The organism is Pelagibacterium lacus, from assembly GCF_003345525.1.
Classification (GTDB): domain Bacteria; phylum Pseudomonadota; class Alphaproteobacteria; order Rhizobiales; family Devosiaceae; genus Pelagibacterium; species Pelagibacterium lacus.
Window position 1 is genome coordinate 1 of sequence record NZ_QQNH01000012.1, and the last position, 54733, is coordinate 54733.

Consider the following 54733-nt stretch of genomic DNA (forward strand, 5'->3'; position numbering starts at 1 on the left):
CCTCCAGATCATTGAATCTGGAAACCCATGAATCACACTCCCCGACAGAATTGAATCCTGAATGTCGATTGAACCTAGCGGCCGCCTCTTTTCGATCAGGCTCCCGAGAGGATGGAGCGCAGCCAGCCGGGAAGGTGGGTGCGCTGGGTGTTAACCTGTTGCAGCGGCAGGGCCGAGCCCTTGCCCAGCGTGCCGGAGCGGGGGAGAAGCCCCTCGGACCCGGGTTCGCCGCCCGCCGTGTCGCCCGATGAGGGCGCATCGCCGGCCAGCGCGGCGAGGAAGCTGTCGGCCCAGTTGTCGACGCTATAGGCGCGGGCCGTATCCATCAGGCTGTGCCAGCGCTCCTTGCGCTCCTCGAGCGGCATGATGACCGCCCTGCGCATGGCCTCGGCGGTCTCGTCGGCATCGAAGGGATTGACGATCAGCGCCTCGTGGAAGATCTCGGCCGCGCCGGCGAAGCGGGAGAGGACCAGGACGCCGGGGTTTTCCGGATTCTGGGCGGCGATATATTCATGGGCGACGAGGTTCATGCCGTCGCGCAGGGGCGTCACCAGCCCGACCCGGGCGAGGCGGTACAGCCCGGCCAGCGAGGACTGGGAATAGGTGCGCTTGACATAGGTTATGGGCAGCCAGTCGGGCTCGGCGAAGCGGCCGGTGACCCGGCCCACGGCGCTGTCGAGCTCGTCGGAGATCACCTGATATTCCCGGATGGTGTCGCGCGAGGGCGGGGCGATCTGGATCATGTGCACGGCGCGGCGCAGGCTGGCATTGTTCTCCAGCAGTTTCTCATAGGCGGCGATACGCTGGGGCAGGCCCTTGGAATAATCGAGCCGGTCGACGCCGAGGATGACGCCGCGCCCGTTCATGGCGCGCTCGACCTTCCGATACATCTTCTGCGCATTGGGGCTGGTGGCCAGCCGGGCGAAGGCCTCGGGGTCCGAGCCGATGGGGAAGGCCTCGAACACCGTGTCGCCGGTCTCGAGATGGAAGGGCGTGCCGCCGGCGGCGCGATACATCTCCTCATGCACGCCGAATTCGTTGAAGGCGGCGAGGTCGCGCTGGGCCTGGAAGCCCACCAGATCATAGGCCACGAGGTCCTTGAGCAGGTCCTCGTGATTGGGGATGGCGCTGAGCGCGTCGGGGGTGGGGAAGGGGATGTGCAGGTAAAAGCCGATCCGGTTGCCGACCTTGCGGCGGCGCAGCTCGGTGGCCAGCGGGATCAGATGGTAGTCATGCACCCATATGATGTCGTCGGGGCGCAGATGGGGCACCAGGGCATCGGCGAATTGCGCGTTGACCCGGCGATAGCCCTCATACCAGTGCGACTGGATATCGGTGAGATCGAGCCGCAGGTGGAAGGCAGGCCAGAGGATGGAGTTGGAAAAGCCGGCGTAATAGCCCTGGTGGTCGGCGCGGGTGAGATCGACCGAGCCGATGCGCAGGCCGTCGACGGTCTCGAATTTCGCCTGTTTCTGCGGCGTTTCGGCAAAAGCCCCGGACCAGCCGAACCAGAAGCCGTCGCGGGCGGCCAGGGTCTTCTTGAGCGCGACGGCCAGCCCGCCCGCGGCGGGGGTCTTGCCGGGAATGCGATTGGAAACGATGACGAGACGACTCATGTGACAATCCCTCCCTCGAGCGAATGGGCGCGGTGCCCCTTGGTGCGGCGGTCCCCGATCAGGGCGTCGAAATAGGCGTAGACGGCGGCGATATCGGGCAGGGTGAAGCGCGCGGCGGTGGGGCCGGCGCCGATCCTGATGCCGAAGCCGCCATGGCGCTCGGCGGCGCGGAACCCGTCCTCGTCGGTCACATCGTCGCCGATGAACACCGGGGTGCGGCCGCGAAAGGGCGGCAATTGCATGAGGGCGTCGAGGGCGCCGCCCTTGTCGGTGCCGGCGGGGCGGATCTCGACCACCTTCTTGCCGTCGATGGCTTCGAAACCGTCGCCGTCGCTGTCCAATACCGAAGCGACGGCTTCGCGCACCAGGCGTTCCTTTTCCGGCGCGGCGCGGAAATGGAGGGCGACGCCTGTCGGCTTGGGTTCGATCAGGAGGCCGGGCTCCGGGCCGAGGCGGGTTTCCAGCGCGGTGGCGATGGCGCGGGCCCGGGCGCTGGTGGCGGCGTCGAGGGGCCGGACCTGGCCGTCATGGCGCTGCTCGGCCCCATGGCTGCCGCTGACGGAAAAGGGCTGGCCGGGCAGGAAGCCGTCGATATCGGCGATGGCACGGCCGGAGATCACCGCCAGCGCCCCATCCAGCGCCGAAAACAGCGCATCAAGCCGGGTGGCGAGCGCCTCGGGGACGATCACGGCATCGGGGGTGGGGGCAATATCGACCAGCGTACCGTCGAAATCGGTAAAGATCGCCACCGGACCCGAACTGGCGTCGAGGATGGCGGAAAGATTGTCTGGCATGACCCATAAAAATGGCTGTTGCGTCGCACTCCCATCGGGAACGCCGCAAGGCGCGGGGGGTTCCCCCGGCTTGACCTGGGTTGGCCCGGCACGGTTGTTTCGCGCGCCAGGCCAGGGATCAGCGCAATGCCGCCTGCCAGGCGTGTTCCACGCAGGGATGCGTCTCGGTACCCCCCGAGCAGGCGGAGGCCGATGCTTGCGGACCGGTAAAACCGGTCCGGCTATTGGCCTGGGTGACAGTGATGATGACGATGAACAGGCTGGCCGCCAGAGCGGTCAGGCTAACCAGGCGTGGCGTGGTCATAGGTGGCCTCCCAGCACTTACCGGTTCCCCCGTGACGCCCGCCGAGCGTCACTGCGTTACCGGATCGTTAACGCCGCACACGGGGCGCAGAATGGCGCAGGAGAGGACGCTTGGCAAGTTCGCCGTGAAGGTTGGGGAAAATGGGGGCGGGAGGAAGGGGGGAAACACGACCTTGGGGGACGTTTGCATAAAACCCTTCCTCCCTATCGGGCGCAGCCGGGGACGCAGTGGCTCCGCCCGAATCGATTTGGATGGCGGTTTCCCGCATCCGGGGTTGCGGCTATGGCGACAAGCGGCGGGCCGGGGAAGGTTAGCCATTGTAACTGCGGGTAAATCGAACGGATAATTTACATGTTACATCGCCGACCCTATGGTGCCGCCCGGGAGGAACGCCATTGCCGGACGGGGGTGAGTCAGGCAGGGAGGAAGAGGAGGCGGTTCGTGCGGCGCTGGCCGAACTGACCGCGTGGGAACCCTTACGCCGTTCGCCGCAGCTTTCGGCCTTCCTCACCTATGTGGTGGTGGCCGCCCTGCGCGGTGAGGGCGAATCGATCAAGGCCTATTCCATCGCCGTCGACGTGTTCGGGCGCGGGGAGGATTTCGACCCGCAGACCGACCCGATCGTGCGTGTGCAGGCGCAGCGGCTGCGGCGCTTGCTGGAGAGGTTCAACGCGTCCGGGTTGGGGCAGTCATCGATGCAGATCGCGATTCCGCGCGGCCGCTATGTGCCGCAATTTCTCCCAAGGCAGGGTGGGGCGGACGCGGCGCCGCCCATCCCGGCGCCGGCCGGGCCGGAGGGAACGGAGCCGGCCGGCGGGAGCGGCCGGGCCGGCAAGGCGCTATGGGCGGCTGGAACCCTCGCCCTTCTCCTGCTGCTCGTGGCGCTCTGGTACTGGCCCGAACTGGGCCAGCGCACCGGCCATGCCCATGACCAGCCCCGCATGCCGCTGGTGATCGTCGAGGAATTCGAAAACCACACCGCCGACGGCCAGGCGATGCCGCTGGCGGTGGAACTGGTGACGGACCTCAACCTGTTCCCCGACCTTATGGCCCGCTATGGCGGGGCGCAGGCCGCCGTGACGCAGGCCGACATGGATAAGAGCGACGCCATTTTCATCCTGTCGGGGGTGGTGCGGCACGGGCCGGAAGGGCTGCTCTACAGCGCCATCCTGCGGCAGATGCCGCAGGCGGCGGTGCTGGCCAGCTACGAGATCGCGGCCCCGCTGGGCGCCGACAACGCCCAGTTGCAGGCCACATCGGCGCAACTCGCGATGCGGCTGGGCAATTCCAGGGGGCCGCTGCACGAAACCGTACGGGCCTGGCTGGACGGCGCTGGAGCGGAGGACGGGGTTTTCGAGCCCTATCCGTGCATGGCCGCCTACAATCTGCTGCGCTGGCGGCAGGCCCTGATCGACCCGGTGCGGGTCGAGGCCTGCGCGCGGCAGGGCATGGGGGAGGAGGATTCGGAAAGCACGGCCATCGTGGCGCTGCTCACCGCAGACCGGGGCTGGCGGCTGGGGGCCGATCTCGATGAGGGGGCGGCCCTGCTCGAGGAAGGGCAGCGCCTCGCCGACCTCGCCATCGATTTCGAGCCGATCAGCGCCTTCAACTGGGCGGCGCGCGGGTATGTGGCCTTTCTGGCCGGCGAAGTGGGGAGCGCGCGCGATTTCTACAACACGGCCATGCAGCTCAACCCGGCCATGATCGATGTGATGGCCGATTACGCCTATATCAACGCCCTTTTGGGCGACTGGCCGCTGGCGCAGAGCCTCGCCACGAGGATTTTGGAGGCCGAGGCCGATCCGCCCGATTTCTACCATACGGTGCCGACGCTGGAGGCGCTGCGCCGGGGCGATTACGCACGGGCGATCGCCCAGGGCCAGTTCATGGTGCGCAGCCTGCCCGAACTGGGCGCGGCGGTGATGGTGGCGGCGGGCGGCGCCTTGCGCGACGCCAATGTGGTCAACGCCTATATGCCGCGGCTGCTGGCCAGCGAGCGCTATCGGCGGCTGGGCATTCTGCCCGCCCTGCGCCAGCGCATTGCCGACAGCGAATTGATGCGGCGGATTTCCAGCGGCATCCTTTCGGCCGGCATGCCGCTCGACCGGCTGACCGATCCCTTCTGAGGCGAAGCGCCGGCTTTGGGGGAACGGTTATCCGACGATCACGCCCTGCCGGCATCCGGTCTCTCGCCGGCCGGTCGGAAGCGTCGCCAGAGCATGGCTCCAAACGCCACGATGATCCAGCCGAGACCGATGCCAACCAGGTCGGGCGCCAGATCGGCGAGCCGGGGATTGTTGCCGATGGTGGGCATCTGCACCACTTCCCATCCTATACCCACCACGAAGGTCAACAGCGCCGCCAGCCAGAGCCGGCCGATCCCGACCGCTAGCACAGCGAGGAGGAAGATCATGAGCATCGAGGTGATATGCGGCATCTTGGTCAGCGCGTTGGCGATGGCCGGCCCACTGATGTCCCAGTCGAAGATCGGGGCGCGATAGCCTTGTGTAGTGCGCGCCGAAGCCCAAAGGCTCGCAATGCTGATGACGGCGAAAGGCACCCAGCGTGCCACGGCCCAGCTATGTCGCATGCGTGTTTCTCTCGATTTTTCGTGTCACGGTTTCCTACGCCGAATGACGGGTTTCGGAAAGCGGCGCGTTTGCTCCCGATGACGTCGAGCGGGCCGCTTCGAAAATATCTCGAAAATCCTGCGCAAAGCGCTAGTCTGGTCCCGTGCAACGGAGGGTTCGCATGCAGGACGTTATCGACGCGCTGGAAAGACGGCGCGAGCAGGCCCGGCAGGGCGGTGGGGCAAGGCGGATCGATACGCAGCATTCGAAGGGCAAGCTGACGGCGCGGGAGCGGCTGGCGGTGTTGCTCGATCCGGGCAGTTTTGAAGAATACGACATGTTCGTCACCCATCGGGCACGCGATTTCGGCATGGGGGAGCAGGTCATTCCCGGGGATGGGGTGGTGACCGGGTGGGGGACCATCAACGGCCGGCTGGCCTATGTGTTCTCGCAGGATTTCACCGTGTTCGGGGGGTCGCTTTCGGAAACCCATGCGCAAAAGATCTGCAAGATCATGGACCTGGCCGTGCAGAACGGGGCGCCGGTGATCGGGCTCAACGATTCCGGCGGGGCGCGCATCCAGGAGGGGGTGGCCTCGCTGGGCGGCTATGCGGAAGTGTTCTGGCGCAATGTGCAGGCCTCGGGCGCGGTGCCGCAGATCTCGGTGATCATGGGGCCCTGCGCCGGCGGGGCGGTCTATTCCCCGGCCATGACCGACTTCATCTATATGGTGAAGGACACCAGCTACATGTTCGTCACCGGGCCGGATGTGGTCAAGACCGTCACCAACGAGACGGTGACCCATGAGGAACTGGGCGGGGCCTCGACCCATACGCGACTCTCCTCGGTGGCCGATGCGGCGTTCGAGAACGATATCGAGACGCTGCTGGAAGTGCGGCGGCTGTTCGATTTCCTGCCGCTCTCGGCGCGGGAGAAGGCGCCGCGCGTCCAGTCAAACGACCAGATCGACCGGCGCGAGGACAGTCTCGACACGCTGATCCCGGCCAATGCGAATACTCCTTACGACATGGCGGAGGTGATCGAGAAAATCGCCGATGAGGGGGAATTCCTCGAGCTCCAGAAGGAGCATGCGGGCAATATCCTCGTGGGCTTCATCCGGCTCAATGGCGAGACGGTGGGGGTGGTGGCCAACCAGCCCATGGTGCTGGCCGGGTGCCTGGACATCAATGCCAGCAAGAAGGCGGCGCGGTTCATCCGCTTCTGCGACTGTTTCGACATCCCGATCCTGACCTTTGTCGACGTGCCGGGATTTCTGCCCGGGGTGGCGCAGGAATATGGCGGGATCATCAAGCATGGGGCCAAGCTCTTGTTCGCCTATGCGGAGGCGAGCGTGCCCAAGGTGACGGTGATCACGCGAAAGGCTTATGGCGGGGCCTATGACGTGATGGCCTCAAAGCATATCCGTGCGGATGTGAACTATGCCTGGCCGAGCGCGGAAATCGCCGTGATGGGCGCGAAAGGTGCGACGGAAATCCTCTATCGCTCGGAGCTGGGGGACCCCGAAAGGATCGCGGCGCGGACGCGGGAATATGAGGACCGCTTCGCCAACCCGTTCGTGGCGGCGGAGCGGGGGTTCATCGACGATGTGATCATGCCGCATAACACGCGGCGGCGGGTGGCACGGGCGTTCGAGAGCCTCAAGAACAAGCAGGTGCACATGCCGCGGAAAAAGCATGGGAATATTCCGTTGTGAGGGGGGTGGGGGTGGGGCTCCACCCCTCCCCATCCCTCCCCGTCAAGGGGAGGGTGCTTCTTTGGCTTGGCGAGGGTTTCCGACAAATGGCGAATGCCGTGCCAATGCCGCAACGCGACACCTCCCCCCTTGCGGGGGAGGATGGGAGGGGGGATCGGCGAAAGCCGATCGATGAGGTGAACAAGACGCTTGCCCAACGATTGCGAGCCGTGCCCACGGATGCGGAAATCCGCATGTGGCGGCTGTTGTTTCCGTACCGAACGGGCGGATATCATTTCCGCAAGCAGGTGCAGATCGGCGCCTATGTGGCGGATTTTGCGTGTCACCATGCCAAGGTGATCATCGAGGTCGATGGCGGGCAGCATTTCACCGCAATGGGTAGGACGGCCGATGCAAAGCGGGATGGCTATCTCAAGGAGCGCGGTTACGATGTGCTGCGGTTTTCCAATATCGACGTTCTGACCAATTCGGATGGTGTCCTGATGGAGATCGACCGACATTTGCGTACCATCGAACCCCGTTTGCGGAAGGCTCAAGCCTGATGTTTTCGAAAATTCTCATAGCCAATCGCGGGGAAATCGCCTGCAGGGTGATCAAGACGGCGCGGAGGATGGGGATCGGGACGGTCGCGGTCTATTCCGATGCGGACCGCGATGGCCTGCATGTGCGGATGGCCGATGAGGCCGTCCATATCGGGGCGGCGCCGGCCAGCCAGAGCTATCTCGATATCGAAAAGATCGTCGCGGCCTGCAGGGCGAGTGGGGCGCAGGCGGTGCATCCGGGCTATGGTTTCCTCTCGGAGAACCCGGCCTTTGCTGAAAGGCTGCGGCAGGAGGGGATCTATTTCATCGGGCCGCCGGTAAAGGCCATCGAGGCGATGGGGGACAAGATCACCTCGAAAAGCATCGCCGCCGAAGCCGGGGTTTCAACCGTTCCTGGGCATATGGGGCTCGTCGCGAACGCGGCCGAGGCACGGCGCATCGCCGGGGCGATCGGCTATCCGGTGATGATCAAGGCCTCGGGAGGCGGCGGCGGCAAGGGGATGCGGATCGCGCGCTCGGACGGCGAGGTCGCAGAAGCCTTCGAGCGCTCGCAATCGGAGGCGGCGTCGTCCTTCGGCGACGATCGCATCTTCATCGAGAAATATATCGAGGAGCCGCGCCATATCGAAATCCAGGTGCTTGCCGATGCCATGGGCAATTGCATCCATCTGGGCGAGCGCGAATGCTCGATCCAGCGGCGCAACCAGAAGGTGATCGAGGAAGCGCCGTCGCCATTCCTCGACCCCGGGACGCGGGCCGAGATGGGGGCGCAGGCGGTGGCGCTGGCCAAGGCGGTCAATTATGTGAGTGCCGGCACGGTCGAATTCATCGTCGACAAGGACCGCAATTTCTATTTCCTCGAAATGAACACGCGGCTGCAGGTCGAGCACCCGGTGACCGAACTGGTGACGGGGCTGGACCTGGTCGAGGAGATGCTGCGGATTGCCAATGGCGAGAAGCTGCGCTGGCGGCAGGAGGATGTCGCGCTCAATGGCTGGGCGATCGAGGCGCGCATCTATGCCGAGGACCCCTATCGCAATTTCCTGCCCTCGACCGGGCGGCTGAAACGCTATCGCCCGCCGGCCGAGGAGGCCTCGGCGCATCTGGTGGTGCGCAACGACACCGGGGTCTATGAGGGGGCGGAGATCAGTCCCTATTACGACCCGATGATCGCCAAGCTGGTCACCTGGGCGCCGGACCGGGCCGAGGCGATCGACGGGTTGTCGGCGGCGCTGGACCAGTTCGTGCTCGAAGGGGTGGGTAACAATATCCCCTTCGTTGCCAGCGTGCTGGAACAGGAGCGCTTCCGCGCCGGGCGGCTCAGCACCAATTACATCGCCGACGAGTTCCCCGAGGGGTTTGCCGGCGCGGCGCCGGACGACGAGACACTGCTGGCCTTGGCGGCGCTGGCCTGCCGGGCGGCGTTCCAGCTCGAAACACGGGGCTTTGTCGAGCCGGGCGCCGTTACCAATGCGCATGTGATCGCCGAGCGCAGCGTCATCATCGATGGGCGGCGGTGGGATTTCTCCATTCCCAAATCCGGCGATTCCTTCGTGCTGATGACCGACAAGGGCCAGCCGTTGCTGATCGAGGATGGCTGGCAGCCTGGGGCGAGCCTGACGGCTACCGAAATCGACGGCCGCACCCTCTATGTGCGCATGGACCGGATCACCTCGGGATTTCGCATGCGCTATCGCGGGGCGGACCTCGTGGCCAAGGTGGTGCTGCCGCATGTGGCGGATTTGATGGTGCACATGCCGGAGAAGGCACCGCCCGATCTCAGCCGCTTCCTCATTTGCCCCATGCCGGGGCAGGTGGTGCGGATCGATGTCGCCGAGGGCGAGGTAGTCGAGGAGGGCCAGACGCTGGCGGTGGTCGAGGCGATGAAGATGGAGAACGTGCTGCGGGCCGAACGGCGGGCGCGGGTGAGCCAGCTCAACGCGGTGGCCGGCGACGTCTTGGCGGTGGACGCGGTGATCATGGAATTCGAGGCGGTGTGATGGAGAGGCCGCCGCGGGAGATCTGGTCCCATATCGCACAGACGGAATTGCGTGAGGTTCCGCTCGATCATCTGCGCCGCGATTATGGGGGAATCGCGGTCGAGCCGGTCTATTTCGGGGCCGATGGCGCGATCCCGGGGGTAGAGCCGTTCACGCGCGGGGTGCGGGCGACCATGTATGCCAACCGGCCGTGGACGATCCGGCAATATGCCGGCTTCTCGACGGCGGAGGATAGCAACAGATTCTACCGCAAGGCGCTGGAAGGGGGGCAGAAGGGGCTTTCGGTCGCCTTCGACCTCGCCACCCATCGCGGGTACGACAGCGACCATCCGCGCGTCACGGGCGATGTGGGCAAGGCGGGCGTGGCCATAGACTCGGTGGAGGACATGAAGATTCTCTTCGAGGGCATTCCGCTCGACAAGATGAGCGTATCGATGACCATGAACGGGGCGGTGATCCCAGTGCTGGCTATGTTCATCGTCGCGGCGGAGGAGCAGGGGGGGGCGCCGGCCGAGCTTTCGGGGACCATCCAGAACGACATTCTCAAGGAGTTCATGGTCCGCAACACCTATATTTATCCGCCCCAGCCTTCGATGCGGATCGTAGGCGACATCATTGCCTATACGGCGCGGCACATGCCGAAATTCAACTCGATCTCCATCTCCGGCTATCATATGCACGAGGCGGGGGCGACGGCAGTGCAGGAGCTTGCCTATACGCTGGCCGACGGCATGGACTATGTGCGGGCGGCGCAGGCGCGGGGACTCGATATCGACGCCTTTGCCGGGCGGCTGTCGTTCTTTTTCGGCATCGGGATGAATTTCTTCGTCGAGATCGCCAAGCTCAGGGCGGCGCGGACCTTGTGGTCGCAGATCATGACCGATCTGGGCGCGCAGGACCCGCGCTCGAAGATGCTGCGCACCCATTGCCAGACCTCGGGTGTTTCGCTCACCGAGCAGGACCCCTACAACAATGTGGTGCGCACGGCATTCGAGGCCATGGCGGCGGTGCTGGGGGGCACCCAGAGCCTGCACACCAATTCCTTCGACGAGGCCATCGCGCTGCCGACCGAAACCTCGGCGCGGATCGCGCGCAACACGCAATTGATCCTGCAGCATGAAACAAGGGTGACCGATGCGGTCGACCCCTTGGGCGGCTCTTACTATGTCGAGGAACTGACCCGGCAACTGGTGGAGAAGGCGCAGGCCTTGATCGACGAGGTGGAAGCGCGGGGCGGCATGACCGAGGCGGTGCAATCGGGCGAACCCAAGCTGGCCATCGAACGGGCGGCGGCGCTGCGCCAGGCGGCGATCGACCGGGGCGAGGAGGTGATCGTCGGGGTCAACCGCTATCGCCGCGAGGCAGAGGAGCCCATCGAAACCCTCGATATCGACAATGCAAGGGTGCGGGCGGCGCAGATCCGGCGGCTGGAAACCGTCCGGGCCGGGCGGGACGAAGCCGAATGCCGTGCGGCGCTCGACGCCCTGCGCCGTCATGCGGCGAACGCGGAGGGCAATCTACTGGAAGCCGCAATCGGCGCGGCACGGGCACGGGCGACGCTTGGGGAAATCTCCCAGGCCATGGAGGACGTGTTCGGCCGCTATGGCGCGACGACGCGGGTGCTGTCGGGGGTCTATTCCGAGCGCTATGCGGGTGATCCGGAATATGAGGCGGTTCGGGAGCGGATCACGGGCTTTGCGGCGGCCAATGGGCGGGCGCCTTCGGTATTCATCGCCAAGATGGGGCAGGACGGGCACGACCGGGGCGCCAAGGTGATCGCCACCGCCTTCGCCGATCTGGGGTTCGCCGTCCATATGGGCAGCCTGTTCGAGACGCCGCAGGAAGTGGCGGCGCAGGTCGGGGCGCTGGCCGCCGATGCGGTGGGAGTCTCCTCGCTGGCGGCCGGGCACAAGACGTTAGTGCCCGAACTGATCGCGGCGCTGCGCGCGCAGGGGCTCGGCGAGGTCGCGGTGGTGGTGGGCGGGGTGATCCCACCCGCGGACTATGATTTCCTGCGGCAGGCCGGGGTGGTCGATATCTTCGGGCCGGGCACCAATGTGCTGGAGGCCGCGCTCGCGGTCCTCAATGCCATAGAGGGGAGGCTGAGCAACCGATGATCGGCCGGGTCAACCATATCGCCATCGCGGTGCCCGATCTCGAAAGGGCGGCCCGGCGCTATCGCGACGTGTTGGGGGCGCGGGTTTCGGCGGTGCAGGAGCTGCCCGAGCACGGGGTGCGGGTGGTGTTTGTCGAGGCGGGCAACACCAAGGTGGAACTGCTTGAGCCCCTGGGGGACGATTCGCCGATCACGGCCTTTCTGGCGCGCAACCCGGATGGCGGCATGCATCACATCTGCTATGAGGTGACCGATATCGTCATGGCGGTGCGGCGCCTTTCCGAGGAGGGCGCGCGGGTCCTGGGCGACGGGCGGCCGCGCATCGGGGCGCATGGCCTGCCCGTGGTGTTCCTTCATCCCAAGGATTTCGACGGGACGCTGATCGAACTCGAAGAGGTCAAGCCTGAATTCGAAGCCTCATAGGACCTAACCGATCCTTAATCGATGTGGCCTAGGCTCTCGCCCATGACGAGCATCGGCTTCAAGAAGATGAATTGGGTGACCAAGAAATCGGCCTGGCAGGACATCCAGCTTGCCAAGCAGAAGCGAAAGGCGTCGGCCGAACGCATCAACCGGATGAATTCCGCGGCGGCGGGCTTTCAGGTCGCCCAGACCATGCAGAGCCAGGGCATTGGCGAACTGGCGGCGCAGAGTGCCCAGAGCCGCTTGCAAACGAAGGTCAAGGAAATGCAGGCCGAGATGGAACAGCAATATGCGAGCTTTTCCAAGCTGGCCTGACCCAACTCCTTGTTTTGTCTTCAGTGCCCGGCACGCGAGAAGGCGTTGATGACGACGACGCCGGCGATGATCAGCCCCATGCCGATGATGGCGGGCAGGTCGAGGGCCTGCTTGTAGAGAATCCAGCCCGCCACCGAGATGAGGACGATGCCCAGCCCCGACCAGATGGCATAGGCGATGCCAATGGGCAGCGTCCTCAGGGTAAGGGACAGGAAATAGAAGGCGGCGGCATAGCCCACGGCAACGATGATCGAGGGCACCAGATTGGTGAAGCCATCGGCGGCCTTGAGGGCCGAGGTGGCGATCACTTCGGCGATGATGGCGCAGATGAGATAGACATAGGTCATGGGGCTTCGCCCCCGAAGATCTGCCGGGCCAGCGCCTTGAAGCGGTCGCCGCGTTCCTCGAAATTTTTGAACTGGTTGTAGCTCGGGGCGCCGGGCGAGAGGATGACCGTATCGAAGATGCCGCCGGCATTGGCGAGGGCCTGCATGGCCTCGTCCAGCGTCGAGCATTCGGCGACGGGGATGGCGGTGTTCTCGGCCACCAGCCGGGCCAGCCGCATGCCGGTGACCGGCAGGCAGCACAGCATGGTGACGCTGGTCAGGCCCATGAGATTGGCGAGGTCGGCATAGTCCTGCTGCCGCTCGTGCCCGCCGGCGATCAGGGCGATCTGGCGGCCCTTATAGGCGGCGAGGGCGACCTTGGTGGCTTCGGGGGTGGTGGAGATGGAATCGTCGACAAAGAGGATATTGCCGATCTGCAGTTCCTCGAGGCGGTGGGGCAGGGGGATGAAGGCCTCGATGCCCTTGAAGATGCCCTCGCGCGTCGCTCCGGCGGCCAGCGCGATGGCGGCGGCGAGGCGGGCATTGTCATGATTGTGGGCCCCCTTGAGGCGCGACTTCATCGCCGCCATGAGGATGTCGTCGCTGAATTCGATATCGAGCGGGGGGACGTGCCGGGTGCCGGCGGGAATGGCGGCCTTGACGCGCTCGACGGTGGCGGCCTGCGGGCCGATCGCCACCAGACCGGGGCCCTTGGCGATGAGGTTGAGCTTGTCGCGGTAATAGGTGTCGAGCCCTCCATGCCAGTCCACATGCTCGGGATAGAGATTGGAGATCGCCGCGATGTCGGGGGCGAAATCGATGTCGGCGGTCTGGTAGGAGGAGAGTTCGAGGACCACTGTCCGCGCCTTGTCGGCGGCGTCGAGCGGCGGGATGCCGACATTGCCGGCGAGGATGGCGTCGATCCCCGAATGGGTCAGCATCAGATGGACGAGGGTGGCGGTGGTGGACTTGCCCTTGGTGCCGGAAATGGCGACCACGGTGCGACCCTCGCGGAAATGGGCGCCCCAGAGATTGAGGTTGGAGGTGACCGGCACGCCCTTGGTCATCGCGGTGCGGAAAATGGGCTTATAGAGCGACACGCCGGGGCTCTTGACGATGAGGCCGAAGCGGTCGACGTCATGGGCGGCCTCGGGGGGAATCCAGGTGGCGCCCTCCAGCACCGCCTCGCCGTCATCGGTGGTGACGTAGAGGTCGAGTTCGGGATAGCGGCGTTTGAGGAACGCTGCGGTCGAGCGGGCCTCGCGGCCGGCGCCATAGAGGAGGACGGGACCTTCAATGTGCATGGGGAGCCACCGCGTTTTCGACTGAGGCAGGGATGAGGTGTTCGGCGCTGTCGGCCATCAGCTCGGCATGGGCCGCTTCGAGCCGCGCGGCGCCGTAAAAGGCCTCCAGCTCGGGCCGGAGGGTTTTGACGACGATGGCATCGCGCCAGTCGGGGTGGCCGGCGATGCGCCACAGGCAGGCGGCGGCCTCGAGAATCTCGCCCACGCATTCCCAGGGCTTGTGCCCGGAGAGCCCGGTCAGCTCGCGATAGGGCGCGACGGCCGCGGGATCGTCGAGCACGTTGCGGCCGAAAATCTTGATCAGCCGATCGCGGGTCATTTCCGGCGCGAAGATGAGAAAGACGAAATGGCATTTCGGGCACTGGCCGCACCAGAGTGACCCGTCATGGCCGGCGAGGCGGAAATTGCGGTTGCAGCTGGAAAAGACGTCGTCATAGCGGGTGCTGCGCGCGAAGAGGCGGGCGATGCGGGCCTCGGAATAGGGGCGCAGCAGGGAGAAATACGCCAGAGCGCCACCAGTGGCCGATGCGAGCGTGTCGCGGATGGCGCGTTCGAAATCGAGGGATTTGGAATATTGATGATTGGCCTCGCGCCCGTCGAATTCGATATTGCCCTCGCTGGCCGAGCGCTCGTTGGAGAGGACGATGCTGGAATAGCCGTAGAGCAGCGCGGCAAGGGCGGCGATCATCGAATTGATGGCGGTGGAGGGCACGTGGCCGTTGTAATAGCCCGGCCGGCCGTTGAGCGCGATCATTTCCGGATCGAGAACCCGCTCGACGGCGATCAGCGGGTGGCCGGAGCGCTCGGCGGAGGAGAGGATGGGGCCCTTGGGGTTGACGGCGAAAAGGGTCATCTCCGCTCCGGCCGCTTCGAGCAGCTGGACGCTGACGAGGGAATCCTTGCCGCCGCCGATCAGGACGAGGGTGCGGTCGCCGAGCTCGGGGCGATCGGCGTGCGGGGGAACGGCGTCGCCCGCGAGGCGCAGCCGGCCGAAGCGCTTGAGATCGTTGCGGGCGTAGAATTCGCCGAGGCCGTTTTCATAGACGTCGATGAGGAAGCGGTGCTGTTCGGCAGTCAGCGACAGGGCGGTGGCGTCGATATCGAACGGGGCGAGCAGCTTGAAATAGCTCACCCCCAGCACGGCGGCGGTGAGATCGAGCAGGTTGCGAAAGGCCGCGGTCTGGTCGACGGCGGGGCGCAGGGTTTCGCGGGGGAAACGGAGGATTTCGGTGAAACGGTGCCCGGACAGCCCATAGGTGAACCGCGCTTCGCCGGTTTCGGGGTCGAAGCGGGGCCTGTCGATGATGAAGCTGATTTCGGTCACTGAACTGCCTTGCGCCCCCATCGGGCGCGGATTTTGAATCACGGGATTGCCGCTAATATATGCGCATTTGCAGCCGCATGGCGATGTCGTCGCCAATGCGCTGATAGCCGTATTCGCGCATCATGCACGACCAGGCGGTGCCGACCTTTTCGATGCGGAACAGATTGTAGCGCCCCGGCGCGTCATGGCCCTCGGGGGAAGCGGAGGCAGCGGCGACGCCGATGACGGGGATTTCCCCCGCCAGCCCGTCTATGGCGTTGATCGAGGAGACGTGGGTATGACCGTGCAGGATCATCTCGGCGCCCACTTGCTGGAGGACGGCGCGGAACGCGCCGGCGTCCCACAATCCCTTGCGCCGGGAGCTGGCATAGTCGGCATAGGGCGGGTGATGGATCATCACGACGCGGAAATAATTGGCGTCGCCCAGAAGATGCAGCAGCTTGCGCAGCCGCGCCAATTGCTCGGCCCCGACCTTGCCGGCGGCGAAGAAGGGCGGGGTGGCGATGGCGCTCGACACGCCCACAAGGGCGATATCGCCCAGCCGGCGGACATAGGGGAAGGGGTTCTTGTCGAGCGTCTCGCCGCGCATATAGTCACCATAGGCGGCCAGTGCGGTGTCGAGCGCGCCGCGCACATAGGCGTCGTGATTGCCGGGGATGGCGCAGACCGATTGCGGCGACCCGAGGGCGGCCAGCCAATTGGCGGCGCGGGCCGCCTCGTCGTCGAGGGCCAGATTGACCAGATCGCCGGTGATGGCGGTCATGTCGGGCGCCTCGGCCTTGAGATGGGCGATGAGGGCGGAAAGCGTGTCACGCCGCATGCCGCGTCCGCGCTTGAGCTGCCAGTTGAGCCAGCCGGTGAGGCGCTTGGACATCAGGTCCCGCAGGGCGATTCGGGGCAGCGGGGAGAGGTGGATGTCGGAAATATGGGCGAGCGTGATCATGGATCGCACTATTGCCACGGGCGCTGCGGCAAGAAAATGACCGATTGCCGCAATCGCCGCAATTTGTCATGGGGCGGGTGGACGCATGAGGAGCGCGCATGACCGACTGGTTCGACCGGCTGAAATTCTCGCTGATGCTGCGGGCCGTGGGGCTCTACAAGCACATGACGCTGGGCGCGCGGGTGGCGGTGGTCATGGAGGGAAAGGTGCTCATGGTGCGCCACACCTATTCGCCCGGCTGGCAATTGCCCGGCGGCGGGGTCGATCCGGGGGAAACGCTGGAGCAGGCGGGGCGGCGGGAAGTCCTCGAAGAAACGGGATATGCGGTCGCCGGGCCGATGCGGCTGTTCGCCATGTACCATTCGGTGCTCTATACCGACCGCGACCACGTGGCGCTGTTCGTCGTGGAGGGCGCCGAGATGGCGCGGGCGTTTGCGCCCGGCCGCGAGATCGCCGAGATCGGCTGGCTGGCGCTCGATGCGCTCCCCGACGATCTCAGCCCGTCCGCGCGGCGGCGGCTGGCCGAGATCGCCGGAGAGGCGCCCATTCATCCCAATTGGTGACTATGCACCGACATAGGCGAGGACCGGGCCTTCGGGAACGATCCGGGTCGGGTTGATGGTGATGTGGCTCCAGTAATAATGGGTCTTGATGTGGTCGATGCGGACCGTGGGGGCCACGCCGGGCCATTCATAGAGGGTCTTGAGATAGGCCTGCAGGTGCGGATAGTCGGCGATGCGCCGGATATTGCACTTGAAATGGCCGACATAGACGGCGTCGAAGCGCATCAGCGTGGTGACGAGGCGCCAATCGGCTTCGGTGGCGGCGTCGCCGGCGAGGAAGGGCTGGCGGGAGAGGATGTCCTCGACCCGGTCGAGCGCCGAAAAGAGCGCGGTGACGGCCTCGGTATAGGCCTCCTGGGTGGTGGCGAAGCCGGCCTTGTAGACGCCGTTATTGATGTCGGAATAGACCCACTCGTTGATGGCGTCGATCTCGGCGCGCTTGGCCTCGGGGTAGAAGTCGAGGGTGTTGCCGGTCAGGCCATTGAAGGCCGAATTGAACATGCGGATGATCTCCGAGCTCTCGTTGGAGACGATGGAGCCGGTCTTCTTGTCCCACAGCACCGGGACGGTGACGCGCCCGGAATAGTCGGGCATGGCCTTGGCATAGACCTGCCAGAGATAATCGGCGCCGTGGATGGGGTCCTTGTCCGAGCCCATTTCGCCGGTGAAGGCCCAGCCGGTCTCGTCGGGCATCTTGGGCGAAACGGACGACACGGTGATATGGTCCTCGAGCCCCTTGAGGGCGCGGAAGATCAGGGTACGATGCGCCCAGGGACAGGCATAGGACACGTAAAGATGGTAGCGGCCGCTTTCGGCGGCAAATCCGCCCTGGCCGGAGGGACCGGGACTGCCGTCAGCGGTGACCCAGTTGCGGAAGGCGGCCTGCGAGCGCTTGAACTTTCCGCCCGTCGATTTGGTGTCGTACCACTCGGTGGACCATTTGCCGTCGATCAACTGCCCCATGGGGATTCTCCTAAATCATCGTTGCAATGCGTAACGACAATCTAGGCCGATTGTTCGCCGGGATTAACCGCCGGATCGTGAACACCGCGTTTCCTTTCGTCCGGCATGGGGGCGGCGATGATTGTGATGGACCCGGGCGGGCGGGAATGGTACAGGAGCGATCGGCCAGTTGGAGCAGTTCACGACCATGATCCGGATCGAGCGCGATATTCGACGACTTTAGACCGCGCCCCCAGTGGCGCGATGATGCCGTCGTATTGCCCCGTTCGATATGGAATATCCGATCAATGACCGCACTTTCGCCGCTCGCGGCCGAGACCATCCCTACGCCTGACGCCCTGTCCATCCGGCCGGAATTGCCCGAGGACGATGGCTGGATCGAAGCCCTGCACGAGATCTCGTTCGGGCCCGGACGCTTCGCGCGTGCCGCCTACCGGGTGCGCGAGCGGATCGGCGTCGACCCGTCGCTCTCCCATATCGCCGAGGTCAAAGGCGAGCGGGCCGCATCGGTGCGGATGACGCCCATCGCCATCGGCGGGGTGAAGGGCTATATGCTGGGTCCGCTGATGACCGACCCGGCTTACCGCAAGCAAGGCGCCGGGCGGGCGTTGGTGCGCCATGTGTGCGACCTCGCTTTGGCGCGGGACGGTATTGCCTTTGTGCTGCTGGTGGGCGATTTTGCCTATTATGGTCCGCTGGGCTTCGAAAAGACCGTGTTGCGGGCCATCCGGTTTCCCGGCCCGGTCGATCCGGAGCGTGTCCTGGTGCTGGCACCGGATGCGGGGCTGAAGGATGTGCTGGCCGGCAATGTGGGGCCCTGGGTTTAATAGGACACGGCATCTATGAGGTTTGACGGCGATATCGCGGCGATCGCTTCGCGGTTGCTGCTGCACCCCGAGCCCATGCCGGATGCCCATGATCTGGTTCCCGATTTCCAGCTTCAGGAACTCGACGGGCGGCCGCCGGTGCCGGCGGCGGTGCTGATTGCGCTGGTGCGCCGGCCGATGGGCTATACGGTGCTCTATACCGAGCGGGCGACGGGCCTGCGCAAGCATTCGGGGCAGGTGGCGTTTCCCGGCGGGCGGATCGACCCTGAGGATCACGACGCGAGCTATGCGGCGCTGCGCGAGGCCAATGAGGAGATCGCGCTCGATCCGCAGGATGCCGAAGTGCTAGGGTTCATGCCCTATTATTATACCGGCACCAATTATTTCATCACCCCTGTGGTGGCGGTGGTCGAGCCCAGCGGGCCGTTCATCCCCAATCCGGGCGAGGTCGACGCAGTCTTCGAGGTGCCGGTCGAGACGCTGATGGCGCCCAAGAGCTATGGCCACTATCGCCTGCATTTCCAGGGGCAGGTGCGCCAGAGCTGGCAGATCGACCATGGGGGGCACCGCATCTGGGGGATCACCGCCAATCTCACGCGCCGGTTCCGCGATCATGTGCTGACCGGGGAGGCAGGCCATGCGCCGTGACGCGGCGCTGGCGCGGCTGCGCGGGGCGGGCTGGCTGGGCCGGGCCCGCCCGTTTCTCGCCGTGCTGGATGGCGAGTTGGGGCGGACGCGGGCGGTAGGCGGCATCGTCCGCGACACGCTGCTCGGCCGCGAGCCGGGGGGCGCCGATCTCGACCTCGCCACCGAACTGCTGCCCAAGCAGGTGGTGGCGCGGGCCGAGGCCGCCGGGCTTACGGCGCATCCCACCGGCATCGACCATGGCACGGTGACGCTGGTGCTTGAGGGGCAGACGGCGGAGGTGACCACGCTGCGCCAGGACGTCGAGACCTTCGGGCGCAAGGCGCGGGTGGCGTTCGGCACCGATTGGCGGCGGGATGCGGCGCGGCGCGATTTCACCATGAACGCGCTCTATGCCAATGGCGACGGCACGCTGTTCGATCCGCTTGAGGGATTGGAGGATTGCCTGGCCGGCCGGGTGCGGTTCATCGGCGATCCCGATGCGCGCATCGCCGAGGACCGGCTGCGGGTCTATCGCTATTTCCGTTTCGCCGTGACCCATGGGGAACAGGCGTTCGACCCGCCGGCGCTGGCGGCATGCGAACGGGCGGCGGGGACGCTGGACCTCGTCTCGGCCGAGCGGGTCGGGGCCGAGATGCTGCGCCTCCTGGCCGCGCGCCATTGCGCGCTGACGCTGGAGACCATGGTGCGGATCGGGGTGCTCGATCGGGGGCTGTTCGATGCCGAAACCCTTCACGCCCTGTGCCGGCTCGAAGGCCTTGCGGCGCCCGCCGGCGTTGGGTCCCGGCTGGGGCTGATGGCGGCGCGGGGCGGCGGGCTCGACCGCATGCAGGGGTTGTGGCGGCTGTCCAATGCGGTGATCGCGGGGGCGCGGGACCGCGCCGAGGGGGCGGCGCTGGCGGCGAGGGAGCATTGGGCCGAACTGGGCTATCGCCATGGGCCGGAGGCGCTGGACGCGCTGCTGATCGCCGCGGCCCTGGCCGACCGGGAGGACGGCTGGGTGCGAGCGGGAATGGAGCGGGCGGAGCCGTTTGTCGGGCGAAAATTCCCCATAGGGGGCGCCGACCTGATCGGCATCGGGTTCGCGCCGGGGCCTGAGCTCGGCGCGGTGCTGGCCAGGCTGGAAGCGGCCTGGCTCGAGAGCGATTGCGTTCCGGACCAAGCGGCGCTGCTCGCCCTGGCGCGTGGGTGGAAGCGGTAACATGGATTGGGGGCAAGTGTTACCGCTTCCACCCATCGATGCCCGCCGCGCCGCCGAAATCTCCGGCAATTGAACTTTCGGCCTATGGCGGTTCAAGCAGGCCGGTCTTCTGCTGCAGTGCAATCAAGCGGTGCCGGAAAACGGCGGTGGAGGAATCATGAACAGTTTGCGTAAAGGCGCTCTTTGGGGAGCGGCTTCGGTTCTCGTGCTCGGCGCGCTGGGGGGCGGTGCCCTGGCCCAGGATGCGGCCTATCCGCATGAGGACGAGCCCATCGGTACGGTGGAGCAGATCTATGACGGGGCGCTGGAGCCCGATTTGGCCGTCAACACCTTCCGCAACATCCATCGCCTATTCCCCACCCGGGTGATCGCGGCGGGGGATACGCCCTCGGAACTACCGGTGGCGGCCGAGCAGATGGGCAATGTCCGCGCCCAGATCGGCGGGCGGACCTATGACCTCTATGATTTCCTCGCGGCCAACAGCGTCACCGGCATGCTGGTGCTCAAGGATGGCGAAGTGGTCTATGAGACCTATCAGCGGGGCAATACGCCCGCCACGCGCTGGATGTCCATGTCGGTGGCCAAGTCGATCACCTCGACCCTGGTGGGGGCGGCGATCCAGGACGGCTATATCGAAAGCCTCGATTCCCAGGTGGTCGATTTCGTGCCGGCGCTGGCCGGCTCGGCCTATGACGGGGTGACGGTCCGCGACGTGCTCATGATGTCCTCGGGCGTCCAGTGGAACGAGACCTATACCGATCCGCAATCGGACCGCCGCGACCTGTTGCGGGCGCAGATCGCGCAGGAGCCGGGCGGGGCCATGGCGGTGATGGCCGCCCTGCCGCGCGCCGCCGAGCCGGGCAGCGTCAACAATTACAGCACCGGCGAAACCCAGGTGCTGGGGGAAATCGTCTATGGTGCCGTGGGCCGGCCCCTCTCGGACTACCTCTCCGAGCAGATATGGGTGCCCTATGGCATGGAGGCGGACGCCGTGTGGTGGCTCGATTCCCCCGATGGGGTGGAGATCGGCGGCAGCGGGCTCAGCGCCACGCTGCGCGACTTCGCGCGCTTCGGCCAGTTCTTCCTCGAAGGCGGGGTGATCGATGGCGAGCAGGTGCTGCCCGAGGGCTGGACCGAGGAAGCCAGCACGGCCAAGACGCTGAGCAATGGCGACCCGCTCGACTATGGCTATATGTGGTGGACGGGATGGACCGAGCCGGCCATCGCCGATGGCGCCTATATGGCGATCGGCATCCAAGGGCAGGCCGTCTATATCAACCCGGCCAAAAATATCGTGATCGCCGTGACCGGGGCGCAGTCCAAGCCCACCGGCCAGGAGCACATTTCCTATCTCGACTATTTCGACGCGATCGCCGCCGAACTCTGAGGCCACACGCACTATCCCCCCCGGTCCCTGGCCGGGGGGCATGACGTCAGCCCGCCACGAGTTTGTTCCGCCCCTCCGCCTTGGCACGGTATAGCAATCTGTCCGCGGCCTCGATCAGCTTGGGAAAGGTATTGCTGGTCGAGCACGCAAGGCCGATGCTGGCGGTGACAGCGAGGCCGGGCGACAGGACGGCCCAGTCGCATTCCGCGATCTTCAGGCGGGCCTCTTCGGCCTCGACGCTTGCCTCGGCAAGCGATTGATCGACAAAGAGCAGGGCGAATTCCTCGCCCCCGAGCCGGAACGCCGTCAGCGCACCGCATTGTGCCAGAATTTCCGCAGTCTTTCTGAGAACGGCATCGCCAACCACATGGGAGTGGTTGTCGTTGACGGCCTTGAAGCGATCCAGATCAAGGATGGCCAGGCAGAACTGCGTGTCCTCCAGCTTCAGGAGCGCTGCCTCGAAGCTGCGCCGGTTGGGAAGCCCGGTGAGGACGTCGTGCTGCGCCTGAAAGCGGAGCGTCGTGGCCTCGTCCCGAAGTTTCTCATTTTCCAATGTGCTCTCGACATGTTGCGCGCGGCGGCGGGTCGTCTCGCCCATCTGGGCCTCGAAAGCCGCGTGGAAACGCTTGTAGTGCCTGAGCGCTGCCTCATGGTCGCCCAGGGCTTCGAAGACCTCGGCTAATCTGCGGCTCGTATTGGCCTTGTGATCCGCCTGCTTGTGGTTTTCGGCAAGGTCGGCGGCCGTCTGGCAAACGGCGAGTGCTTCGTGAAGGCGATCCGCCTTGGTCAGCAGTTCCCCGCGCGTGTAGAGATAGTGAATCCGCGATCGCAGGCCGATGTCGCCAGGCAGTTGCAGCCATCGGTCGAGATAGTGTTCCCCCAGGCCGATCTCGCCCAGGCAGACATGATATTCGGCGCCGTTGCACAATGCGGTACGCAGATTCCACAAATCCCCACACCCCGACGCCGTGGCGATCGCCAGATTGTTTGTCGCAATGGCCTTGATGCGCCATGCGTGCCCCGCTGCCGTATCGCCCGCCAGTTCCGCCGCTTCCGCAAGAGACACCTGGGAGTAGGCGAGGTTGGTCAGAACCAGGGATCGGAGCGAGGGCGCTTCGCCAGGCCGCAGGGTCTCGAGCGCCTCCTCCAGAAGCGGAAGCGCCAGATGGTCCTGGCGGCAATAGAGATAAGTGACGGCCTTGGCGTTGCGGGCAAACGCCAGGACGTCCCGATGGCCCTGGCGCTCGGCCAGGTCGAGCCCGTGCGCCGCCTCGATAAAGGCTTCGTCGACAAGGCCCATCTCGACGAGCAGCCAGCTGAGGATGGAACTGGCGATGGCCTGACCGCGTATGTCTCGGAGCTTGACCCAGGCCCGCTTGGCCGCGATCGCGGCGTCATGGCCCCGATCGGGCAGGCCCAGTTGCAGGCAGAACCAGGCGATCTGGCTCGACGCTTCCGCCGCCGCCCTGTCGTCTCCCGCGATATCGGCCAGACGAGACAGCAAACCAGCCGCGACCAGCCCCGACTGGCAATTGCCGGTGTTCCCCATTGCCCAGCACCGATCCACCAGTCTGGCCAGGGATCGATCAGCGACCGGAGGTTCTGTCGACAAATCGTGCTTCATGGTCCCCGCACTTTATATGTGCGGGGGTAAATAATTGCCGAGCGTGCCGCCGGCGATCTTAAGTGTTTTGTCTCAATGCCGGGTCTGGATGTCGAATATGCGTTCCTTGATACGCTCGACCATGTCGGGGCGGATCTGGGTTTCGCCGTGTTCGGCCTTGAGCCGGTCGATGGCCTTGCTGACCACTTCGGCCTCGGTTTCCGCCGTTGCATGCCAGGTCGCGCCGGGGATCAATGAGCCGCCGTCAAAACGTTTCATGGGTTCCTCCTTTGGTCGTGGACCAGAGTATAGGCCGAAACGCGGGCGGGGCGGGAGGGGTTCCTCTTCAGGGCCAGCGAACCTCCGGCGGCATGGAGGAGAGGATCGAATTGACGTTGCCGCCGGTCTTCAGCCCGAATGTGGTGCCGCGATCATAAAGCAGGTTAAATTCCACATAGCGGCCGCGGCGCACCAGTTGTTCCTGGCGCTGCTCCTCGGTCCAGGCTGTTTCGAAATTGCGCCGGACCAGTTCGGGATAGATGGCGAGGTTCTGCCGGCCGACATCCTGGGTGAAGGCGAAATCGGCCTCCCAATCGCCGGTATTGTGGCGGTCGTAGAAGATGCCGCCGATGCCGCGCGGCTCATTGCGATGGGCGAGGAAGAAATAATCGTCGCACCACTCCTTGTAGCGCTGATAGTTGACCTGCGGATGGGCTTCGCAGGCGGCCCGCATGGCGGCGTGGAAATCGACGCTGTCGCGGTCGGTCTGGGTGCGCCGGGCGTCCAGCACCGGGGTGAGATCCCCGCCGCCGCCGAACCACCAGTCCGAGGTGACCACCATGCGGGTATTCATATGATAGGCGGGGACGTTGGGGTTCCAGGGATGGGCGATGACCGAAATGCCCGAGGCCCAGAATTGCGGGCTGTTTTCGGTGCCCGGAATCTGCTTGGCGAACTCGGGCGAGAATTCGCCGTGAACCGTGGAGATATGGACGCCCATCTTCTCGAACACCCGGCCACGGATGATCGACATCTCGCCGCCGCCGCCGGCCGGGCGATCCCAGGCCTCGCGCTCGAACCGTCCGGGCGCGCGGTCGGCTCCCCGTCCGTCGAGATCGTCCTCGATGCGCTCGATGGCGGCGCACAGATCGTCGCGCAACTGGCGGAACCAGGCGGCGGCAGTGGCTTTCTTGTCTTCGATGTCGTGAGGGAGGGGCATGGTATCCGGCTTGATGAGGTTCAAACTGGCATGGTCCCTAACATGGCTCGGGCGATGAGGCCATGCGGCCAAAATCACCTCAGCGCGTCGAACGCGCCGGTCTGCTCCATGGCCCGATCGAGCACCATGGCGGCGGAGATGGCGACATTGAGCGAGCGCGCGCCCGCCGCCATGGGAATGCGCAGTCGCAGATCGGCCGCCTCGGCCACGGCGTCGGGCACCCCGGCGCTCTCGCGGCCGACCATGACGATATCGTCCGGCTCGAAGCCGGCCCGGTGGTGCGGTATGGACGCTCTGGTGGTCAAAAGGACCAGCCGCCGGCCTTCGCTGCGGCGCCAGGCCTCGAAAGCGGCGAAGCCTGGGTGCTCGACCATATCCACCCGATCGAGATAATCCATGCCGCTGCGCCGCAGGGCGGAGCGGGAAAAGGGGAAGCCCGTGGGGTGGATGACGTGCACCCTTATCCCCAGGCAGGCGCCCAGCCGCAACAGCGTGCCGGTGTTCTGGGCGATGTCGGGCTGATAGAGAGCGAGATGGAGGGGCACGGACACACTCGTGGCGGAGCATTGGCGAAACTGAGTTGGGTATAGTGTCGCAGATCGGGCGCGTCACGTCCCCCAAGGCTGGACAAGTCCATGAGACAGTGCAAAAAGAGGCCAAAAATCCGCACCGCCATTGGCGGCGGGCCCGAGTCGTGTACCCAAAGACGGCCGGCGCGGCTCAAGCGGACATCAAAACAACTTTGTGCAGGCCTGTTGGGGATCTAGAGCTTTGGCGACAGCGAGCGAAACAAAAGCGACACGACGCGATTTTCTATATATCGCGACCGGTGCGGTCGGTGCGGTCGGGGTGGCCGGCGCCGCCTGGCCGCTGATCAACCAGTTGAACCCGAGCGCCTCGGTCCTGGCGCTGGCATCGATCCGTTTCGATGTTTCCTCGGTGGAGGAAGGGTCCTCCGTCACCATTCTGTGGCGCGGCCTGCCGGTTTTCGTGCGCCATCGCACGCCGGCCGAGATCGAGGAAGCGCGCGCGGTTCCCATGGAAGACCTCAAGGATCCGCAGGCCGACCAGGACCGGGTGCTCGAAGGCCACGAAGAATGGCTGATCATGGTCGCCAACTGTACGCATCTTGGCTGCGTGCCGGTGGGCGAATCGGGTGATTTCGACGGCTGGTTCTGCCCTTGCCACGGTTCTCACTACGATACGTCCGGGCGCATCCGCCGCGGGCCGGCTCCGGCCAATCTGGTGGTGCCGCCATACGCGTTCGTGTCCGACACTGTCGTCGAGATCGGTTAAGGGGAGTCAAGGGCATGGCCAATCACGCTGGCAATTATACGCCGGGTACGGGTGTCGAGCGTTGGCTCGACGAGCGTTTGCCGATCGTCAGGTTCTCCAAAGAGCACCTGATGGATTTCCCCACCCCGAAGAACCTCAACTACTGGTGGACGTTCGGGGCCATCCTCGCCTTCATGCTGGTGGCGCAGATCGCGACGGGCGTCGTGCTCGCCATGCATTATACCCCGCATGTCGACCTCGCCTTCGCCTCGGTTGAGCATATCCGCCGCGACGTCAATTTCGGCCGCATCATCCAGGGCACCCACGCGGTGGGCGCCTCGATGTTCTTCGTGGCCATTTATGTGCACATGTTCCGCGGCCTCTATTACGGCTCCTACAAGGCGCCGCGCGAGGTCATCTGGATGCTCGGCGTCATCCTGTTCGTCCTCGTCATGGCGACGGCGTTCATGGGCTATGTGCTGCCCTGGGGGCAGATGAGCCTGTGGGGCGCAACGGTGATCACCGGCATCTTCTCGGCCATTCCGCTGGTGGGCGAGGCGCTGCAGACCCTGCTGCTCGGTGGCTTCTCGGTGGCCAATCCCACCCTCAACCGCTTCTTCTCGCTGCATTACCTGCTGCCCTTCATCATCGCCGCCGTGGTGGTGCTGCACATCTGGGCCCTGCACGTTCCGGGCAACAACAACCCGACCGGCGTCGAGGTGAAGGAGAGCCGCGATACGCTGCCCTTCCATCCCTATTACACGATGAAGGACCTGTTCGCAGTCGTCGTGTTCCTGATCCCCTTTGCCTGGTTCGTGTTCTTCGCGCCGGACATTCTGGGCCATGCCGACAACTACATTCCCGGCAATCCGCAGGTGACCCCGACCCATATCGTGCCGGAATGGTATTTGCTGCCCTTCTACACCATCCTGCGCGCCATCGACTTCAACGTGCTGTTCATAGACTCCAAGCTGGGCGGCGTCATCGCCATGGCCGGCTCGATGCTGGTGCTGTTCATCCTGCCCTGGCTCGATACCTCGCGGGTGCGCTCGGGCACGTTCCGGCCGCTGTTCAAGCCGTTCTTCTGGCTGTTCGTGGTCAATTTCATCGCGCTGGCCTATCTCGGTGCCCAGCCGGCGGAAGGGATCTACATCCTGCTCGCCAAGATCTGTGTGGCCTATTACTTCGCTTATTTCCTGATCATTCTTCCGCTGCTCGGTCGCTTCGAGAGGCCGGCGCCGCTGCCGGTGTCGATCTCGGAAAGCGTGCTCGGCAAGGCCAATGGCTGATTGGGAGCTGAGGATTACAATGATGCTTAAAAAAACCATCCTTGGCGCAATCGCCTTCGCCTCGCTGGCCCTTCTGGGCGGCGGCGCGGTGCAGGCCGCCGATGAATATGCCCATACCGACCAGCAGAACTGGAGTTTTGCCGGCGTGTTCGGCACCTACGACCAGAACCAGCTCCAGCGCGGCTTCCAGGTGTACCGGGAAGTGTGCTCGAGCTGCCATGGGCTCGATTTCATCTCCTTCCGCAACCTGCAGGAAGCCGGCGGGCCGCACTTCTCCGAAACCCAGGTTCGGGCTCTGGCGGCCGAATACACCATCGCCGACGAGACCGCCGATGGCGGCACCCGCGACGGCGTTCCGGCCGATGGCTGGCCCGCGCCGTTCCCCAGCGAGCAGATCGCCCGCGACTCCAATGGCGGTGCCTTCCCGCCCGACTTGTCGCTGATCACCAAGGCCCGTGGTGTCCACATGGACTTCCCCTGGTGGGTGTTCAACTACTTCACCGGCTATCAGGAGGGCGGGGCGGACTATGTCTACAACCTCCTCACCTCCTACGAGGACGCGCCGGACGGCGTGGAGGTCGCGCCGGGCCAGTACTACAACGCCTATTTCCCCGGCCACATGATCGCCATGGGGGCTCCCCTCAGCGACGGCATTGTGTCCTACGCGGACGAGGCGACGCCCGAGACGCTCGAACAGTATGCGCTGGACGTTTCGGCCTTCCTGCAATGGACCGGCGATCCGCACATGATGGACCGCAAGGCGACTGGCTTCCGGGTGATCATCTTCCTCGTGGTGTTCGCCATCCTCATGTATATGGTCAAGCGCCGCATCTGGCGCGACGCCCACTGATCCAGCAAGGGCCCCTCGGGGCCCTTTCTTTTTTGACCTTGTTCTTGCCCGATCAATTGGTCATTGTTGGCGCAGCACACTCATGGAGATGCGCAATGTCGGCATTTCGGGTCGTCAGGACGGTCGCCGTCCTGGCCATAGCAGCCAGTCAGAACCCGGCCGTGCGTGCGGCCGTCAGGTCGGCGCCAAACCTGTTGACGGCGGAGCGCAAGCAGGCCGCCTATGATGCCACCAAGCGCATGGCCCGCAAGGCGGGAGAACTGACGGCGCGCGTCGTCCCACCCAACAAGTATTTCTGACAACCTCGCGGCCGGATCGCCCCTTGGCGCCGGCGGCCCGTGCCGGGCCCTGCGCGTTTTTTCCCCAGGACTGAAATCGAGACCCCGATGACCATCGACCTCAAGGCGCTGGTGCGCTCCATTCCGGATTATCCGCGGCCCGGAATCATCTTCCGCGACATCACATCGCTCATCGAGGATTCGGCGGGATTCCGGGAAAGCTGCGCCCGGCTGGCCGGCGCCCATGACGACAAGGGCATCACCAAGGTGGCGGGGATCGAGGCGCGGGGCTTCATTTTCGGCGCCGGGGTGGCCATTGCGCTCGGCGTGGGGTTCGTGCCGGTGCGCAAGGCGGGCAAGCTGCCGGGGGAGACCATCGGGCAGAATTACGCGCTGGAATATGGGGTCGACACCATCGAGATCCATGCCAATGCGGTGGGGCCCGACGACAATGTGCTGCTGGTCGACGATCTGATCGCCACCGGCGGCACGGCGATCGCCGCAGTTTCGCTGCTGCGCCGGACCGGCGCCCGGGTCGCCCATGCTGGCTTCGTCATCGACCTGCCCGATATCGGCGGTGCCGATAAGCTCCGTGCCCAGGGCGTGAGTGTAGAGGCGCTGGTGGCCTTTGACGGCCATTAGTGACCTGAGCGGGCGGCCGCTCCGGAAAATCGAAGCGGCCGGCCATTTCATTTGCCCTTGAGCTTGTCGGGCAAGGGCAGGGGCAGGGCATCGCCCTTGGGCAGATGGTCGGCGATGGCATCCTTGCTGCGCCAGGGCAGCGGGGCCGCATAGCGCGGGCCCTTGGGCTGCGGCGCCTTGCCGAACCGGCCCGTGCCGGTGAGCTTGTACATCTTGCCTTTCATCAGCGTTCTCCTTTTCCATCCAGGCCAAAAGGAAAATAGTCCTTGGGCAAAGGATGGACGTTTGCGCCGAACGGCGTTGGCGCAGGTGTATCGGGGCTGCCATGGCGCGAGGGGCCAAGGCGGCGAATGGAATGGGGAAAGATCACGCCAGCGTCACGGCCTCCGTCCGGCGCAAGGCGTCGGGCAGGGAGCGAAGGGCAGCAAGTGCAGGGGCGGGAGAGGGCCGGCGCGGGCACAAAAATGCCCGGAAACGCGGCAGTTCAGGCGAATGCCTTACCGAAACGACGATTCTCGACGAAAGGGGAAAAGCCGGATGGACCTCATCCGATCGTCTCGATATCGCTCACGCGCCTGCATCCCCTCCAAGCCGCCAAAAAGGGGGCGGGTTGGAAGCGCTTCTGCACTGGCGTGTTGCGATATCAAATCATCGGAGTGCGACCTCTGGCTGGTGTGTGAACCCGGCCATTGCAACACAGGACAATCGTCCTGTCAACGGCTTGGCGGGAGAAAGGCCGAAACGGCGAGCAGCAGCCAACCGCCGATCAGCGTCATGCCGCCCAGCGGCGCGGCGAAGCGGAAGGGCGGCGCGCCGAGGAAATGGCGGCTGGCGAGATCGGCGCAAAACAGCAGCGCCCCGGCCAGCAGGGCGATGCGCGCGACGGAAAGCACCTTGCCACGGGGGCCGAACGCAATAAGGGCGAGGATGGCCGGGGCGTGGGTGAGCGCGATGAGGGCGTAGGGCCCGAGCAAATGCGCCCCGGCATGGGAGGATGCGGCCGCCGCGGCGACGCCGCTGGCGCCCAGAAGCCCGGCCAAGGCCATGGCGATGCGATCGGCAATGCTCGTCATCGGCGCCTCCATCGCGGGCCGGTCCGATCAGGTGTTGAAGCGGAACAGCATCACGTCGCCATCCTTGACCACGTAATCCTTGCCCTCGTCGCGCGCCTTGCCGGCTTCCTTGGCGGCCACCTCGCCGCCCAGGGTGACGAAATCGTCATAGGCGATGGTCTGGGCACGGATGAAGCCGCGCTCGAAATCGGAATGGATGACCCCGGCCGCCTGGGGCGCCTTGGTGCCGACCGGAATGGTCCAGGCGCGGGCTTCCTTGGGGCCGACGGTGAAATAGGTCTGCAGGTGCAGCAGCTTGTAGCCTTCGCGGATTAGGCGGTTGAGGCCTGGTTCGGCAAGGCCCAGCGAGGCGAGGTAATCGGCGCGGTCGGCGGGGTCGAGACCGGCCAGTTCGGCCTCGATCTCGGCGCAGATCACCACCATGCGCGCATCCTGCGCCTTGGCGTAGCCCTCGACCTTGCGCGTGTGCTCATTGCCGGTGGCGGCGGCGGATTCGTCGACATTGCAGACATAGAGAACCGGCTTGGAGGTGAGGAGCTGGAGCTCCTTGAAGGCCTTCTCTTCGTCCTCGGCGCGTTCGACCACGCGGGCCGGCCTGCCGTCCTCGAGCACCGCCTTGGCGCGCTGGACCAGCTCGAGGGCGAGCTTGGCGTCCTTATCGTTGCCGCGGATCTTCTTTTCGAGGCCGGGGATGCGCTTTTCGAGGCTTTCGAGGTCGGCGAGCATCAGCTCGGTCTCGACCACTTCGGCATCGGCGATCGGATCGACCTTGCCCGACACATGGATGATGTCGTCGTTTTCAAAGCAGCGCAGCACATAGGCGATGGCGTCGCATTCGCGGATATTGGCCAGGAACTGGTTGCCCAGCCCTTCGCCCTTGGAGGCGCCTTTGACCAGCCCGGCGATGTCGACAAAGGAGAGACGCGCGGGAAGTACCTCACGCGACTTGCCGATGGCGGCCAGCCGATCGAGCCGCTCGTCGGGCACCGACACCTCGCCGATATTGGGCTCGATGGTGCAAAAGGGAAAATTCGCCGCCTGGGCGGCCGCGGTCTGGGTGAGGGCGTTGAAAAGCGTCGATTTGCCGACATTGGGCAGGCCGACGATGCCGCATTTGAAACCCATGGAAAACCTCGGGGATGGCGCGGGAAGCGCTGGGAAACTGTTGCGGCTTAACTCGGGCAGAGCGGAGGAGAAGTCAAGAGTTGGGGATGGATCGGGAGAGGGAGCCCGCCGAAGCTCAGCGGCCCCCTCATCCCCAACCCTTCTCCCACGAGGGGAGAAGGGGGCTCTTGCGGCGGGGCATGGAAGGTTTGCCGAAGCGCTGCCCGGGCCTCCCTCCTCCCCTGGTGGGAGAAGGTGGATCGCGAAGCGAGACGGATGAGGGGGGCGCTGAGGTGGCGATTTCCCCCTTCCTCAATCCTTGCGGAACAGTTTTTTCAGCATGTCGGCCATGGGCCCCGACTCGGGGAGCTTGGCCGGGGAGGAAGGACGGGCCTGTGGGATGTGGCTCTGGCGGCGGGGGGCGAGGGCTTGCGGACGGTCGGGCTGGTCCGCAGCGGGCAGGGCGAGGGCGAGGCGGTTCATCAGGGTCGAGGCATCGCCCCGGGCGATGAGGCCGGCATTGCGGGCCAGCGCGTCGAGCAGGGGCTCGAGCCATTCCGTCTCCGCCTTGTGGAAGTTGGACAGCACATGGGCATGCACGCGGTCCTTGTGGCCGGGATGGCCGATGCCGAGGCGGATGCGCACGAACTCCTTGCCCAGATGGCTCTCGATCGAGCGCAGGCCGTTATGGCCGCCATTGCCGCCACCGGACTTGATGCGGACCTTGCCGGGGGCGAGGTCGAGCTCGTCATGGATGACGGAGATGTCGGCGGGGGAGAGCTTGTAGAACTGGGCGGCCTGGGCCACCGAATCGCCGGAGCGATTCATGAAGGTCATCGGCTTCAAAAGCATGATCTTCTCGCCATCGATCACCCCCTCGGAGACGAGGGCGGAAAATTTCTGGCGAAACGGGGAGAAACCATGCTGGCGGGCGATCTCGTCGACGGCCAGAAAGCCGATATTGTGCCGGTGAGCGGCATATTCGGCGCCGGGATTGCCGAGCCCCACGATCAGGTGCATCGCATCTCTCCGGAAAGGATCGGGGCCGGCCATGGCCAGCCCCGCAGAGACTTATTCTTCGCCTTTTTCCTCGCCTTCGTCCGCGCTGCCTTCAGCGCCTTCGGACGAACGCAGGGCCGACGGAGCGGCAATGGTGGCGATGGTGAAGTCGCGGTCGGTGATGGTGGGAACCACATCCTTGGGCAGGGTGACGGCCGAGATATGGATCGCATCGCCAACTTCGGTGCCGCTCAGGTCGACAACGAGGTTTTCGGGGATTGCATTGGCCGGGGCGCTCACTTCCACAGCGTGGCGAACCACGTTGAGCACGCCGCCCTTCTTGAGGCCGGGGGACTTTTCCTCGTTCACGAAGTGAACCGGCACATCGACGATGAGGGTGGCATTCTTGCCCACGCGCAGGAAGTCCACATGCACGAGGAAATCGCGCACGGGTTCAAGCTGGTAGGCCTTGGGGATCACGCGGTGCTTTTCGCCGTCCACCTCGATCTCGATGACGCGGGACAGGAACCCGCCATCATGGATCTTGCGGAAGGTGTCCTTGTAGGACACGGAGACGGACAGAGGGGCTTTCTTGTCGCCGTAGATAACGGCGGGAACCAGACCTTGACGACGCAGTTCACGAGCGGCCCCCTTGCCCACCCGGTCCCGTACCGAAGCCTTAAGCTCGACGCTCATGGAAATCATCCATTGGTTGGGTGCAGTCTGCAAAACGCAGAATGCGCGCCCGTCCTCCAGGGGTGACGAGCGCTTCATGGCGCGGGTCTATATAGGAGAGGCGCGGGGAGGGCAAGGGCCCGCTTATTCCCCATCCCCTGTTTCGGCGAGCGGGGAGAGACCGCGCAGGGCGATCTCGGTCCCGGCCGCGTCGCGCAGCAGGACGGCGCGCTCGGTCAGGGGACCGTGGGGATCGTGGTGCACGCGAAACAGGCGGCTGGTCGCGAACCGCTTGTGCATATGCAGCAGCATGGCGTCGGGCCATGACGGGATTTCGTCGAGCAGGGCGCGCATTTCCGACTCGGATTTCGAGCGCGGAGCGATGCGGGGCGGCTCCGGGGGTCTGGTCGTCACTGATACTTCCACAAACGCAGCGTCAGCGGCCATCTTCGGTTCACCCCACCGGAATTTCCCTAAATTCGGAAAGTTCCGGAACCGAAAGAGAGTTCCGCCCACTGCCTGAGTTTGTGTCAGAGTCGCCCACATTGGTCAAAGCTCCCCTTTTTCATCCACACCATCATTTGCGATGAGTCGAAGCGGGGCAGCAATTTGGGGACGCGCTTAGGCGAGCGTTAAGGTTTCGTTAATCAATCGAACAGGCTGGAGACCGACTGCTCGGACGCGGTGCGGGCAATGGCCTCGCCGATCAGCGGGGCGATCGAGATGTGGCGGATCTTGTCCACCTTGGACACGGCCTCGGTCATCTCGATGGAATCGGTGGTGACCAGTTCCTTGAGGCGCGAATTGGCGATGCGGTCATGGGCGTCGCCGGAAAGCACCCCATGGGTGATATAGGCGGCCACCTCGCTGGCGCCGGCATTGAGCAGGGCTTCGGCCGCATTGACCAGCGTGCCGCCCGAATCGACGATGTCGTCGATGAGGATGCAGGACTGCCCCTCGACATCGCCGATGATGTTCATCACTTCCGACACGCCGGCGCGGGGGCGGCGCTTGTCGACGATGGCGAGTTGGGCGCCGATGCGGTTGGCGACGTTACGGGCGCGCAGGACGCCGCCCACATCGGGGGAGACGATCATCACCTTGGAGGTGTCGTAATGCTCGGCGATGTCGCGGGTGAGCACCGGCGCGGCGTAGAGGTTGTCGGTCGGGATATCGAAAAAGCCCTGGATTTGCGGGGCGTGCAGATCCAGGGTCAGAATGCGGTTGGCACCGGCATGGGTGATGAGGTTGGCGACCAGCTTGGCCGAGATCGGGGTGCGCGGGGCCGATTTGCGGTCCTGGCGGGCATAGCCGAAATAGGGCAGCACGGCGGTGATGCGCCGGGCCGAGGAGCGGCGCATGGCGTCGATCAGGATCAGCAACTCCATCAGGTGGTCATTGGCCGGATAGGAGGTCGACTGGAGAATGAACACGTCCTCGCCGCGCACGTTCTCGTGGATCTCAACGAAGATTTCCTTGTCCGCGAAGCGCTTGACCGAAGCATCGGTGAGCGGGATTTCGAGATATCTGGATACGGCCTTAGCCACGGTGAGGTTTGCGTTGCCCGTCACCAGCTTCATGGTCAGCCTCTATGTGTCGCCTGACGCCGGAGGCCGCCAATGCCCCAGGCTCGTTGGCGGTCCGTTTAGACCGGCGGCCGCCCGACTTCAATATGACTTTTGCATGAAGGTGAAGAGCGGGTGACATTTGTTGCCCGATCCGCACACCGGATGTCCTCAGGCGCGGGCGATCAGGGCGATCTGCCGGCCGGTGCGGATTTCGGTGTGAGTCGCGTAGCGGTGGGAGAAATAGAGCTCGGGATGGGCATAGGTGCAGCCGCCTGTCGTTTCGACCGCGGCAAGGCCCAGGGCAAGCGCCTGGTGGCGGACGAGGCCGGGCACGTCGAAATGCGGCCTGGGCCAGCCATCGGTGACGATGAAGCCGGCGGCATGGGGGTGGCGGTCGGAAATGGTTTGCGCCATCTCCTCGCCGATTTCGTAGTTTTCCACCGATATGGCCGGGCCGATGGCGGCGGTGATGTCCTCGTGGCGGGCGCCGAGCGCGACCATGGCCTCGACCGTCCGGGCGAGGATTTCGCCGACCGCGCCCTTCCAGCCGGCATGGGCGGCGCCCACGACGCCGGTGCGGGCATCGGCGAGCAGCACGGGCACGCAATCGGCGGTGAGAATGCCCAGGGCGATGCCGGTGCGGACGGTGACCATGGCGTCGGCCTCGGGGCGGTTTGCGAGGTCGAACGTATCGTCGACCACATGCACATGCGTGCCGTGGACCTGCCTGGTCAGCGCGACCTCGATGGGGCCGCCCTTGAGCGCCATGACGGCCCGATGGACGTTTTCCACCACATTGCCGGCATCGTCCCCGACCGCGCGCGAGGCGTTGAGCGAGGCGAAATCGCCATCGGACACGCCCCCCTGCCGGCCGAAAAATCCGTGTCGGATGCCGGAGAGCGCGGTGAGGGCGGGGGATTTTTCAAGGGGCGGATGCATGGTGAGGCAGACTTTCTCTCGTTTCCGGAACCGCAGGCGGTTCCGCGCGGCCCGAAGCGTCTCAGACGGCGAAACCAGCGGGGCGGAGTCCGGGGCTGTGGGCGCACAGAACCTTGAACAAAGTTCCCATCTGGTCGGGGTCCATCAGCCGGTCGCGGGCGGCGGCAAGCGCTTCGGCGCGCTTCGGATTGGCTTTGGCGAGCGCCGCATGGCGCTCCACCAGCCCCAAGGATGCAAGAAAGCGCCCCTGGGTCACAAGGGGGGCGGCGTTCAACCCAGCCATGCGCGCAGCGCGGGCCAGCGCCTCGAAATCGACATGCGCGGTGAGGTCGGCCGCTCCGGGCCGGGCGAGGGGATCGACATAGGCATGGCGGGACAACGCCTGCAGGGTTTCCCCCGGCCCGCTCCGCTCATGGCCGTAATCGATGGCGAGCAGGGCGCCGCCGCGCGGGGCGATGAGGGCACAGACCTGGCCCATGAATTGCTGGGCGGCGAGGCCGATCTCGGCGACTTCGCCCTCCACGGCCGTGGCAAAGGCTTCGCCGATGAGGCCTTCCGCATAAGGGGTGGGCGAGAGGCCGAAGCGGCGTTGGCCATCGGTCAGCCCGACCGAGCGTTCGAACCATTTGCCGCCGCGCTTGACGAATTGGCGGATGGGCAGGGCGTCGAAGAACTCGTTGGCGATGACGATCAGCGGCACGTCATGGATGTGCTCGACATCCTCGATCCACACCGGCCCATAGGCGGCGAGGCGGTCGCGCTGCATGGCGGCGAGAACCGGATTGGTCTCGAACAGGCGCAGATCCAGCGCCTCGCCGAGGCCGGTGGCGCGGGTGGCGACGCGCAGGGCATCGGCCATGAGCGTGCCGCGCCCGGGGCCGAGCTCGAGCAGGGTGAAGCGGTCGGGGGCGCCCATCTGGAGGTAGAGATCGGCGATCCAGGCGCCGATCATTTCCCCAAATGTCTGGCTGATCTCCGGGGCGGTGATGAAATCACCCTCCTGGCCCAGCGGATCAGCCGTGCGGTAATAGCCCCGCGTGGGATGGGTAAGACACAGGCCCATATAGGTGGCCAGCGACATGGGCCCCGACTGGCGGATCTGCATGTCGATGAGATCGCCCAGCGAAAGCGCCCGATCAGGCATCGCGGTGCGTCTGGGCCCAGACGATCAGGCCGATGCCCGCCGCAAGGATGGGCAGGGACAGCACCATGCCCATGGTCAGCCAGCCAAAGGCGAGATAGCCGATATGGGCATCGGGCAGGCGGAAGAACTCGACGAAGATGCGCGAGACCGCATAGCCGATGCCGAAGACCCCGGCGACGAAGCCCGGCCTGCGCAGGGCGAGGCGGTTATGGGTGAAAAAGCGGATGACGAGAAATAGCACGAGGCCTTCCAGCAGGCCCTCATAGAGCTGGCTGGGATGGCGCGGCAGCTCGCCGCCGCCGGGAAACACCACGCCCCAGGGCATGGTGGTGACGCTGCCATAGAGCTCGGCGTTGATGAAATTGGCGATGCGGCCGAGTAGGAGCCCGATAGGCGCGCAGCAGGCGACGAGATCGAGCCCCGACAGCACATTGGCCCCCTTGCGCCAGAGATAGACGATCATGGCGATGGCAAGGCCCGCCGCCCCGCCATGGAAGCTCATGCCGCCATCCCAAAGCGCGATGATCGCGGCCGGATTGGCCGCGAAGGCCAGGGGATCGTAGAACAGCACATAGCCCAGGCGGCCGCCGACGATGATGCCGATGACGATCCAGAAGGTGAAGTCGAACAATTCGTCCGGGGTCATGGGTGGGTTACCCTTCACCCAGAGCGATTTGCGCTTCAGCAGCAGCATGCCGTATCCGACGCCGAGGAAAATCCCGGCCAGATAGGCCAGCGCATACCAGCGGATGACGATCGGGCCGATGGCGAAGGCGACGGGATCGATATCGGGAAAGGGCACGGGCAAGCTCCGATGGCTTCGGGGGTGGCGCGACCATGCCGCCGGGGCCGGCTCTGGTCAAGCGGGACGCAAGTCCCTACATAGGGAAACACAATGGCAATCCGCCAGACAAAGGGAAGCGAACATGACGCAATCGAGCAAGTTCTTCGACGATCTGGGGCGGCTGATGAACGATGCCGCTTCGGTGGCCGACGGCGTAAGGCGCGAGGCCGAAACGGCGTTCCGCGGGCAGATGGAGCGCGTGGTCAACGACCTCAACCTCGTCAAGCGCGAGGACTATGACGCACTGCGCGAACTCGTCGCCACGCAGGGCGAGGAGATCGAGGCGCTGCGCAAGGAGCTCGATGCCCTGAAATCTGGCGGCAAGACCGCCTGATAGCCATGAAGGTCGCGGTTCTCTCCGACATCCACGGCAATGCCCTGGCGCTCGAGGCGGTGCTGGCCGATATCGACCGGCACGGCGTGGAAAAGATCCTCAATCTCGGGGATCATTTCGCAGGGCCGGTCGAACCGCGCCGGACGGCGGACATGCTGGCCGGACTCGACATGGTGGCGATCACCGGCAACACCGATCGCTATCTGATGGAAGGCGATCACGATGACCTCGACGAAAGCGAGCGCTGGATCGTCGATAAACTGAAGGGCGCGCCGATGGCGTGGCTCGGGTCCCTGCCGGCGACGGCGGTTTATGGCGATGCGATCTTTTTGAGTCACGGAACGCCCCGGTCCGACGAGACCTATTGGCTGGACCGCAAGGCGGGCAAGGGGCGCATGCGGGTTGCGACGCTCGGCGAGGTGGAGGCCGAATTGCCGCGCGAGCGGCTGCCGGTCTATTGCTGCGGACATACGCATGTGGCGCGGGTCGTGACGCTGGATGACGGGACCATCGTGTTCAATCCCGGCTCGGTCGGGCGGCCTTCCTTCACCATGAGCGACCCCGAATCGGCGGCGCGCCTGTCGCCGGCCGCCGCCTATGCCATTGTCGAGCAGTCGGGCGGGAAATGGCACGTCAATCTCGCGCAGGTGGCCTATGACAACATGGCCGCCTCGGCTCTGGCGCAGGCCCATGGCAAGGCGAACTGGGCGGTGGATCTGGCGCGCGGGCGCCAGCGCTGAGGCCCCGACGCGGCCCAAGAAAACCCTGTGAACACGGGGCGAAATTAAGACCTCGTTAACCATGACGCGCCGATCATCCACAAGAGAAATCCGGTTTCGGGCTCGCGTTTATGGGCCCTCCGGGCTGGCTGGGTGTACAGTTGAATCAACGTCGATTCGTACATCCTAGTCCCGGCGTATCGTCCCGTTGCGGAACGGTATTTCGGGTCCGGTCTCGCCGGTTCGGTTGTGCCGCGTAGGGCGTCCGGCAGTTCGGTCGGACGGTCATCATCACCTTGCTCAAGTGTGCGGAGCCAGCCATGTCTCTCTTGGAATTGGAACTCGATCGGACCATTCACCCGGTCGACATCATCGAGCACATAGCCGCGATCAGCGACTGGTCGTTCGAGCGGCAGGACGCCGACGAGATTTCCATTTCGGTCAAGGGCGGCTGGAGCGACTACCACGTCTCGTTCAATTGGATGGAAGAGATGGAATCGCTGCACCTGGCCTGCGCGTTCGATCTCAAGGTGCCCGAGGCGCGGCGCGGGGAAATCAAGCAGCTCATCTCGCTCATCAACGAGCAGTTGTGGATCGGCCATTTCGACATCTGGAACAAGGAAGGCGTGGTGCTGTTCCGCAATTCGCACCTGTTGTCGGGAGGCGCGGAAGTCTCGCCGCAGCAATGCGAGGCGCTGCTGCGCTCGGCGACCGAGAGCTGCGATCTCTACTACCAGGCCTTCCAGTTCGTGGTCTGGGCCGGCAAGACGGCGCAGGATGCACTGGCCGAAGTCATGTTCGAAACCGTCGGGCAGGCGTGATGCTGTCAGGATCGGGAGGGGTTCTGCTGGTCGGCGCCGGCAAAATGGGCGTGGCGATGGCGGCCGGCTGGCTGCGCGCCGGGCTGTCCGGGCCGGACCTGACGCTGGTCGACCCGCACCCCCATGAGAGCGTGCGCGATTTCGCGGCGAAGAACCGGGCGCGCCTGCAGACGGACCTGCCCCGGGAAACGCCCCGGGCGGTCATCCTGGCGGTGAAACCGCAGGTGATGGATGCGGTTCTGGCGCAGGTGAGGACGATCGTCGGACCCGAGACGCTGGCGATTTCCATCGCCGCGGGGATTTCGCTGGCGCGGCTGACCGGAGGCCTGGGCACCGAGCGCGTGGTGCGGGCCATGCCCAATACCCCGGCGCAATTGGGCAAGGGGATTTCTGGCGCCGTCGCCGCCCCGGCCGTGACGGGAGCCGACCGCGATCTGGCCGAGGCGCTGCTGGCGGCGGCCGGCCCGGTGGTATGGTTCGACGACGAGGCGGCCATCGACGCTGTGACCGCCGTTTCGGGTTCGGGGCCGGCCTATGTGTTCCATCTGGTCGAGGCCATGGCGGCGGGCGGCGTCGCGCAGGGGCTCGACCCGGAGCGGGCCATGATGCTGGCGCGGCAGACGGTGATCGGCGCGGCGGCGCTGCTCGAGGCCGATGAAAGCGACGCGGCGCAATTGCGCAAGAACGTCACCTCGCCTAATGGCACGACCCAGGCGGCGCTCGACGTGCTGATGGCCGAGGACGGCCTCGTGGCCCTCATGACCCGGGCGATGACGGCGGCGCGCCAGCGCAGCGAGGAACTGGGCCAATGAGCGGGACCATCGGGTTCGACGATTTTCTCGCGGTCGATATCCGCGTCGGAACCATCCTCGAGGCGAGCCCGTTTCCAGAGGCGCGCAAGCCTGCCTTCATCCTGATGATCGATTTCGGCCCCGAAATCGGGATCAAGAAATCGTCAGCGCAGATCACCGTTCACTACACGCCCGAGGCGCTTGTCGGGCGCCAGGTGATGGCCGTGGTGAACTTTCCGCCGCGTCAGATCGGCCCGATTCGCTCGGAAGTCCTGACCCTGGGCTATGAGGATGCGGATGGGGCGATCGTGCTGGCGGCGGTCGACAAGCCGGTGCCCAATGGCCGAAGGCTGATGTAGCGGACGCGTCTGAATGCTTGTGTTGCCGCGATCACGTGGCATAAAGGAAAACCGATACCATCCCGGACACCGCTCGTGACATCACCTGATTATCCGCACCGCGCTCGTGAACCTCGCCTGATGGGGTTCGCGAGTTCGACGCGTGCCGCCCTCGTGCCGGCCATGAGCCTGGCGCGCTGGCTCATCATCCTGATCCTGCTCGCGTGCGTCTATTTCTTCCATGGCTTCCTTGTCCCGGTGCTGGCGGCGCTGATCATCGGCTTCGCGAGCTGGCCGGTCTACCGCCGGGTCCGCTCGGCCATCGGCGGCAGCCGCACGCTGGCGGCGAGCCTCATGATCGCGGTGATCGTGCTCTTCATCCTCGTGCCCATCCTGATGGCGCTCTCCTATGCTTCCCACGAGGTGCGGTCGCTGATCACCTGGGTGCTGGCCACCAACGCCAATGGCGCGCCGGCGCCGCAATGGTTTGCCACCCTCCCCATGGTAGGGGAGTGGGCCATCGAGCAATGGGACCTCTATATTGGCCGCCCGGGGGCGCTGGGGCAGTATGTGACGGTCATCGGCGGGGCCAATGTCTACAACATCTACCAGACCATCCTCGCGGCGGGCGGCAGCTTTCTCGACCTGGCGCTGAACCTGTTGTTCATGCTGATCGCCCTGTTGTTCGTCTATCGCGACGGCGAGACCTTCGCCTCCCAGCTCGACAAGTTCGGGGAGCGCATATTGCCGACGCGCTGGCAGAGACTGTCGCGGGTGGTGCCCGCGACGATCAGCTCGACGGTGACCGGCATGACCATCATCGCCATCGGCGAGGGCATCGTCCTGGGCATCGCCTACTGGCTGGCCGGGGCGCCGTCGCCGGTGCTGCTGGGCGTCATCACCGGCGTCGCCGCGATGATCCCCGGCGGTGCGCCGCTCTCGTTCACGCTGGTCTCGGTCTATCTGGCGGCCAGCGGATCGGTGTTCCAAGGGATCGCGTTGTTCCTGTGGGGCTCGATCGAATTGTTCATCGTCGACAAGACGCTGCGGCCCAAGTTGGTGGGCGGCCCGATCAAGCTGCCCTTCCTGCCGACATTCTTCGGCCTCGTGGGCGGGGTCAAGACCATGGGCTTTGTCGGCCTGTTCGTCGGCCCGGTGCTGATGGCGCTGCTGGTCTCGATGTGGCGCGAATGGGCGCGCGATCTCGACCAGGCCGACGCGGAGGGCGGGCAGGGGATCGCCGTGCCGCCCGAGCCCGAGGTCCTCGCGTCAGGCGAAGCCGGAAGCCAGCAGGCCGAGAAGCAGGACGCCTAGGGCGACGCGATAGACCACGAAGGGCGTGTAGGACCGGCTCTTGAGCCAGTTCATCAGCACCGTGATGGCGACCATGGCGAACAGGAAGGCCAGCACGCCGCCGAACAGGGCTTCGCCGGTGAGGTCGGAATTACCGCTGCGCGCCATTTCGATGCCGGCCAGCAGCCCCGCTCCGAGAATGGTGGGGATCGAGAGCAGCATGGCGACCCGGGCCGAGAGCGGGCGATCCAGTCCGGCAAAGCGCCCCGCCGTCATGCAGATACCCGAGCGGGACACGCCGGGGATGATGGCGATCAGTTGCGCGAAGCCGATGATCAGCGCATCGCGGAACGAGAGCGATTCAATGGTGGTCTTGAGCTGGGGGCGGCGGTCGGCGAAGTAGAGCAGCACGCCGAAGACAAGGGTGGTCCAGGCGATGATCGGCAGGGAGCGGCCGTAATCGGTGATCAGATCCTTGGCGAGAAAGGCCCCGACCACGATGGGCAGCGAGGCGACGATCACCACCAGCAGCAGGCGGAAGCGCGCGCCGCCCTTGCCGGTGACGCCATCCACCAGCCCCATGAAGAGCGCTGCGATATCGCGGCGGAAATAGAGCAGAACCGCACCGAGCGTACCGACATGCAGGGCAATGTCGAAGGCCAGTTCCTCGGCGGGCGTCATGGTACTCGAGGCGACGCCGAGGGTTTCGAGCAGCCAGCGACCGAGGATGAGATGGGCCGAGGAACTGATCGGCAGGAACTCGGTCACGCCCTGCACGAGGGCGAGGAAAATGGTCGAAACGATATCCACGAAGAAAGGTCCTATGAGGAGGAGTCGGACAGGCGCAGGGTTTTGAGAAGCTGGTGATCGCTGCGCTCGGTCATTTCGGCAAAGAAGCGCTTGACGTTTTCGCGGGATTGCTCGGGCAGGCTGGCAAAGGCGCTGTCGATGCGCCGGGCCTGGGTGGCGCTCAGCACCTCGAAAAAGTCGCGGCCCTTCTCGGTGGGAAACAGCAGGCGCTGGCGGCGGTCGGTTTCCCCATGGCGCTGGGCGACATAGCCGCTGTCGATCAACTGGCGCAGGACGCGCGCAAGGCTCTGCTTGGTGATGCGCAGGATGTCGAGCAGGTCGGCCACGGTCATGCCGGGACGCAAATTGACGAAATAGATCACCCGGTGATGGGCCCGTCCGAACCCCTGCATTTCGAGAAGCGCATCGGCATCGCGGACGAAATCCCGATAGGCGAAAAAGAACAGACCCATGATATCGATCGGCATCTCGGGGAAATCGTAGATCGCCGAATTTATGTCAGTCTTATTGACATTAATTGAGTGAACTGCCATCGTCCTTCCAACACGCTTCGACCTCAGCCGACTTATCACAGAGCCGCTTTGGTTTGCCAAGTGGCCAGGGAATGCTGCATTATGGCCGAAGCGCGCGCAACGTGCCAATGGAACGAATTTCGGGAGAATAAAATGGCCACCGTGCCAATGGATCAGCGAGACGGATGGATCTGGTACAATGGCGAGATGGTGCCCTGGAAGGACGCCAAGTTGCATGTGCTGACCCATGGTTTGCATTACGCGAGCAGCGTGTTCGAGGGCCAGCGCGCCTATGGCGGGGAAGTCTTCAAGCTGCGCGAGCATACCGAGCGGCTGATCGCTTCGGGCAAGACGCTCGACTTCACCATCCCGTTCAGCGCCGACGAGATCGACGAGGCCTGCCGCGAGGTGCTGTCCAAGAATAATCTGGTTGACGCCTATATGCGCCCCATCGCCTGGCGGGGCTCGGAAACCATCTCGGTGCCGGCGCGCGACAACAAGGTGCATGTGGCCATCGCCGCCTGGGTGTGGCCGAGCTATTTCTCGACCGAGGAGCGCCTTAAGGGCATCCGCCTGTGCTGGGCCGACTGGAAGCGCCCCTCGCCGGAGACCATTCCGTGCAAGGCCAAGGCGGCGGGTCTTTACATGATCTGCACCCTCTCCAAGCACGCGGCGATGGACAAGGGCTATGCCGATGCGCTGATGCTCGACTATCGCGGCTATGTAGCCGAGGCAACCGGGGCCAATGTGTTCTTCGTCAAGGGCAAGGAAATCACCACGCCGACGCCGGATTGCTTCCTCGACGGCATTACCCGCCGCACCGTGATCGGGCTGGCCAAGGCGGCCGGCTATACGGTCACCGAGCGTCATATCAAGCCCGAAGAGCTGACCCAGTTCGACGAGTGTTTCCTCACCGGAACCGCGGCGGAAGTGACCCCGGTGTCGGAAGTGGGCGAATACAGCTTCACCCCGGGCGAGGCCTGCCGCACGCTGGTCGAAGCCTATATGGCCGAAGTGCAGCCCAAGCAGGCGGCTGCGGAGTAAAGTCCGGAACAATCGTAGGGTTTACGAGGCCGGGACGTTTCCCGGCCTTTTTCATTGGCCGCCCGGGTGTGTGGTCAATCCCAGCGGGCCTTGGCGTCGTCGTCGCTGCTCCTGGCGTCTACCCAGCTTTCGCCGCCGGGGCGCTGTTCCTTCTTCCAGAAGGGGGCGGTGGTCTTCAAGGTGTCCATGATGAAATTGGCGCCGTCGAAGGCGGTCTGGCGGTGGGGGGCGAGGGTCATCACCTGCACGATGGGCTCGCCGGGGCGGAGCGTGCCGAAGCGATGGATGATCTCGGCGTCGAGCAGCGCGAAGCGCGCCATGGCGTCGCGGCGCAGGTTCTCGAGCTGGCGCCGGGCCAGCGCCGGGTAGTGTTCGAGCGTCATGGTGGTGATGGGATCGTCCGGGCTCGAGCGGACAAGGCCGGTGAAGGTGACAGCGGCGCCGGCCCCGGCGCCCCGTTCGAGAAAGGCATTGGAGAGGGCGCCGGGATCGAAAGCCTGCGCTTGCAGCGTGACGCCCAATTCAGCCTCCCGTCATCGGAGGGAACAGCGCCACGGTCGTGGCGCCGCCGAGCGGAGTCGCGTGGTCGACCAGTTCGTCGTCGATGGCGGCGTGGATCAGCGCCCGATTGGTGGTGGCCAGCGCAAAGCCTTCGTCCTCGCCGCTCAGCCAGTCGATCAGATCGGCGATAGTGGTGACGCTCGTGGGGGGCGAGACGACGTCGAAATCGCGTCCCAGCCGCTCGCGCAGCCAGGCGAAATAGAGAATCTTCACAACACCTCCTCTTCGGTTCTGAAGTGGCGGGTCACCCCGGTCCAGTATTGCCAGCCCGTATAGGCGGTGAGGGCGGCGGCGAGCCAGAGCAGGATGTCGGTCACTTCGCGCATGCCCGGGATCAGCGGCTCGGCGATGACGAAAGCCAGGGCGACGAGCTGGGTGGCGGTCTTGTATTTGGCCAGCTTGGTCACCGGCACGACGATTTTCTCGGTGCCCATGAATTCGCGCAGGCCCGAGACGAGGATTTCGCGCAGCAGGATGATCGTGGCGGGGATGAGGTCCCAGCCGCCGAAGCTGCTATCGAAGCAGAACACCAGAAGGAGGGCTGCGACGAGGAGCTTGTCGGCGATCGGATCGAGCATGCGGCCGATGGGGGAGACCGACCCGTATCTGCGCGCGTAATAGCCGTCGAGATAGTCGGTGACGGCGGCGGCGACATAGAGGATCAGCGCCAGCCAGCGCAGGAAATTGTTGTCGGCGAGGATGAGGAGCATGATGACCGGCACGGCGACGATGCGCGCATAGGTCAGATAGTTGGGGAGCTTGGCCATGTCGAAGCCGTTGTCGTCGGTCATGCGGGAAAACTCCGGAGGTTGGTGGTCTGGCTTGGCATGGCGGTCATCTTTGGTTGAAATGATCGTAGATCATCTGGGCCATGGCGGTCGAGATGCCGGGGAGGGCGGCGAGGTCGGCGACCGAGGCGCGGGAAACCGCCTTGGCGGAGCCGAAATGCTGCAGCAGCGCCCGCTTGCGCGTCGGGCCGATGCCGCCGATTTCGTCGAGCGGGTTCTTGACCATGTCCTTCTTCCGTCTGGCCCGATGCGTGCCGATGGCGAAGCGGTGGGCTTCGTCGCGCAGGCGCTGCACGTAATACAGCACCGGATCGCGGGCCGGGAGCATGAAGGGCTCGCGACCCTCCATGAAGAAAGTTTCCCGCCCCGCATTGCGTTCCTCGCCTTTTGCAATGCCGATCACCATCACCTCGCGCGGCAGGTTCAGCTCGGCCAGCACCGACTTGACCGCATTGGTCTGGCCGGCGCCGCCATCGATGAGCAGCACGTCGGGCCAATCGGGCATGCCGGTGGCGTCGTCCTCGGCATCGACCTCGCTTTCGGCGGCGAGGCGGGTGAAGCGGCGGGACAGCACCTCGCGCATCATGCCGAAATCGTCGCCGGGGGTCAGCTCTTTCGATTTGATGTTGAAGGTGCGGTAATGCTTCTTGGAGAGGCCTTCGAGCCCCGCCACCACCATGGCGCCCACCGCATTGGTGCCCTGGATGTGGGAGTTGTCGTAGACTTCGATGCGGCGCGGGGTTTCGGCCAGCCCGAAGGTCTCCGCCATGGCGTCGAGCAGCTTGCGCTGGCTGGCGGAATCGGACAGGTGCCGGCCCAGCGCCTCGCGGGCGTTGTTGAGGGCGTCCTCGACGAGGGCGCGCTTTTCGCCGCGCCGGGGCGTTTCGATCCGCACGGCGCGTTCGGCCCGCTCGGTCAGCGCCTCGCGCAGCACCTCGCCCTCGGCCAGCTCTTCGGAGAGCAGGACCAGTCGGGGCGGGACACGGTTTTCATAGAATTGCGCGATGAAGGCTTCGAGCACTTCGGCATTGGTGCTGGTGTCGTCGGCGCGGGGATAGAAGGCGTAATTGCCCCAGTTCTGATAGGCGCGGTAGAAGAAGACCTGCACGCAGAAATTGCCCGCCTCGTTGTGGATGGCAAAGACGTCGGCCTCGGCGACGGTCTGGGAGGCCATGCCCGAACCCTGGATGAGGGCCAGCGCCCCGAGACGGTCGCGCAGCAGCGCGGCGCGTTCAAAATCGAGCGCTTCGGCGGCGGCGTTCATGTCCTTTTGCAGATGGTCCTGAACCGCCTTGGACTTGCCCGAGAGGAAGTCGCGGGCCTCCTCGACGAGAAGGGCGTAGTCTGGGATGGAGATGACGCCGGTGCAGGGCGCCGAGCAGCGCTTGATCTGGTGCTGCAGGCAGGGGCGGGTGCGCGCGGCATAGAAGCTGTCCGAGCAATTGCGCAGCAGGAAGGCCTTTTGCAGCGCGGCGATGGTGCGGTTGACGGCGACCGCCGAGGCGAAGGGGCCGAAATAATGGCCTTTGCGGCGGCGGGTGCCGCGGTGCTTGGTGAGCTCTGGAGCCTCGTGATCAGTGGCGATCAGGATATAGGGGAAGGTCTTGTCGTCGCGCAGCAGCACGTTGAAGCGTGGGCGCAGGCGCTTGATCATATTGGCTTCGAGCAGCAGCGCCTGGGCCTCGGTCTCGGTGCGTACGAATTCCATCGAGCGGGTGGCCGAGATCATGCGGGCGATGCGGACCGAATTGCCCTCATAGCGGGTGTAATTGGTCACCCGCGCCCTGAGATTGCGCGCCTTGCCCACATAGATCACGTCGCCCTTTTCATCGAGCATGCGGTAGACCCCCGCCCCGGTGGGCAGGGTCCTCACGAATTTGCGGATGATGTCGGGGCCGGTAAGCTCGGGCTGGTCGGTCATTGCTGGCGTGGGGTGGGCGCGTTGCGGGCGCTCCATTCGAGGTGTTCGCCGCCATCCAGGGCCAGCATCTGGCCGGTCATGGAGGGCAGCGCGAGGATGGCGAGGACGCCCTGGGCGATCTCGTCGGGATCGGCGGCGGTTTGCAGCGGCAGGCGGCGGCGCGAGGCAGCGAACTCCGCCGCGCTCTGGCGGGTATTGGCGAGGGTGGGGCCGGGGCCGATGGCGTTGACGCGGATATGGGGCGCGAGGGACTGCGCAAGGGTTCGGGTGGCGGTCCAGAGCAGGGATTTCGACAGGGTGTAGGAAAAGAAATCGGGTGAGAGCGAGAGGACGCGCTCATCGATGATGTTGACGATATTACCGGTTTCGCCCCCGGGCAATTGGGCGGCGAAATCGCGGGCGAGGAAAGCGGGGGCCTCGGCATGGACGGCCATATGCAGGTCCCACAGGTCTTCATGCAGGGTCTGGGCGCTGTCGGGCTCGAAGATCGAGGCATTGTTGACCAGCAGATTGAGCGGGCCGAACGGTGCCGCGGCCTGGGCGATCAGGCCCATGCGTTCGGTGCGCCGGGAAAGGTCGGCCCTGACCAATGCGGCCTGCCCGCCATCGGCGCCGATGGCGTCGGCCAGCTCCTCTGCCTTTTCCCCCGAGGAGCGATAATGGATGATGACGGCATAGCCTTCGCTGGCCAGCCGGCTGGCGATGGCGGCACCGATGCGGTCGGCGGCTCCGGTGACCAGCGCTACGCCTTTCATAGTCAGCTCCATGTGTCTCGGACTGCTCTGGAGATAGGCAGAACGGACCGGAAACGCAACCGGCGGTTTTACCCGCCCCGGCGGCGCAGCAGGGCGACCAGCCACATGAGCCCGCCCGTGGCGAGGCAAACAAGGCCCAGGGGGGCGACCGAGAGGCTGAGGAGGACCGGGACGGCGGAGGGACCATGCGGGAAGAACAGGGCCATCACGAGGGCAGGGAGCAGGCCGATGGCGGTCAGCAGGGCGCCCAATTGCAGGAAAGCGGTCCCCCAGCGCTGCAAGCTCATCGTGATCTCCCGCCGACATGTTCGGACCAGCCTAACCCGGCGAAGGTGAGCGGGACCTGAACGGGCTGCCTATTTCAGCCCCAGAATCGCTCCCGCGATATAGACCAGCACCCCGGCGGCGATGAGGGCGAAGGGGATGAGGATGAAGCCCGAGAGCAGCCAGCCCATGCCCTCGGGCAGGTGCATGGCGTTGCGGGCCAGGCCATTGGCGGCCATCCGTTCGAGGGCGATGGCGCCCATGCCGGAAAACATGAGGCCGGAGGCGAGCTTGACATAGGATTTCATCGGCAGGGCCTCCGGGCCGGTCGTTGGGCGTTCGCGAGAGCCTAGCATATCGTATCGGTGCCGGTGCAAAGCAAGCCGGCCGGAGCGCGGGGCTCCGGCCGGCCTGGTGCGGATCGCGGACCGGCATCAATTGCCGATGCAGAAATATCCGTTGGGACCCTGGTAGCAGACCTGGCTGTTATTGGGCGGCACGGGGTGCGGGCGTGGAGGCTGCGGCGTCCAGTGCGGCGGCTGTGGGCGCGGGGGCTGCGGATTCCAATGGGGCGGACGCGGCGGATAGGGGTTCCAGTGCGGAGGCCGCGGCGCCGGGTTCCAGGTGGGCGGCTGCGGGCGCGGGGGCTGCCAGTTGCTGCCGGCCTGGCGCAGATAGTTCTGCGAGGTCCAGCCGGTGGTGCCCCAGCGGTCGCCGGTCTTGATGAAGCACCAGCCCGAGCGGCAATATTCCACGTCGACGAGCTGGTTGCGCTGCAGGACGTCGACCACGCGATAATTGGTGCCGGGGCCGGAGCGGACATTGACCGAAGTCGTGGCGAAAGCTTCCCAGGCGAATGCGCCGGCGGTCATCGCCATGACCATCATGGCGGCGATGCCGCCCTTTATTGCATTTTTACCGAGAGCCATCTGACTTCTCCTTGCATGAGTTCGGCAGTTCGACCTGCCTTACCCGACATAATGCCCAAGCCACCTGAACCGGCGCTGAATGTTAAATTTAGGTAAGGTTTGGGTAGGAGAGGGATGCAAGGGGCGTCGGTGACGGTCGAGAGTCAGCGCCCCCTCATCCGTCTCGGACCTTGCGGTCCGATCCACCTTCTCCCACGAGGGGAGAAGGGAGTCCGTGGGGCATGCGCAGAGCTTTCCTTCTCCCCTGGTGGGAGAAGATGGCCGCGAAGCGGTCGGATGAGGGGGGCTCTGAGGTGCTGGGACCAGCCGAACCCTATCCCCCCGGACCCTCCAGCGCATCCATTTCCATCTCCCGCAGCTTCTTAATCTCATCGCGGAGCCGCGCTGCCTGTTCGAATTCGAGGTTCGTCGCCGCCTCGCGCATCTGGTGTTCGAGGTCCTTGATCACGGCGGCGAGGTTGGCGCCCACGGGGACCGTGTCGCGGCCGTCCTTGCCCGGGCGGATTTTTACCGAGACATGGTCGCGCTCATAAACCGAATCCACGATGTCGTTGATGCGGGCCTTGACTGATTGCGGAGTGATGCCGTGCGTTTCGTTATAGGCCAGCTGCTTTTCGCGGCGGCGATTGGTTTCGGCCAGCGCGCGTTCCATCGAACCGGTGATGGTGTCGGCGTAAAGGATCACCTTGCCGTCGACATTGCGGGCGGCGCGGCCGATGGTCTGGATCAGCGAAGTCTCCGAGCGCAGGAAGCCCTCCTTGTCGGCGTCGAGAATGGCGACGAGGCCGCATTCGGGGATATCGAGCCCCTCGCGCAACAGGTTGATGCCGACCAGGACGTCGAAATTGCCGAGCCGCAGGTCGCGGATGATCTCGATGCGCTCGATGGTGTCGATGTCCGAATGCATGTAGCGCACGCGGATGCCCTGCTCGTGCATGTATTCGGTCAGGTCCTCGGCCATCTTCTTGGTGAGCACCGTGACCAGGGTGCGGTAGCCCTTGCTGGTGGTCTGGCGAATCTCGTCGACCACGTCATCCACCTGATTGGTGGCGGGGCGAATCTCGACCACGGGGTCGGTGAGGCCGGTGGGGCGGATCACCTGCTCGGCGAAGACGCCGCCGGTCTGCTCCATCTCCCAGCCGCCGGGGGTGGCCGAGACATAGACTGTCTGCGGCCGCATGGCGTTCCATTCCTCGAAGCGCAGGGGGCGGTTGTCCATGCAGGAGGGCAGGCGGAAGCCGTATTCGGCGAGCGTCGCTTTGCGCCGCAGGTCGCCGCGATACATGGCGCCCAACTGGCCGATGGTGACGTGGGATTCGTCGACGAAGACCAGGGCGTTGTCAGGCAGATATTCGAACAGCGTCGGGGGCGGCTCGCCGGGCTTGCGGCCGGAGAAATAGCGCGAATAGTTCTCGATGCCGGCGCAGGAGCCGGTGGCTTCCATCATTTCGAGGTCGAACAGCGTGCGCTGCTCGAGGCGCTGGGCCTCAAGGAAGCGGCCCATGCCGTTGAGCTCCTGCAGGCGCGCCTGGAGCTCTTTCTTGATCTCCTTGATGGCCGCGTTCATCGTGGTGCGGGTGGTCACGTGGTGGGAGTTGGCGAAGACGCGCACGGCGGTCAGCTCGGCCGATTTCTTGCCGGTGAGCGGATCGAACTCGACGATGGCTTCGATCTCGTCGCCGAACAGGGTGATGCGCCAGGCGGCGTCCTCATAGTGGGCAGGAAAGATCTCGATGGTGTCGCCGCGCACCCGGAAGGTGCCGCGCACGAAGCCCAGATCGCCGCGCTTGTATTGCAGGGCGACCAGTTCGGCGAGCAGGTCGCGCTGGTTGATACGCTGGCCCTTTTCGAGCCAGATGGTCATGGCGGTATAGTCTTCCACCGAGCCGATGCCATAAATGCAGGAGACCGAGGCGACGATGATCACATCGTCGCGTTCGAGGATCGCGCGGGTGGCCGAGTGGCGCATCCGGTCGATCTGCTCGTTGATGGTGGATTCCTTCTCGATATAGGTATCGGTGCGCGGGACATAAGCCTCGGGCTGGTAGTAGTCGTAATAGGAGACGAAATACTCCACCGCGTTGTCGGGAAAGAAATTCTTGAACTCGCCATAGAGCTGGGCGGCCAGCGTCTTGTTGGGGGCGAGGATCAGGGCCGGGCGATTGGTGCGGGCGATCACCTGGGCGGCGGTGAAGGTCTTGCCCGAACCGGTGACGCCGAGCAGTACCTGGTCGGTTTCGCCATTGGAGATGCCCTCGACCAGCTCGGCGATGGCGGTGGGCTGGTCGCCGGCCGGGGTATATTCGGTCTCGAGACGGAAGGGGATGCCGCCCCGGTCCTTTTTCAGCGCGGCGGGACGGTGGGGCTTCCAGGCCTCGTTGCCCTCGACCTCCTTGCGGCCCTCGGCGATGATCTTTTCCAGCGCGGCGACGGTGGCCGAGACGCCGGAAGGGGTCGACTGCACCGTGGCGGGAGAATGGAACCCGGCCTGGGGCGCCTCGGCAAAGCCATCGAGATTGGTCGGACGCTCGACGGAATTGGCCTTGGACTTGGGAGCCTTGAGACTCATGCCCGTCGCTTCGCTCCGGGCGGTTTTCTTGTCCTCGCGCCGGACGGGCTGGCCCGTCGCCTCCGAGCGTCGGGACTTGCCGCCGGCCGCCGCGCTGATGCGGCGGGCATTGGCCTGGGCGTTGTCCTTGCCCTTGCCGGCGAGGCGCATGGTTTCCTGCGCTTCGGCCTGCTCGGCTGCGGCGCGATCCTCGCGATCCATGCGGCGCTTGTTGCGCAGCCGCTCCTGGGGGAGCGGTTTTGAAGACTGTGCATCCTCGGCCTTTTCGATCTCGCGGATGAAATCGTCGATGGAGAAATCAGCCTTCTGCGGCCGGCCGGCGGAGGGGGATTTTTTCTCGGAGGTCATGGAGCACCATATCGGTCCGGAGGTAGAGCGATTCAATAGCATCTATAGAACACAATGGGAACGGTTTCGGGCGCGCGAAGGCGATCGGTCGCGCAGCCAAAGCGGACTGGCTGCCCCTTCCGCGCTATCGGTTTTTCATTCCCGCGTTCTTTTTCAGATGCGTGCGGTTATAGGCGATGGCCGCGCGGATGAGGGCGATGAGCGCGGCTTCGTCGAGGTCCTCGGGGGCGAAGAGGTCGATGGAGCGGCGGGTGGCGCCGGTGTCCTTGCCGTTGAAAAGGCTGGCCGGGTCGGGGAGGGCGGCGCCATGGGCAAAGGTGATCTTGATCTTCTGCTTGTGTGGATTGGCCACGGCGACGAGGCCGTCGCAGGACCAGGTGGGGCTGCCCATCCACTTCCATTCCTCGATCATCGCATCGTCGGCGGCGAGAAAGCCCTGCCGGACCCTGGCGAGCAGGGGGCCACGCCAATCCTCGAGACCGGCAATCATGGCGTCGATCTTTTCGGCGGCGGTGTCGGTCAAAATTTCTCTCCCGGCAGTTGGGCCGCCTGGCGGACCCAGTCGGCGAACTGGGTGTCGAAATCGTCGCCTTCATAGATATCGAGATATCGGACCTGGGGGTATTTCGAGGTGCCGGCGGGCTGCGGTTCGAGCGCGGCGCCATCGGGGAAGGTGACCTTGATGTATTTGGTCATGCAGTGGAAGCTGGCGAACCAAGTCGCCTCGGTCGTGCCGTAGAAGGGCGAATTCCAGCGCACCTTCTTTTTCACATCGGGCACTTCGCGGGTGATGATGGCATCGAGCCGGCGGCCGATATCGGACTTCCACTCGGGCATGGCGGCGATATAGGCCTGCACCGGGCTGTCGCCATCGCCCTTGGGGATTTGCGGATTGCCGCCCGAGAGCAGGATAACCCCATCGGCATTGGGCTTGAGGGGTGGGCGGGGTTTTGACGGAGCGGCTTTCTTTCCGGGCATGGGTCAGGCCTTTTTCCAGCGCGCCATAAAGAGCAGTGCGAACAGACAATAGCCCCCAAGCCATAGGCGGGAACAGGGGCGGGAGCGTGGCGGGCTCAATCGAGCCCGGCCACCACTTTTTCGAGATTGGCGAGGTGTTCGGTCCAGCCATATTTCGCGCCGCCCAGGGCCTGCTTCTGGTCGGGGCGGAAGCCGGTCTGCTCCATGCGGACCTGGGTGCCGCCGGCGGTGGGCGTCAAGGTGAAGGTCACCGTGCTTTTCAGCGCATAGAGCGGGTCTTCATTGTGATGATCCCAGGTGTAGGAGAGGGTGGTGTGCGGCGCGATGGCCAGCACCTTGCACTCCACCCCGCCCCAATCGCCGGTGAGGGTGAAGCTGTGGCCGATCTCGGGCTTGAAGGTGGACTTCATCAGCCATTCCTCCATCAGATGGGGCTGGGTGAGGGCGCGCCAGATCCTTTCCGGCGGATAGGGAATCTCGCGCTCGACCACGACGGTGCGGATTTCGGGGGTGTCGGTCATTGATCCATCCTTTGGAGCAGGTCTTCGAGGTCGTCGAAACGGGACTGCCAGAATTCGGTCATCTCGCGGGTCCAGTCGGTGAGGGGGGCCAGGGCCCCGATTTGTGCGCTGTAATGGGTCTTGCGACCGGCCTGGCGGTCGGTGACGAGGCCGGCGCGCTTGAGGATGCCCAGATGCCGCGACACCACGGGCTGGGAGACGCCGGCGCGCTCGGTCAGGGCGCCGACGGTCTTTTCGCCCTCGCGGCACAGGCGCTCGAACAGGCCCCGGCGGGTGGAATCGGACAGGGCGCGGAACAGCTCGTCCCGGGTGGCGGACATCGAATTCATACCTCAATGACTATGGATTAACGTATAGCCGAACGGGTATAAATGAGTCAACCGCCCCGGTTCAGGTGCCGGATTTTTCCGCGGCGACGGCGTTGATGAGATCGTCGGGAATGTCGTCGAAGCTGGCGTAGTTCATGGTGTAGAGGCGGGCGTACAGGCCTTTGCGCTCCATGAGCTGGTCGTGATTGCCCTGCTCGATCAACTCGCCATTCTGCAGCACGATGATCCGGTCGGCGCCGCGGATGGTGGCGAGGCGGTGGGCGATGACGAGGCCGGTGCGCCCGTCCAGCAATGTCTCCAGCGCCTTCTGGATCTGGCGTTCGGTGTAGGAGTCGATATTGGCGGTGGCTTCGTCGAGAACGAGGATTTTCGCATCTGCCACCAGAGCGCGGGCGAAGCTGAGCAATTGGCGCTGGCCGAGCGAGAGATTGGAGCCGCGCTGTTCGAGCACGGTGTCATAGCCATCGGGTAGCCGGGTGATGAACTCATGCGCCCCCACCGCCGTCGCGGCGGCGATCACGTCCTCGAGGGTGGCGCCGGCCTTGTTGTAGCGGATGTTCTCGGCCACCGTGCCGGTGAACAGGAATGGTTCCTGCAGCACCATGGCGACCTGTTGCCCGAGCGATTCTTGGGCCACGTCGCGCACGTCATGGCCGCCGACGCGCACGGCGCCGGACTGGACGTCATAGAAGCGATGGACGAGGGCCATGGCGCTGGTCTTGCCCGAAC

General features: G+C 65.1%; 62 protein-coding genes and 1 pseudogene (1 of these 63 cut by a window edge). 24 read left to right on the forward strand and 39 right to left on the reverse strand.

Annotation, left to right across the window (positions count from 1 at the left end; translation table 11 throughout):
• Positions 1-95: 95 nt before the first annotated feature.
• The 3 genes from DVH29_RS09740 to DVH29_RS16195 form a co-directional block, all read right to left on the reverse strand.
• Positions 96-1616 (reverse strand): alpha,alpha-trehalose-phosphate synthase (UDP-forming), encoded by a 1521-nt coding sequence (locus tag DVH29_RS09740; RefSeq protein WP_114645985.1) that lies wholly within the window; start codon positions 1614-1616, stop codon positions 96-98.
• Complete coding sequence (otsB, locus tag DVH29_RS09745) at positions 1613-2410, reverse strand: trehalose-phosphatase (RefSeq protein ID WP_114645986.1); 798 nt, start codon at positions 2408-2410, stop codon at positions 1613-1615. The genes DVH29_RS09740 and otsB overlap by 4 nt, the downstream gene beginning before the upstream one ends.
• Before the next feature lie 118 nt (positions 2411-2528).
• Positions 2529-2714, reverse strand: a complete 186-nt coding sequence (locus tag DVH29_RS16195; protein WP_147276053.1) for a hypothetical protein — start codon at positions 2712-2714, stop codon at positions 2529-2531.
• A gap of 395 nt (positions 2715-3109) precedes the next feature.
• Here DVH29_RS16195 and DVH29_RS09750 point away from each other — a divergent pair, with 395 nt between their 5' ends.
• Positions 3110-4840, forward strand: a complete 1731-nt coding sequence (locus DVH29_RS09750) for a tetratricopeptide repeat protein (protein ID WP_114645987.1) — start codon at positions 3110-3112, stop codon at positions 4838-4840.
• Between the two features lie 38 nt (positions 4841-4878).
• Here the strand turns inward: DVH29_RS09750 and DVH29_RS09755 are convergent, their stop codons facing one another.
• Entirely contained in the window at positions 4879-5304 is a 426-nt protein-coding gene (locus DVH29_RS09755) for a hypothetical protein (protein WP_114645988.1), read from the reverse strand.
• 161 nt (positions 5305-5465) lie between these two features.
• On the opposite strand from DVH29_RS09755, the gene DVH29_RS09760 reads away from it, so the two are divergent.
• From DVH29_RS09760 to DVH29_RS09785, 6 genes are all read left to right on the forward strand, one after another.
• Positions 5466-6998 (forward strand): acyl-CoA carboxylase subunit beta, encoded by a 1533-nt coding sequence (locus tag DVH29_RS09760; RefSeq protein WP_114645989.1) that lies wholly within the window; start codon positions 5466-5468, stop codon positions 6996-6998.
• Positions 6999-7084: 86 nt separating this feature from the next.
• A complete protein-coding gene (locus tag DVH29_RS09765; protein ID WP_114645990.1) occupies positions 7085-7540 on the forward strand; it encodes an endonuclease domain-containing protein in 456 nt (151 codons plus the stop codon).
• Complete coding sequence (accC, locus tag DVH29_RS09770) at positions 7540-9540, forward strand: acetyl-CoA carboxylase biotin carboxylase subunit (RefSeq protein WP_114645991.1); 2001 nt, start codon at positions 7540-7542, stop codon at positions 9538-9540. The genes DVH29_RS09765 and accC overlap by 1 nt, the downstream gene beginning before the upstream one ends.
• Positions 9540-11657 carry a methylmalonyl-CoA mutase gene (gene scpA / locus DVH29_RS09775; RefSeq protein WP_114645992.1) on the forward strand — a complete coding sequence of 706 codons (2118 nt, stop codon included), beginning with the start codon at positions 9540-9542 and terminating at the stop codon, positions 11655-11657. The genes accC and scpA overlap by 1 nt, the downstream gene beginning before the upstream one ends.
• The gene (mce, locus tag DVH29_RS09780; protein WP_114645993.1) at positions 11654-12079 is read left to right on the forward strand and encodes a methylmalonyl-CoA epimerase; all 426 of its coding nucleotides are present in this window, start codon (positions 11654-11656) and stop codon (positions 12077-12079) included. The genes scpA and mce overlap by 4 nt, the downstream gene beginning before the upstream one ends.
• A gap of 42 nt (positions 12080-12121) precedes the next feature.
• On the forward strand, positions 12122-12394 hold the full coding sequence (locus DVH29_RS09785; RefSeq protein ID WP_114645994.1) for a hypothetical protein: 273 nt from the start codon (positions 12122-12124) through the stop codon (positions 12392-12394).
• Between the two features lie 20 nt (positions 12395-12414).
• Here the strand turns inward: DVH29_RS09785 and DVH29_RS09790 are convergent, their stop codons facing one another.
• The 4 genes from DVH29_RS09790 to DVH29_RS09805 are packed head-to-tail and all read right to left on the reverse strand — an operon-like array spanning position 12415 to position 16291.
• Positions 12415-12741 carry a DMT family transporter gene (locus tag DVH29_RS09790; protein ID WP_114645995.1) on the reverse strand — a complete coding sequence of 109 codons (327 nt, stop codon included), beginning with the start codon at positions 12739-12741 and terminating at the stop codon, positions 12415-12417.
• Positions 12738-14024, reverse strand: a complete 1287-nt coding sequence (murD, locus tag DVH29_RS09795; RefSeq protein ID WP_114645996.1) for a UDP-N-acetylmuramoyl-L-alanine--D-glutamate ligase — start codon at positions 14022-14024, stop codon at positions 12738-12740. Before murD ends, DVH29_RS09790 begins: the two co-directional genes overlap by 4 nt.
• A complete protein-coding gene (locus tag DVH29_RS09800; RefSeq protein ID WP_114645997.1) occupies positions 14014-15348 on the reverse strand; it encodes a MurL-like N-terminal domain-containing in 1335 nt (444 codons plus the stop codon). The genes murD and DVH29_RS09800 overlap by 11 nt, the downstream gene beginning before the upstream one ends.
• A 52-nt stretch (positions 15349-15400) precedes the next feature.
• A complete protein-coding gene (locus DVH29_RS09805) occupies positions 15401-16291 on the reverse strand; it encodes a metallophosphoesterase family protein (RefSeq protein WP_114645998.1) in 891 nt (296 codons plus the stop codon).
• A gap of 98 nt (positions 16292-16389) precedes the next feature.
• Between DVH29_RS09805 and DVH29_RS09810 the strand changes: the two genes are divergently transcribed.
• On the forward strand, positions 16390-16854 hold the full coding sequence (locus DVH29_RS09810; RefSeq protein ID WP_199562565.1) for an NUDIX domain-containing protein: 465 nt from the start codon (positions 16390-16392) through the stop codon (positions 16852-16854).
• Here the strand turns inward: DVH29_RS09810 and DVH29_RS09815 are convergent, their stop codons facing one another.
• Positions 16855-17817 carry a glutathione S-transferase family protein gene (locus DVH29_RS09815; protein WP_114645999.1) on the reverse strand — a complete coding sequence of 321 codons (963 nt, stop codon included), beginning with the start codon at positions 17815-17817 and terminating at the stop codon, positions 16855-16857.
• Positions 17818-18104: 287 nt separating this feature from the next.
• Between DVH29_RS09815 and DVH29_RS09820 the strand changes: the two genes are divergently transcribed.
• The 4 genes from DVH29_RS09820 to DVH29_RS09835 all read left to right on the forward strand — a co-directional run bounded on the left by DVH29_RS09820 (position 18105) and on the right by DVH29_RS09835 (position 21877).
• Positions 18105-18644 (forward strand): GNAT family N-acetyltransferase, encoded by a 540-nt coding sequence (locus DVH29_RS09820; RefSeq protein WP_114646000.1) that lies wholly within the window; start codon positions 18105-18107, stop codon positions 18642-18644.
• Positions 18645-18659: 15 nt separating this feature from the next.
• The gene (locus tag DVH29_RS09825; RefSeq protein ID WP_114646001.1) at positions 18660-19292 is read left to right on the forward strand and encodes a CoA pyrophosphatase; all 633 of its coding nucleotides are present in this window, start codon (positions 18660-18662) and stop codon (positions 19290-19292) included.
• Positions 19282-20490 carry a CCA tRNA nucleotidyltransferase gene (locus DVH29_RS09830; RefSeq protein ID WP_114646002.1) on the forward strand — a complete coding sequence of 403 codons (1209 nt, stop codon included), beginning with the start codon at positions 19282-19284 and terminating at the stop codon, positions 20488-20490. The genes DVH29_RS09825 and DVH29_RS09830 overlap by 11 nt, the downstream gene beginning before the upstream one ends.
• Positions 20491-20647: 157 nt before the next feature.
• Complete coding sequence (locus DVH29_RS09835) at positions 20648-21877, forward strand: serine hydrolase domain-containing protein (protein WP_114646003.1); 1230 nt, start codon at positions 20648-20650, stop codon at positions 21875-21877.
• Positions 21878-21923: 46 nt separating this feature from the next.
• On the opposite strand, the gene DVH29_RS09840 is transcribed toward DVH29_RS09835, so the two are convergent.
• The 4 genes from DVH29_RS09840 to DVH29_RS09855 form a co-directional block, all read right to left on the reverse strand.
• Complete coding sequence (locus tag DVH29_RS09840; protein WP_158541627.1) at positions 21924-23426, reverse strand: tetratricopeptide repeat-containing diguanylate cyclase; 1503 nt, start codon at positions 23424-23426, stop codon at positions 21924-21926.
• 147 nt (positions 23427-23573) lie between these two features.
• Positions 23574-23759: a DUF1059 domain-containing protein gene (locus tag DVH29_RS09845; protein WP_114646005.1), complete on the reverse strand. Its 186-nt coding sequence runs from the start codon at positions 23757-23759 to the stop codon at positions 23574-23576.
• A 67-nt stretch (positions 23760-23826) separates the two neighbouring features.
• On the reverse strand, positions 23827-24699 hold the full coding sequence (hemF, locus tag DVH29_RS09850) for an oxygen-dependent coproporphyrinogen oxidase (protein ID WP_114646053.1): 873 nt from the start codon (positions 24697-24699) through the stop codon (positions 23827-23829).
• Between the two features lie 74 nt (positions 24700-24773).
• The gene (locus tag DVH29_RS09855; RefSeq protein ID WP_114646054.1) at positions 24774-25244 is read right to left on the reverse strand and encodes a tRNA (cytidine(34)-2'-O)-methyltransferase; all 471 of its coding nucleotides are present in this window, start codon (positions 25242-25244) and stop codon (positions 24774-24776) included.
• Between the two features lie 226 nt (positions 25245-25470).
• Here DVH29_RS09855 and petA point away from each other — a divergent pair, with 226 nt between their 5' ends.
• From petA to DVH29_RS09880, 5 genes are all read left to right on the forward strand, one after another.
• On the forward strand, positions 25471-25995 hold the full coding sequence (petA, locus tag DVH29_RS09860; protein WP_114646006.1) for a ubiquinol-cytochrome c reductase iron-sulfur subunit: 525 nt from the start codon (positions 25471-25473) through the stop codon (positions 25993-25995).
• A 14-nt stretch (positions 25996-26009) separates the two neighbouring features.
• Positions 26010-27263 (forward strand): cytochrome b, encoded by a 1254-nt coding sequence (locus DVH29_RS09865; RefSeq protein ID WP_114646007.1) that lies wholly within the window; start codon positions 26010-26012, stop codon positions 27261-27263.
• Positions 27264-27282: 19 nt separating this feature from the next.
• Positions 27283-28113, forward strand: coding sequence for a cytochrome c1 (locus DVH29_RS09870; RefSeq protein WP_245944944.1), 831 nt, complete (start codon positions 27283-27285; stop codon positions 28111-28113).
• 95 nt (positions 28114-28208) lie between these two features.
• Entirely contained in the window at positions 28209-28412 is a 204-nt protein-coding gene (locus DVH29_RS09875) for a hypothetical protein (protein ID WP_114646008.1), read from the forward strand.
• A 75-nt stretch (positions 28413-28487) separates the two neighbouring features.
• A complete protein-coding gene (locus DVH29_RS09880) occupies positions 28488-29033 on the forward strand; it encodes an adenine phosphoribosyltransferase (protein ID WP_439331621.1) in 546 nt (181 codons plus the stop codon).
• 47 nt (positions 29034-29080) lie between these two features.
• Here DVH29_RS09880 and DVH29_RS16395 read toward each other — a convergent pair whose 3' ends face one another.
• The 10 genes from DVH29_RS16395 to lgt form a co-directional block, all read right to left on the reverse strand.
• Positions 29081-29257, reverse strand: a complete 177-nt coding sequence (locus DVH29_RS16395; protein ID WP_158541628.1) for a hypothetical protein — start codon at positions 29255-29257, stop codon at positions 29081-29083.
• Between the two features lie 489 nt (positions 29258-29746).
• Positions 29747-30106 carry a DUF423 domain-containing protein gene (locus DVH29_RS09885; protein ID WP_114646056.1) on the reverse strand — a complete coding sequence of 120 codons (360 nt, stop codon included), beginning with the start codon at positions 30104-30106 and terminating at the stop codon, positions 29747-29749.
• Between the two features lie 27 nt (positions 30107-30133).
• Complete coding sequence (gene ychF, locus DVH29_RS09890; protein WP_114646010.1) at positions 30134-31231, reverse strand: redox-regulated ATPase YchF; 1098 nt, start codon at positions 31229-31231, stop codon at positions 30134-30136.
• Between the two features lie 291 nt (positions 31232-31522).
• Positions 31523-32230 (reverse strand): aminoacyl-tRNA hydrolase, encoded by a 708-nt coding sequence (gene pth / locus DVH29_RS09895; protein ID WP_114646011.1) that lies wholly within the window; start codon positions 32228-32230, stop codon positions 31523-31525.
• Between the two features lie 51 nt (positions 32231-32281).
• Positions 32282-32911, reverse strand: a complete 630-nt coding sequence (locus tag DVH29_RS09900) for a 50S ribosomal protein L25/general stress protein Ctc (RefSeq protein WP_114646057.1) — start codon at positions 32909-32911, stop codon at positions 32282-32284.
• A 117-nt stretch (positions 32912-33028) separates the two neighbouring features.
• Positions 33029-33298 (reverse strand): hypothetical protein, encoded by a 270-nt coding sequence (locus tag DVH29_RS09905; RefSeq protein WP_147276054.1) that lies wholly within the window; start codon positions 33296-33298, stop codon positions 33029-33031.
• Positions 33299-33531: 233 nt separating this feature from the next.
• The gene (locus DVH29_RS09910; protein ID WP_114646013.1) at positions 33532-34464 is read right to left on the reverse strand and encodes a ribose-phosphate pyrophosphokinase; all 933 of its coding nucleotides are present in this window, start codon (positions 34462-34464) and stop codon (positions 33532-33534) included.
• Between the two features lie 156 nt (positions 34465-34620).
• Complete coding sequence (gene pgeF / locus DVH29_RS09915; protein ID WP_114646014.1) at positions 34621-35391, reverse strand: peptidoglycan editing factor PgeF; 771 nt, start codon at positions 35389-35391, stop codon at positions 34621-34623.
• A gap of 61 nt (positions 35392-35452) precedes the next feature.
• On the reverse strand, positions 35453-36535 hold the full coding sequence (locus DVH29_RS09920; RefSeq protein WP_114646015.1) for a class I SAM-dependent methyltransferase: 1083 nt from the start codon (positions 36533-36535) through the stop codon (positions 35453-35455).
• Positions 36528-37337, reverse strand: a complete 810-nt coding sequence (gene lgt, locus DVH29_RS09925; RefSeq protein WP_114646058.1) for a prolipoprotein diacylglyceryl transferase — start codon at positions 37335-37337, stop codon at positions 36528-36530. Before lgt ends, DVH29_RS09920 begins: the two co-directional genes overlap by 8 nt.
• Positions 37338-37461: 124 nt before the next feature.
• Here lgt and DVH29_RS09930 point away from each other — a divergent pair, with 124 nt between their 5' ends.
• The 6 genes from DVH29_RS09930 to DVH29_RS09955 all read left to right on the forward strand — a co-directional run bounded on the left by DVH29_RS09930 (position 37462) and on the right by DVH29_RS09955 (position 41696).
• Positions 37462-37713, forward strand: a complete 252-nt coding sequence (locus tag DVH29_RS09930) for an accessory factor UbiK family protein (protein WP_114646016.1) — start codon at positions 37462-37464, stop codon at positions 37711-37713.
• A 5-nt stretch (positions 37714-37718) separates the two neighbouring features.
• A complete protein-coding gene (locus DVH29_RS09935; protein ID WP_114646017.1) occupies positions 37719-38453 on the forward strand; it encodes a metallophosphoesterase family protein in 735 nt (244 codons plus the stop codon).
• Positions 38454-38752: 299 nt separating this feature from the next.
• Complete coding sequence (locus tag DVH29_RS09940; RefSeq protein ID WP_114646018.1) at positions 38753-39253, forward strand: type III secretion system chaperone family protein; 501 nt, start codon at positions 38753-38755, stop codon at positions 39251-39253.
• The gene (proC, locus tag DVH29_RS09945; RefSeq protein ID WP_114646019.1) at positions 39250-40065 is read left to right on the forward strand and encodes a pyrroline-5-carboxylate reductase; all 816 of its coding nucleotides are present in this window, start codon (positions 39250-39252) and stop codon (positions 40063-40065) included. The genes DVH29_RS09940 and proC overlap by 4 nt, the downstream gene beginning before the upstream one ends.
• Complete coding sequence (locus DVH29_RS09950) at positions 40062-40403, forward strand: tRNA-binding protein (protein WP_114646020.1); 342 nt, start codon at positions 40062-40064, stop codon at positions 40401-40403. The genes proC and DVH29_RS09950 overlap by 4 nt, the downstream gene beginning before the upstream one ends.
• Before the next feature lie 120 nt (positions 40404-40523).
• A complete protein-coding gene (locus tag DVH29_RS09955; RefSeq protein WP_114646021.1) occupies positions 40524-41696 on the forward strand; it encodes an AI-2E family transporter in 1173 nt (390 codons plus the stop codon).
• On the opposite strand, the gene DVH29_RS09960 is transcribed toward DVH29_RS09955, so the two are convergent.
• Both DVH29_RS09960 and DVH29_RS09965 read right to left on the reverse strand, forming a co-directional pair.
• Entirely contained in the window at positions 41652-42485 is an 834-nt protein-coding gene (locus tag DVH29_RS09960) for an undecaprenyl-diphosphate phosphatase (RefSeq protein ID WP_114646022.1), read from the reverse strand. The genes DVH29_RS09955 and DVH29_RS09960 overlap by 45 nt on opposite strands.
• A gap of 11 nt (positions 42486-42496) precedes the next feature.
• Positions 42497-42952, reverse strand: coding sequence for a MarR family winged helix-turn-helix transcriptional regulator (locus DVH29_RS09965; protein WP_245944945.1), 456 nt, complete (start codon positions 42950-42952; stop codon positions 42497-42499).
• 198 nt (positions 42953-43150) lie between these two features.
• Here DVH29_RS09965 and DVH29_RS09970 point away from each other — a divergent pair, with 198 nt between their 5' ends.
• Positions 43151-44041, forward strand: a complete 891-nt coding sequence (locus tag DVH29_RS09970) for a branched-chain amino acid aminotransferase (protein ID WP_114646024.1) — start codon at positions 43151-43153, stop codon at positions 44039-44041.
• Between the two features lie 74 nt (positions 44042-44115).
• Here the strand turns inward: DVH29_RS09970 and DVH29_RS09975 are convergent, their stop codons facing one another.
• From DVH29_RS09975 to DVH29_RS10040, 14 genes and pseudogenes are all read right to left on the reverse strand, one after another.
• The gene (locus tag DVH29_RS09975; RefSeq protein ID WP_114646025.1) at positions 44116-44562 is read right to left on the reverse strand and encodes a molybdenum cofactor biosynthesis protein MoaE; all 447 of its coding nucleotides are present in this window, start codon (positions 44560-44562) and stop codon (positions 44116-44118) included.
• Between the two features lies 1 nt (position 44563).
• Positions 44564-44815 (reverse strand): MoaD/ThiS family protein, encoded by a 252-nt coding sequence (locus tag DVH29_RS09980; RefSeq protein ID WP_114646026.1) that lies wholly within the window; start codon positions 44813-44815, stop codon positions 44564-44566.
• Entirely contained in the window at positions 44812-45393 is a 582-nt protein-coding gene (gene pgsA / locus DVH29_RS09985; RefSeq protein ID WP_114646027.1) for a CDP-diacylglycerol--glycerol-3-phosphate 3-phosphatidyltransferase, read from the reverse strand. Before pgsA ends, DVH29_RS09980 begins: the two co-directional genes overlap by 4 nt.
• Before the next feature lie 43 nt (positions 45394-45436).
• A complete protein-coding gene (uvrC, locus tag DVH29_RS09990; RefSeq protein ID WP_114646028.1) occupies positions 45437-47347 on the reverse strand; it encodes an excinuclease ABC subunit UvrC in 1911 nt (636 codons plus the stop codon).
• On the reverse strand, positions 47308-48066 hold the full coding sequence (locus DVH29_RS09995) for an SDR family oxidoreductase (protein ID WP_114646029.1): 759 nt from the start codon (positions 48064-48066) through the stop codon (positions 47308-47310). Before DVH29_RS09995 ends, uvrC begins: the two co-directional genes overlap by 40 nt.
• Positions 48067-48134: 68 nt before the next feature.
• Positions 48135-48353: a hypothetical protein gene (locus tag DVH29_RS10000; RefSeq protein WP_114646030.1), complete on the reverse strand. Its 219-nt coding sequence runs from the start codon at positions 48351-48353 to the stop codon at positions 48135-48137.
• Positions 48354-48422: 69 nt separating this feature from the next.
• Positions 48423-48638: a hypothetical protein gene (locus DVH29_RS10005; RefSeq protein WP_114646031.1), complete on the reverse strand. Its 216-nt coding sequence runs from the start codon at positions 48636-48638 to the stop codon at positions 48423-48425.
• A gap of 126 nt (positions 48639-48764) precedes the next feature.
• The gene (locus tag DVH29_RS16400; RefSeq protein WP_158541629.1) at positions 48765-49259 is read right to left on the reverse strand and encodes an SH3 domain-containing protein; all 495 of its coding nucleotides are present in this window, start codon (positions 49257-49259) and stop codon (positions 48765-48767) included.
• Positions 49260-49581: 322 nt separating this feature from the next.
• Positions 49582-51714: pseudogene (uvrB, locus tag DVH29_RS10015) on the reverse strand (excinuclease ABC subunit UvrB); the annotation flags it as partial.
• A gap of 586 nt (positions 51715-52300) precedes the next feature.
• Positions 52301-52699, reverse strand: a complete 399-nt coding sequence (locus DVH29_RS10020; RefSeq protein ID WP_245944946.1) for a DUF1801 domain-containing protein — start codon at positions 52697-52699, stop codon at positions 52301-52303.
• Positions 52696-53154, reverse strand: coding sequence for a DUF1801 domain-containing protein (locus DVH29_RS10025; protein ID WP_114646033.1), 459 nt, complete (start codon positions 53152-53154; stop codon positions 52696-52698). Before DVH29_RS10025 ends, DVH29_RS10020 begins: the two co-directional genes overlap by 4 nt.
• Positions 53155-53249: 95 nt before the next feature.
• On the reverse strand, positions 53250-53675 hold the full coding sequence (locus DVH29_RS10030) for an SRPBCC family protein (protein ID WP_114646034.1): 426 nt from the start codon (positions 53673-53675) through the stop codon (positions 53250-53252).
• Positions 53672-53995: an ArsR/SmtB family transcription factor gene (locus DVH29_RS10035; RefSeq protein ID WP_114646060.1), complete on the reverse strand. Its 324-nt coding sequence runs from the start codon at positions 53993-53995 to the stop codon at positions 53672-53674. Before DVH29_RS10035 ends, DVH29_RS10030 begins: the two co-directional genes overlap by 4 nt.
• A gap of 70 nt (positions 53996-54065) precedes the next feature.
• On the reverse strand, positions 54066-54733 hold the final stretch of the coding sequence (locus DVH29_RS10040; protein ID WP_114646035.1) for an ABC transporter ATP-binding protein. The gene runs 1234 nt beyond the window's last position; 668 of the gene's 1902 nt are visible here — the last part of the coding sequence; the start codon falls outside the window, past its right edge; its stop codon occupies positions 54066-54068.

Coding starts and splice junctions, on each gene's coding strand:
- DVH29_RS09865 (WP_114646007.1), top strand. CDS start 26,010: ATGGCCAATCACGCTGGCAATTATACGCCGGGTACGGGTGTCGAGCGT.
- DVH29_RS09755 (WP_114645988.1), bottom strand. CDS start 5,304: ATGCGACATAGCTGGGCCGTGGCACGCTGGGTGCCTTTCGCCGTCATC.
- DVH29_RS09790 (WP_114645995.1), bottom strand. CDS start 12,741: ATGACCTATGTCTATCTCATCTGCGCCATCATCGCCGAAGTGATCGCC.
- DVH29_RS09825 (WP_114646001.1), top strand. CDS start 18,660: ATGAGGTTTGACGGCGATATCGCGGCGATCGCTTCGCGGTTGCTGCTG.
- DVH29_RS09935 (WP_114646017.1), top strand. CDS start 37,719: ATGAAGGTCGCGGTTCTCTCCGACATCCACGGCAATGCCCTGGCGCTC.
- DVH29_RS16195 (WP_147276053.1), bottom strand. CDS start 2,714: ATGACCACGCCACGCCTGGTTAGCCTGACCGCTCTGGCGGCCAGCCTG.
- DVH29_RS09940 (WP_114646018.1), top strand. CDS start 38,753: ATGTCTCTCTTGGAATTGGAACTCGATCGGACCATTCACCCGGTCGAC.
- otsB (WP_114645986.1), bottom strand. CDS start 2,410: ATGCCAGACAATCTTTCCGCCATCCTCGACGCCAGTTCGGGTCCGGTG.
- DVH29_RS09840 (WP_158541627.1), bottom strand. CDS start 23,426: ATGGGGAACACCGGCAATTGCCAGTCGGGGCTGGTCGCGGCTGGTTTG.
- DVH29_RS09815 (WP_114645999.1), bottom strand. CDS start 17,817: ATGGGGCAGTTGATCGACGGCAAATGGTCCACCGAGTGGTACGACACC.
- DVH29_RS09920 (WP_114646015.1), bottom strand. CDS start 36,535: ATGCCTGATCGGGCGCTTTCGCTGGGCGATCTCATCGACATGCAGATC.
- DVH29_RS09870 (WP_245944944.1), top strand. CDS start 27,283: ATGATGCTTAAAAAAACCATCCTTGGCGCAATCGCCTTCGCCTCGCTG.
- DVH29_RS09820 (WP_114646000.1), top strand. CDS start 18,105: ATGACCGCACTTTCGCCGCTCGCGGCCGAGACCATCCCTACGCCTGAC.
- DVH29_RS09785 (WP_114645994.1), top strand. CDS start 12,122: ATGACGAGCATCGGCTTCAAGAAGATGAATTGGGTGACCAAGAAATCG.
- murD (WP_114645996.1), bottom strand. CDS start 14,024: ATGCACATTGAAGGTCCCGTCCTCCTCTATGGCGCCGGCCGCGAGGCC.
- DVH29_RS09885 (WP_114646056.1), bottom strand. CDS start 30,106: ATGACGAGCATTGCCGATCGCATCGCCATGGCCTTGGCCGGGCTTCTG.
- DVH29_RS09830 (WP_114646002.1), top strand. CDS start 19,282: ATGCGCCGTGACGCGGCGCTGGCGCGGCTGCGCGGGGCGGGCTGGCTG.
- DVH29_RS09930 (WP_114646016.1), top strand. CDS start 37,462: ATGACGCAATCGAGCAAGTTCTTCGACGATCTGGGGCGGCTGATGAAC.
- pgsA (WP_114646027.1), bottom strand. CDS start 45,393: ATGACCGACGACAACGGCTTCGACATGGCCAAGCTCCCCAACTATCTG.
- DVH29_RS16400 (WP_158541629.1), bottom strand. CDS start 49,259: ATGGCTCTCGGTAAAAATGCAATAAAGGGCGGCATCGCCGCCATGATG.
- DVH29_RS09810 (WP_199562565.1), top strand. CDS start 16,390: ATGACCGACTGGTTCGACCGGCTGAAATTCTCGCTGATGCTGCGGGCC.
- DVH29_RS09950 (WP_114646020.1), top strand. CDS start 40,062: ATGAGCGGGACCATCGGGTTCGACGATTTTCTCGCGGTCGATATCCGC.
- DVH29_RS09845 (WP_114646005.1), bottom strand. CDS start 23,759: ATGAAACGTTTTGACGGCGGCTCATTGATCCCCGGCGCGACCTGGCAT.
- DVH29_RS09765 (WP_114645990.1), top strand. CDS start 7,085: ATGGCGAATGCCGTGCCAATGCCGCAACGCGACACCTCCCCCCTTGCG.
- uvrC (WP_114646028.1), bottom strand. CDS start 47,347: ATGGAGCGCCCGCAACGCGCCCACCCCACGCCAGCAATGACCGACCAG.
- DVH29_RS09910 (WP_114646013.1), bottom strand. CDS start 34,464: ATGAAGCTGGTGACGGGCAACGCAAACCTCACCGTGGCTAAGGCCGTA.
- DVH29_RS09965 (WP_245944945.1), bottom strand. CDS start 42,952: ATGCCGATCGATATCATGGGTCTGTTCTTTTTCGCCTATCGGGATTTC.
- DVH29_RS09995 (WP_114646029.1), bottom strand. CDS start 48,066: ATGAAAGGCGTAGCGCTGGTCACCGGAGCCGCCGACCGCATCGGTGCC.
- DVH29_RS09740 (WP_114645985.1), bottom strand. CDS start 1,616: ATGAGTCGTCTCGTCATCGTTTCCAATCGCATTCCCGGCAAGACCCCC.
- DVH29_RS09805 (WP_114645998.1), bottom strand. CDS start 16,291: ATGATCACGCTCGCCCATATTTCCGACATCCACCTCTCCCCGCTGCCC.
- ychF (WP_114646010.1), bottom strand. CDS start 31,231: ATGGGTTTCAAATGCGGCATCGTCGGCCTGCCCAATGTCGGCAAATCG.
- scpA (WP_114645992.1), top strand. CDS start 9,540: ATGGAGAGGCCGCCGCGGGAGATCTGGTCCCATATCGCACAGACGGAA.
- DVH29_RS09970 (WP_114646024.1), top strand. CDS start 43,151: ATGGCCACCGTGCCAATGGATCAGCGAGACGGATGGATCTGGTACAAT.
- DVH29_RS09760 (WP_114645989.1), top strand. CDS start 5,466: ATGCAGGACGTTATCGACGCGCTGGAAAGACGGCGCGAGCAGGCCCGG.
- accC (WP_114645991.1), top strand. CDS start 7,540: ATGTTTTCGAAAATTCTCATAGCCAATCGCGGGGAAATCGCCTGCAGG.
- hemF (WP_114646053.1), bottom strand. CDS start 24,699: ATGCCCCTCCCTCACGACATCGAAGACAAGAAAGCCACTGCCGCCGCC.
- DVH29_RS10025 (WP_114646033.1), bottom strand. CDS start 53,154: ATGCCCGGAAAGAAAGCCGCTCCGTCAAAACCCCGCCCACCCCTCAAG.
- DVH29_RS10005 (WP_114646031.1), bottom strand. CDS start 48,638: ATGAAATCCTATGTCAAGCTCGCCTCCGGCCTCATGTTTTCCGGCATG.
- DVH29_RS09835 (WP_114646003.1), top strand. CDS start 20,648: ATGAACAGTTTGCGTAAAGGCGCTCTTTGGGGAGCGGCTTCGGTTCTC.
- DVH29_RS10035 (WP_114646060.1), bottom strand. CDS start 53,995: ATGTCCGCCACCCGGGACGAGCTGTTCCGCGCCCTGTCCGATTCCACC.
- mce (WP_114645993.1), top strand. CDS start 11,654: ATGATCGGCCGGGTCAACCATATCGCCATCGCGGTGCCCGATCTCGAA.
- DVH29_RS09875 (WP_114646008.1), top strand. CDS start 28,209: ATGTCGGCATTTCGGGTCGTCAGGACGGTCGCCGTCCTGGCCATAGCA.
- pgeF (WP_114646014.1), bottom strand. CDS start 35,391: ATGCATCCGCCCCTTGAAAAATCCCCCGCCCTCACCGCGCTCTCCGGC.
- DVH29_RS16395 (WP_158541628.1), bottom strand. CDS start 29,257: ATGAAAGGCAAGATGTACAAGCTCACCGGCACGGGCCGGTTCGGCAAG.
- DVH29_RS10030 (WP_114646034.1), bottom strand. CDS start 53,675: ATGACCGACACCCCCGAAATCCGCACCGTCGTGGTCGAGCGCGAGATT.
- pth (WP_114646011.1), bottom strand. CDS start 32,230: ATGCACCTGATCGTGGGGCTCGGCAATCCCGGCGCCGAATATGCCGCT.
- DVH29_RS10000 (WP_114646030.1), bottom strand. CDS start 48,353: ATGAGCTTGCAGCGCTGGGGGACCGCTTTCCTGCAATTGGGCGCCCTG.
- DVH29_RS09955 (WP_114646021.1), top strand. CDS start 40,524: ATGGGGTTCGCGAGTTCGACGCGTGCCGCCCTCGTGCCGGCCATGAGC.